This window comes from Aquibium carbonis (assembly GCF_003970795.1).
Taxonomy (GTDB): Bacteria; Pseudomonadota; Alphaproteobacteria; order Rhizobiales; family Rhizobiaceae; genus Aquibium; species Aquibium carbonis.
The window spans coordinates 1-55,768 of sequence record NZ_RWKW01000055.1 but is presented as its reverse complement, the minus strand read 5'-3'; the positions used below and the strand labels follow the sequence as shown (position 1 = coordinate 55,768).

53 protein-coding genes and 1 pseudogene (1 of these 54 cut by a window edge) are annotated in these 55,768 nt (G+C 65.6%); 26 read left to right on the top strand and 28 right to left on the bottom strand.

Annotated elements, in window-relative coordinates:
- Together EJC49_RS15450 and EJC49_RS15445 are read right to left on the bottom strand one after the other, a co-directional pair.
- On the bottom strand, positions 1 to 557 hold the 5' portion of the coding sequence (locus EJC49_RS15450; protein WP_210211805.1) for a MauE/DoxX family redox-associated membrane protein. The gene continues 205 nt to the left of window position 1, outside the view; 557 of the gene's 762 nt are visible here — the first part of the coding sequence; it begins with the start codon at positions 555 to 557; its stop codon lies beyond the left edge, outside the window.
- Between the two features lie 66 nt (positions 558 to 623).
- Entirely contained in the window at positions 624 to 818 is a 195-nt protein-coding gene (locus EJC49_RS15445) for a heavy-metal-associated domain-containing protein (protein ID WP_126700834.1), read from the bottom strand.
- Between the two features lie 158 nt (positions 819 to 976).
- Here EJC49_RS15445 and EJC49_RS15440 point away from each other — a divergent pair, with 158 nt between their 5' ends.
- Complete coding sequence (locus EJC49_RS15440; RefSeq protein WP_126700833.1) at positions 977 to 3,475, top strand: heavy metal translocating P-type ATPase; 2,499 nt, start codon at positions 977 to 979, stop codon at positions 3,473 to 3,475.
- Here the strand turns inward: EJC49_RS15440 and EJC49_RS15435 are convergent.
- The 9 genes from EJC49_RS15435 to EJC49_RS15395 all read right to left on the bottom strand — a co-directional run bounded on the left by EJC49_RS15435 (position 3,466) and on the right by EJC49_RS15395 (position 11,990).
- Complete coding sequence (locus EJC49_RS15435) at positions 3,466 to 3,921, bottom strand: DUF411 domain-containing protein (protein WP_126700832.1); 456 nt, start codon at positions 3,919 to 3,921, stop codon at positions 3,466 to 3,468. The genes EJC49_RS15440 and EJC49_RS15435 overlap by 10 nt on opposite strands.
- 181 nt (positions 3,922 to 4,102) lie before the next feature.
- On the bottom strand, positions 4,103 to 4,387 hold the full coding sequence (locus EJC49_RS25710) for a copper-binding protein (protein ID WP_170314731.1): 285 nt from the start codon (positions 4,385 to 4,387) through the stop codon (positions 4,103 to 4,105).
- A 26-nt stretch (positions 4,388 to 4,413) separates the two neighbouring features.
- A complete protein-coding gene (locus EJC49_RS25705) occupies positions 4,414 to 4,899 on the bottom strand; it encodes a cupredoxin domain-containing protein (protein WP_170314730.1) in 486 nt (161 codons plus the stop codon).
- A gap of 25 nt (positions 4,900 to 4,924) precedes the next feature.
- Positions 4,925 to 6,283 carry a multicopper oxidase family protein gene (locus EJC49_RS15425; RefSeq protein ID WP_126700831.1) on the bottom strand — a complete coding sequence of 453 codons (1,359 nt, stop codon included), beginning with the start codon at positions 6,281 to 6,283 and terminating at the stop codon, positions 4,925 to 4,927.
- Between the two features lie 16 nt (positions 6,284 to 6,299).
- Positions 6,300 to 7,751 (bottom strand): TolC family protein, encoded by a 1,452-nt coding sequence (locus tag EJC49_RS15420; RefSeq protein ID WP_126700830.1) that lies wholly within the window; start codon positions 7,749 to 7,751, stop codon positions 6,300 to 6,302.
- Between the two features lie 314 nt (positions 7,752 to 8,065).
- Positions 8,066 to 8,368, bottom strand: coding sequence for a hypothetical protein (locus tag EJC49_RS15410; RefSeq protein ID WP_148106302.1), 303 nt, complete (start codon positions 8,366 to 8,368; stop codon positions 8,066 to 8,068).
- Positions 8,369 to 8,562: 194 nt separating this feature from the next.
- On the bottom strand, positions 8,563 to 9,057 hold the full coding sequence (locus EJC49_RS15405) for a hypothetical protein (protein ID WP_245453416.1): 495 nt from the start codon (positions 9,055 to 9,057) through the stop codon (positions 8,563 to 8,565).
- A 26-nt stretch (positions 9,058 to 9,083) separates the two neighbouring features.
- The gene (gene cueR, locus EJC49_RS15400; RefSeq protein WP_126700827.1) at positions 9,084 to 9,482 is read right to left on the bottom strand and encodes a Cu(I)-responsive transcriptional regulator; all 399 of its coding nucleotides are present in this window, start codon (positions 9,480 to 9,482) and stop codon (positions 9,084 to 9,086) included.
- Positions 9,483 to 9,503: 21 nt separating this feature from the next.
- Positions 9,504 to 11,990: a heavy metal translocating P-type ATPase gene (locus tag EJC49_RS15395; protein ID WP_126700826.1), complete on the bottom strand. Its 2,487-nt coding sequence runs from the start codon at positions 11,988 to 11,990 to the stop codon at positions 9,504 to 9,506.
- Between the two features lie 187 nt (positions 11,991 to 12,177).
- On the opposite strand from EJC49_RS15395, the gene copM (EJC49_RS15390) reads away from it, so the two are divergent.
- Genes copM (EJC49_RS15390) through EJC49_RS15380 form a run of 3 tightly spaced genes read left to right on the top strand, consistent with a single transcriptional unit; the run spans position 12,178 to position 13,766 of the window.
- The gene (copM, locus tag EJC49_RS15390) at positions 12,178 to 12,591 is read left to right on the top strand and encodes a CopM family metallochaperone (protein ID WP_126700825.1); all 414 of its coding nucleotides are present in this window, start codon (positions 12,178 to 12,180) and stop codon (positions 12,589 to 12,591) included.
- Positions 12,592 to 12,601: 10 nt separating this feature from the next.
- Positions 12,602 to 13,228 (top strand): class I SAM-dependent methyltransferase, encoded by a 627-nt coding sequence (locus EJC49_RS15385; protein WP_126700824.1) that lies wholly within the window; start codon positions 12,602 to 12,604, stop codon positions 13,226 to 13,228.
- 58 nt (positions 13,229 to 13,286) lie between these two features.
- Entirely contained in the window at positions 13,287 to 13,766 is a 480-nt protein-coding gene (locus tag EJC49_RS15380) for a c-type cytochrome (RefSeq protein WP_170314729.1), read from the top strand.
- On the opposite strand, the gene EJC49_RS15375 is transcribed toward EJC49_RS15380, so the two are convergent.
- The 4 genes from EJC49_RS15375 to EJC49_RS15360 all read right to left on the bottom strand — a co-directional run bounded on the left by EJC49_RS15375 (position 13,735) and on the right by EJC49_RS15360 (position 17,271).
- Positions 13,735 to 14,244, bottom strand: a complete 510-nt coding sequence (locus tag EJC49_RS15375) for a cytochrome b (protein ID WP_126700822.1) — start codon at positions 14,242 to 14,244, stop codon at positions 13,735 to 13,737. The two genes, EJC49_RS15380 and EJC49_RS15375, sit on opposite strands and share 32 nt — an antisense overlap.
- 24 nt (positions 14,245 to 14,268) lie before the next feature.
- Positions 14,269 to 14,973: a YncE family protein gene (locus EJC49_RS15370; protein ID WP_126700821.1), complete on the bottom strand. Its 705-nt coding sequence runs from the start codon at positions 14,971 to 14,973 to the stop codon at positions 14,269 to 14,271.
- Positions 14,974 to 14,989: 16 nt separating this feature from the next.
- Positions 14,990 to 16,423 (bottom strand): multicopper oxidase family protein, encoded by a 1,434-nt coding sequence (locus tag EJC49_RS15365; protein ID WP_425358823.1) that lies wholly within the window; start codon positions 16,421 to 16,423, stop codon positions 14,990 to 14,992.
- 650 nt (positions 16,424 to 17,073) lie between these two features.
- A complete protein-coding gene (locus EJC49_RS15360) occupies positions 17,074 to 17,271 on the bottom strand; it encodes a heavy-metal-associated domain-containing protein (protein ID WP_126700819.1) in 198 nt (65 codons plus the stop codon).
- A gap of 245 nt (positions 17,272 to 17,516) precedes the next feature.
- Here EJC49_RS15360 and EJC49_RS15355 point away from each other — a divergent pair, with 245 nt between their 5' ends.
- Together EJC49_RS15355 and EJC49_RS15350 are read left to right on the top strand one after the other, a co-directional pair.
- Positions 17,517 to 18,155, top strand: coding sequence for an RNA polymerase sigma factor (locus EJC49_RS15355; protein WP_126700818.1), 639 nt, complete (start codon positions 17,517 to 17,519; stop codon positions 18,153 to 18,155).
- 26 nt (positions 18,156 to 18,181) lie between these two features.
- Positions 18,182 to 19,090 carry a DMT family transporter gene (locus tag EJC49_RS15350; RefSeq protein ID WP_126700817.1) on the top strand — a complete coding sequence of 303 codons (909 nt, stop codon included), beginning with the start codon at positions 18,182 to 18,184 and terminating at the stop codon, positions 19,088 to 19,090.
- Between the two features lie 43 nt (positions 19,091 to 19,133).
- On the opposite strand, the gene EJC49_RS15345 is transcribed toward EJC49_RS15350, so the two are convergent.
- Entirely contained in the window at positions 19,134 to 20,036 is a 903-nt protein-coding gene (locus EJC49_RS15345; protein WP_245453414.1) for a Crp/Fnr family transcriptional regulator, read from the bottom strand.
- Between the two features lie 646 nt (positions 20,037 to 20,682).
- Here EJC49_RS15345 and EJC49_RS15340 point away from each other — a divergent pair.
- Positions 20,683 to 21,165 carry a hypothetical protein gene (locus EJC49_RS15340; RefSeq protein ID WP_126700816.1) on the top strand — a complete coding sequence of 161 codons (483 nt, stop codon included), beginning with the start codon at positions 20,683 to 20,685 and terminating at the stop codon, positions 21,163 to 21,165.
- A gap of 59 nt (positions 21,166 to 21,224) precedes the next feature.
- Here EJC49_RS15340 and ftsH read toward each other — a convergent pair whose 3' ends face one another.
- Complete coding sequence (ftsH, locus tag EJC49_RS15335) at positions 21,225 to 23,111, bottom strand: ATP-dependent zinc metalloprotease FtsH (RefSeq protein ID WP_126700815.1); 1,887 nt, start codon at positions 23,109 to 23,111, stop codon at positions 21,225 to 21,227.
- Positions 23,108 to 25,870, bottom strand: coding sequence for a cation-transporting P-type ATPase (locus EJC49_RS15330; RefSeq protein ID WP_126700814.1), 2,763 nt, complete (start codon positions 25,868 to 25,870; stop codon positions 23,108 to 23,110). Before EJC49_RS15330 ends, ftsH begins: the two co-directional genes overlap by 4 nt.
- Before the next feature lie 329 nt (positions 25,871 to 26,199).
- Between EJC49_RS15330 and EJC49_RS15325 the strand changes: the two genes are divergently transcribed.
- The 3 genes from EJC49_RS15325 (at position 26,200) to EJC49_RS15315 (ending at position 28,535) form a co-directional block, all read left to right on the top strand.
- The gene (locus EJC49_RS15325) at positions 26,200 to 26,466 is read left to right on the top strand and encodes a DUF2933 domain-containing protein (protein ID WP_126700813.1); all 267 of its coding nucleotides are present in this window, start codon (positions 26,200 to 26,202) and stop codon (positions 26,464 to 26,466) included.
- A gap of 21 nt (positions 26,467 to 26,487) precedes the next feature.
- A complete protein-coding gene (locus EJC49_RS15320) occupies positions 26,488 to 27,147 on the top strand; it encodes a methyltransferase family protein (protein WP_126700812.1) in 660 nt (219 codons plus the stop codon).
- Between the two features lie 98 nt (positions 27,148 to 27,245).
- Positions 27,246 to 28,535 (top strand): cyclopropane fatty acid synthase, encoded by a 1,290-nt coding sequence (locus EJC49_RS15315; protein WP_126700811.1) that lies wholly within the window; start codon positions 27,246 to 27,248, stop codon positions 28,533 to 28,535.
- 96 nt (positions 28,536 to 28,631) lie between these two features.
- Here EJC49_RS15315 and EJC49_RS15310 read toward each other — a convergent pair whose 3' ends face one another.
- Entirely contained in the window at positions 28,632 to 29,123 is a 492-nt protein-coding gene (locus tag EJC49_RS15310) for a hypothetical protein (RefSeq protein WP_126700810.1), read from the bottom strand.
- 69 nt (positions 29,124 to 29,192) lie between these two features.
- Positions 29,193 to 29,654: a CopM family metallochaperone gene (gene copM / locus EJC49_RS15305; RefSeq protein WP_126700809.1), complete on the bottom strand. Its 462-nt coding sequence runs from the start codon at positions 29,652 to 29,654 to the stop codon at positions 29,193 to 29,195.
- Between the two features lie 333 nt (positions 29,655 to 29,987).
- On the opposite strand from copM (EJC49_RS15305), the gene EJC49_RS15300 reads away from it, so the two are divergent.
- The 10 genes from EJC49_RS15300 to EJC49_RS15255 all read left to right on the top strand — a co-directional run bounded on the left by EJC49_RS15300 (position 29,988) and on the right by EJC49_RS15255 (position 42,462).
- A complete protein-coding gene (locus tag EJC49_RS15300; RefSeq protein WP_126700808.1) occupies positions 29,988 to 31,421 on the top strand; it encodes a YfcC family protein in 1,434 nt (477 codons plus the stop codon).
- 11 nt (positions 31,422 to 31,432) lie between these two features.
- Positions 31,433 to 32,659, top strand: coding sequence for an arginine deiminase (gene arcA, locus EJC49_RS15295; RefSeq protein WP_126700807.1), 1,227 nt, complete (start codon positions 31,433 to 31,435; stop codon positions 32,657 to 32,659).
- 15 nt (positions 32,660 to 32,674) lie between these two features.
- Positions 32,675 to 33,676 carry an ornithine carbamoyltransferase gene (gene argF / locus EJC49_RS15290; RefSeq protein ID WP_126700806.1) on the top strand — a complete coding sequence of 334 codons (1,002 nt, stop codon included), beginning with the start codon at positions 32,675 to 32,677 and terminating at the stop codon, positions 33,674 to 33,676.
- 1 nt (position 33,677) lies between these two features.
- A complete protein-coding gene (arcC, locus tag EJC49_RS15285) occupies positions 33,678 to 34,589 on the top strand; it encodes a carbamate kinase (protein WP_126700805.1) in 912 nt (303 codons plus the stop codon).
- Between the two features lie 25 nt (positions 34,590 to 34,614).
- A complete protein-coding gene (locus EJC49_RS15280; RefSeq protein ID WP_126700804.1) occupies positions 34,615 to 35,055 on the top strand; it encodes a universal stress protein in 441 nt (146 codons plus the stop codon).
- A gap of 157 nt (positions 35,056 to 35,212) precedes the next feature.
- Complete coding sequence (locus EJC49_RS15275) at positions 35,213 to 37,321, top strand: heavy metal translocating P-type ATPase (RefSeq protein ID WP_126700803.1); 2,109 nt, start codon at positions 35,213 to 35,215, stop codon at positions 37,319 to 37,321.
- 32 nt (positions 37,322 to 37,353) lie between these two features.
- Positions 37,354 to 38,346: a ribose-phosphate pyrophosphokinase gene (locus tag EJC49_RS15270; protein WP_126700802.1), complete on the top strand. Its 993-nt coding sequence runs from the start codon at positions 37,354 to 37,356 to the stop codon at positions 38,344 to 38,346.
- Between the two features lie 24 nt (positions 38,347 to 38,370).
- A complete protein-coding gene (locus EJC49_RS15265) occupies positions 38,371 to 38,676 on the top strand; it encodes a hypothetical protein (RefSeq protein WP_126700801.1) in 306 nt (101 codons plus the stop codon).
- 159 nt (positions 38,677 to 38,835) lie between these two features.
- Positions 38,836 to 41,094, top strand: a complete 2,259-nt coding sequence (locus EJC49_RS15260) for a phosphoketolase family protein (RefSeq protein WP_245453413.1) — start codon at positions 38,836 to 38,838, stop codon at positions 41,092 to 41,094.
- A 9-nt stretch (positions 41,095 to 41,103) separates the two neighbouring features.
- Positions 41,104 to 42,462 (top strand): MBL fold metallo-hydrolase RNA specificity domain-containing protein, encoded by a 1,359-nt coding sequence (locus tag EJC49_RS15255; protein ID WP_126700799.1) that lies wholly within the window; start codon positions 41,104 to 41,106, stop codon positions 42,460 to 42,462.
- On the opposite strand, the gene EJC49_RS26210 is transcribed toward EJC49_RS15255, so the two are convergent.
- Positions 42,444 to 42,575 (bottom strand): hypothetical protein, encoded by a 132-nt coding sequence (locus EJC49_RS26210; RefSeq protein ID WP_280960046.1) that lies wholly within the window; start codon positions 42,573 to 42,575, stop codon positions 42,444 to 42,446. The genes EJC49_RS15255 and EJC49_RS26210 overlap by 19 nt on opposite strands.
- On the opposite strand from EJC49_RS26210, the gene EJC49_RS15250 reads away from it, so the two are divergent.
- Positions 42,558 to 43,994 carry a thymidine phosphorylase family protein gene (locus tag EJC49_RS15250; RefSeq protein WP_245453418.1) on the top strand — a complete coding sequence of 479 codons (1,437 nt, stop codon included), beginning with the start codon at positions 42,558 to 42,560 and terminating at the stop codon, positions 43,992 to 43,994. The genes EJC49_RS26210 and EJC49_RS15250 overlap by 18 nt on opposite strands.
- Before the next feature lie 43 nt (positions 43,995 to 44,037).
- Positions 44,038 to 45,321, top strand: coding sequence for an MgtC/SapB family protein (locus EJC49_RS15245; protein WP_126700797.1), 1,284 nt, complete (start codon positions 44,038 to 44,040; stop codon positions 45,319 to 45,321).
- 42 nt (positions 45,322 to 45,363) lie between these two features.
- Here the strand turns inward: EJC49_RS15245 and EJC49_RS15240 are convergent, their stop codons facing one another.
- Positions 45,364 to 46,644 carry a chromate transporter gene (locus EJC49_RS15240; RefSeq protein WP_148106301.1) on the bottom strand — a complete coding sequence of 427 codons (1,281 nt, stop codon included), beginning with the start codon at positions 46,642 to 46,644 and terminating at the stop codon, positions 45,364 to 45,366.
- On the bottom strand, positions 46,641 to 47,465 hold the full coding sequence (locus tag EJC49_RS15235) for a chromate resistance protein ChrB domain-containing protein (RefSeq protein ID WP_126700796.1): 825 nt from the start codon (positions 47,463 to 47,465) through the stop codon (positions 46,641 to 46,643). The genes EJC49_RS15240 and EJC49_RS15235 overlap by 4 nt, the downstream gene beginning before the upstream one ends.
- Before the next feature lie 208 nt (positions 47,466 to 47,673).
- Between EJC49_RS15235 and EJC49_RS15230 the strand changes: the two genes are divergently transcribed.
- Complete coding sequence (locus tag EJC49_RS15230; protein ID WP_126700795.1) at positions 47,674 to 48,039, top strand: hypothetical protein; 366 nt, start codon at positions 47,674 to 47,676, stop codon at positions 48,037 to 48,039.
- A 354-nt stretch (positions 48,040 to 48,393) separates the two neighbouring features.
- Here the strand turns inward: EJC49_RS15230 and EJC49_RS15225 are convergent.
- The 4 genes and pseudogenes from EJC49_RS15225 to EJC49_RS15210 all read right to left on the bottom strand — a co-directional run bounded on the left by EJC49_RS15225 (position 48,394) and on the right by EJC49_RS15210 (position 50,906).
- Positions 48,394 to 49,105: pseudogene (locus EJC49_RS15225) on the bottom strand (HoxN/HupN/NixA family nickel/cobalt transporter).
- 5 nt (positions 49,106 to 49,110) lie between these two features.
- Complete coding sequence (locus EJC49_RS15220; protein ID WP_245453417.1) at positions 49,111 to 49,539, bottom strand: YqaA family protein; 429 nt, start codon at positions 49,537 to 49,539, stop codon at positions 49,111 to 49,113.
- Between the two features lie 145 nt (positions 49,540 to 49,684).
- Positions 49,685 to 50,107, bottom strand: coding sequence for a hypothetical protein (locus EJC49_RS15215; protein WP_126700794.1), 423 nt, complete (start codon positions 50,105 to 50,107; stop codon positions 49,685 to 49,687).
- A gap of 130 nt (positions 50,108 to 50,237) precedes the next feature.
- Positions 50,238 to 50,906 (bottom strand): TetR/AcrR family transcriptional regulator, encoded by a 669-nt coding sequence (locus tag EJC49_RS15210; RefSeq protein WP_126700793.1) that lies wholly within the window; start codon positions 50,904 to 50,906, stop codon positions 50,238 to 50,240.
- Between the two features lie 261 nt (positions 50,907 to 51,167).
- On the opposite strand from EJC49_RS15210, the gene EJC49_RS15205 reads away from it, so the two are divergent.
- The 3 genes from EJC49_RS15205 (at position 51,168) to EJC49_RS26285 (ending at position 54,615) form a co-directional block, all read left to right on the top strand.
- Positions 51,168 to 51,683: a hypothetical protein gene (locus tag EJC49_RS15205; protein WP_126700792.1), complete on the top strand. Its 516-nt coding sequence runs from the start codon at positions 51,168 to 51,170 to the stop codon at positions 51,681 to 51,683.
- Between the two features lie 532 nt (positions 51,684 to 52,215).
- Complete coding sequence (locus tag EJC49_RS15200; RefSeq protein WP_126700791.1) at positions 52,216 to 54,090, top strand: heavy metal translocating P-type ATPase; 1,875 nt, start codon at positions 52,216 to 52,218, stop codon at positions 54,088 to 54,090.
- Between the two features lie 132 nt (positions 54,091 to 54,222).
- Positions 54,223 to 54,615: a helix-turn-helix domain-containing protein gene (locus EJC49_RS26285; protein WP_425358822.1), complete on the top strand. Its 393-nt coding sequence runs from the start codon at positions 54,223 to 54,225 to the stop codon at positions 54,613 to 54,615.
- Here the strand turns inward: EJC49_RS26285 and EJC49_RS15190 are convergent.
- On the bottom strand, positions 54,548 to 55,768 hold a 1,221-nt coding region (locus EJC49_RS15190), incomplete at its 5' end, for a DUF3320 domain-containing protein (RefSeq protein WP_126700789.1). The two genes, EJC49_RS26285 and EJC49_RS15190, sit on opposite strands and share 68 nt — an antisense overlap.

Sequence of the window (55,768 nt, the reverse complement as noted above, 5' to 3'; positions counted from 1 at the left end):
ACCCACATCATCGCGCCGGAGACCATGAGCACGCCTGCGAGCCCCTCTGCGAACGGGTAGACCCGTCCATAGGGAACCCAGCGCTGCGCAAGCAGGTCGTAGTTGAGGAACATTGTCGCGAAGCCGTCGACGTCCTTCAGCTTCTGGAGTGCGAGCAGACACATGGCGAAGGCCACGAACCACTCGGCGGCAGCAACGGTCACGAAGCTTCCGTATGCCGACCAACTGGCTGCCAGGGCCATGGCGAACGCCATGCCGAAGAGCGCGATGACGGGCGTGTAGGTGACGGCGTCCTTGTCCTTCACCTCCTTGCCGAGCCAGGCCCGCAGATCGTCGTAGCCGCCTATGCGGCGGCCACCGATGAAGGACTGGGGGGTGGTGTCCACCTTGTGCTCGGACTTGAAGGCATCGGTCTCGGCGCGGGACGTCAGGTGATGGTCCTCGACCTCGAATCCTTCCCGCTTCAGGAGGTCGAGCGCCTTGAGGCCCCAGGGGCAGGTGTGCTCTGGGGTGACCATCCGGTAGAGTTCGGCCTTGCGTGCGGCAGCGGACGACATTCAGGTATCCTTTCATGTTGAAACCGTCCCGCCCCGGATGTTGTTCCGGACGGGACGAGGCGGCGGTCACGCGGCTGAAGCTGGATAGCCGGCGTCGGCGAGCGCCCTGGAGATAGAGTCGGTCGATGCGGAGGATTCGACGGTCACCGTCTTCGTGACGGGATCGGCGTCGACCCTCGCCTTCGGGTCGACGCTTTCGACGGCCTTCGTGACGCTCCGGGCGCAGCCGCCACAGGTCATGTTCTCGATGTGGAATCGCATCCGGGTCTCCTTCGTGGCTTGAGCGGATGCGCCCTTCATCCGGCTTCCAGCATCTGGAAGGTCAAGCGGCTTTTTTCATCGCCTTTGACCTTGACCCTCCAGATGCTGGAAGGCCCATCTGTCGCGGCGACAACGGAATCCGACCTGAAGGAACATCGATGAACGCGCCGCTTCGCCTGACCGAGGGCGTCAGAACTCTTACCATCGCCATCGAGGGCATGACCTGCGCCTCTTGCGTCGGCCGCGTGGAGCGGGCGTTGAAAGCCGTCGATGGCGTCGTCCAAGCCCGGGTGAACCTCGCCACCGAAACGGCGGAGGTCGAGGCAGCGCCGTCGGTCAGCAGGGTGAAGCTGGCTCAGACCGTCGAAGAGGTCGGCTATGGCGTGCCCTCTGCGACCGTCGAGCTTGCCGTCGAAGGCATGACCTGCGCGTCCTGTGTGGGCAGGGTCGAACGGGCGCTTGCCGCCGTCCCGGGCGTGACCACCGCCAGCGTCAACCTGGCGACGGAACGGGCGACGGTCACGGGCATCGCGGACGCCGCGGCCCTGCGCAAGGCGGTCGAGGATGTCGGCTACGATGCCACGGTCATCGGGGCTGCCGGCAGTGGTACTAACGAGATGGAGGCGCGGCGCGATGTTGAGACCGCTGCACTTCGCCGGGATCTCCTCGTCGCAGGAGGCCTGACGGTTCCGCTTTTCGTCCTGGAAATGGGTTCGCACCTCTTCCAGTCCGTCCATGACCTCGTCCACGCGACGCTCGGGATGGAGCGAAGCTGGCAGGTCCAGTTCATCCTCGCGACGCTTGTGCTCGCATTTCCGGGACGGCGCTTCTACGAGAAGGGATTTCCGGCCCTCCTCAGGCTCGCGCCCGACATGAACTCGCTGGTCGCGGTCGGCACGTCGGCGGCCTACATATATTCGGTCGTCGCGACCTTTGCGCCCGGCCTGCTGCCAGCCGGAACCGTGAACGTCTACTTCGAGGCCGCGGCAGTGATCGTCACGCTGATCCTGCTCGGCCGCTACCTGGAGGCGCGCGCGAAGGGCCGCACGTCGCAGGCGATCCGGCGTCTGGCGGGGCTTCAGCCGAAGACGGCGCGGGTAAGGCGCGGACAGGGCAACGTCGAAATCGACATAGCGGAAGTCGTCCCCGGCGACGTGGTCGAGGTTCGCCCTGGCGAGCGCGTGCCCGTCGACGGCGAGGTCGTGTCCGGCGAGAGCTATGTCGACGAATCCATGGTGACGGGCGAGCCCGTGCCCGTGGCCAAGCGGGACGGGAGTCCGGTCACGGGAGGCACGGTGAACCAGACGGGTGCGTTCGAGTTTCGCGCCACTGCGGTAGGAGCCGACACGGTCCTGTCCCGTATCATGCGCATGGTCGAGCAGGCGCAGGGCTCCAAGCTGCCGATCCAGGCCATGGTCGACAAGGTGACCATGTGGTTCGTGCCCGCCGTCATGGGCCTCGCGGCGCTCACCTTTGTCGCCTGGCTCCTGTTGGGACCGGAACCAGCCCTGACCTTCGCTCTGGTCAACGCGGTCGCGGTCCTCATCATCGCCTGTCCCTGCGCCATGGGTCTCGCGACCCCGACCTCCATCATGGTGGGGACCGGCCGCGCCGCCGAGTTGGGCGTGCTGTTCCGGAAGGGCGAAGCGCTGCAGTCGCTGCGGGACGCCCGGGTGATCGCGCTTGACAAGACCGGGACCCTGACCGAGGGGCGGCCGGTCCTGACCGATCTGCGGGCTACGCAAGGATTTCTGGACGATGACGTGCTAGCTCTGGCCGCCGCCGTCGAGGCGAAGTCCGAGCATCCTGTCGCACGCGCCATCGTCGGCGCGGCAGCAGGGCGGGGTCTTGCGGTCCGGGAGGCCGACGGCTTCGACTCCATCACCGGACTGGGGGTCACGGCCACAGTCGCGGGCGAACGCGTCGAAGTGGGCTCCTCACGCTTCATGGATTGGCTCGGACTCGACCCTTCCGCGCTGGACTCAGATGCCAAGCGGCTCGCCGACGAAGGGAAGTCGCCGCTCTACGTCGCCGTGGGCGGCAGGATCGCCGCAGTGATGGCAGTTTCTGACCCTGTGAAGGAATCCACGCCGCAGGCCGTGGCGGCGCTGCATGCGCTTGGCCTGAAGGTCGCGATGGTGACTGGCGACAGCAGGCGCACGGCCGACGCCATCGCCCGAAAGCTCGGCATAGACCACGTTGTCGCCGAGGTCATGCCTGACGGCAAGGTGGCGGCCGTCAGGCAGCTGAAGGTCGAACACGGGGCCGTCGCCTTCGTGGGCGATGGCATCAACGACGCACCCGCGCTCGCCGAAGCCGACGTGGGGATCGCCATCGGCACGGGCACCGACATCGCCATCGAGGCGGCGGATATCGTGCTGATGTCGGGAAGCCTGGAAGGCGTGCCCGCCGCGCTCGCTCTCTCGCGGGCCACGATCCGCAACATCCGCCAGAACCTGTTCTGGGCCTTCGCCTACAACGCGGCGCTCATCCCCGTTGCGGCGGGGGCGCTTTACCCGGCCTACGGGGTCCTGCTTTCACCCGCGCTGGCCGCGGGTGCCATGGCGCTTTCCAGCGTGTTCGTGCTCGGGAACGCGCTGAGGCTCAGGGCGCATGGCCGCAGGGCGGGGGTGGCGTCGACTCCGCCTCAGCGATAGCTGGCGTAGATTTCCGTCGAGCCGTCCCGCTTGAGAAGGAGCACGTCGTACGGATCGGCGTCGGCCATGTCGCCCATGCCCGGCGAACCGTAGGGCATGTCGGGAACCGTCAGCCCGATCGCATCCGGCCGCTCTTCGAGCAGGCGCTTGACCTCGCGCGCGGGCACATGGCCCTCAATGACGTAGCCGTTGATATGTCCCGTGTGGCAGGATGTCTGGCCGGGCTTCAGTCCGGCTTCCACCTTGGCGGCGTTGAGGTCCGCCAGCGGCAGGTCACGCTCGGCGACCGTGAAGCCCGCTTCTCGCATGTGATTGCCCCACGCCACGCAGCATCCGCAAGAGGCGGATTTCAGGACCTTGATCGATCCCGCGGCCCAGGCCGCCTGGCTGATCAGCGCCAGGGCCGTGAAGGCCGCGGCGCGGGCAAGCCTGTTGAATGTCTTCATCGTCCGTCTCCTATCTGAAGAACACGTATTTCACGAGAGCGGCGATCACGAGGGCGGCTACCACGAGGCCGACGAGGCCCCACAGTCCCATGCCCCACATCATGCCGCCGTCCATGCCGTTTTCCATCATTATCTCGATCTCCGGTCAGGGCGCGGGCATGTCTGCCCGCGCCCTGACATCCTACTTGATGTCGGTGACCGTGATGCGGCCGTTGACCCGGTCGGCGGTGAATTCGATCTTCTGACCCACCTCGACCTCCTCGATCATCGAATCCTCGGCCACCACGAAGACCATCGTCATCGCGGGCATGTCGAGGTTCGTGAGTTCGCCGTGCTTGATGGTGAGCTTCTTCTGCCCGGCGTCGATCTTGGTCACCTCGCCGGACGTATATTCTTGCGCGGCTGCCGCCGCGGTTCCGAGAGCGAGTGCCGCGGCCGCAGTGATCAGGATGCTTGTCTTCGTCATGTCGTCTTCCTTTCCGTGTTGCTGGTTCAGTGGCGGACGCTGATGTCGCCCTTCATGCCGGAGTCGTAGTGGCCGGGTATCAGGCAGGCGAACCCGAAGTCGCCCGCCGACGCGAAAGTCCAGACGATCTCGCCTGTCGCGCCCGGCGCGAGCCGGATCGAGTTCGGGTCGTCGTGCTCCATCTCGGGGAAGCGCTCCATGAGTTCCTTGTGCTCCATGATGCCGTCGTGAACGTCCATCACGAACTCGTGGTCGAGTTCGCCCTTGTTCACGAACTTCAGCCTAAGGGTCTCGCCTTCGGAGACGGCGAGCGAGGCGGGTTCGAACACCATGCCGCCGTCGTCCCGTTCCATCATCGTGATCGTGACGGTTCTCGAAGCGTCGGCGGCGATGCCCGGCTTGCCGATCGCCATCATGCCCGCCTCGCCATGCCCTCCGGCGTGGCTTCCGGCCGCGAGCGCGCCGCCCGTGAGGGCAAGGAGGGCTGCGAGTGCTGCAGTGGTCGTCTTCATGTCTTGGTCCTTGTTGCTGGTTGATTCAGTGGTCTGAGTGGTCGCCGGGCTTGGCCGCCGGAGCGACGGTTTCGCCCCCTGCCGCCTTCGCCGGAGCCGGGACGTCGCCCGTCCATTCGTAGGAGACGGTGCCTTCCGGGTGCTCGTACCAACCCGGATCGGCGTAATCGTTGGCCGAAATGCCTTCGCGGACTTTCACGACGGAGAACATGCCGCCCATCTCGATCGCGCCGAACTGCCCCCAGCCCGTCATCATGGGGATGGTGTTGTCGGGGAGCGGCATCTCCATCTCGCCCATGTCCGCCATGCCGCGGTTGCCCATGGCCATGTATTCAGGCTGGACGGTGCGGATCTTCCGGGAGACCTCGGTCTTGTCCGCGCCGATGAAGGTCGGGACGTCATGACCCATGGCGTTCATCGTGTGGTGCGACTTGTGGCAGTGGATCGCCCAGTCGCCGAGATACTTTGCGTCGAACTCGTAGGCGCGCATCGCGCCGACCGGGATGTCGATCGAGACTTCGGGCCAGCGGGCTTCCGGCCTCACCCAGCCTCCGTCCGTGCACGTCACCTCGAAGTCGTAGCCGTGCATGTGGATCGGGTGGTTGGTCATGGTGAGGTTGCCGACCCGCACCCGTACCCGGTCGTCCTTGTTGACCACCAGATGGCTGATGCCGGGGAACACCCGGCTGTTCCAGGTCCACAGATTGAAGTCGGTCATCTCCATGACCCGGGGCACGTAGGAGCCCGGCTCTATGTCGAAGGCGTTGAGCAGGAAGACGAAGTCCCGGTCGACGCGGTGCAGCGCAGGGTCCTTCGGATGGATGACGAAGAAGCCCATCATGCCCATGGCCATCTGGACCATCTCGTCGGCGTGCGGGTGGTACATGAAGGTCCCGCTCTTCACGAGATCGAACTCGTAGACGAAGGTCTTGCCGGGCGGGATGCCGGGCTGGGTCAAGCCTGTGACTCCGTCCATGCCGCAGGGCAGGATCATGCCATGCCAGTGGATCGTCGTGTGTTCCGGAAGCCTGTTGGTCACGAAGATGCGGACCCGGTCGCCTTCCACGGCCTCGATTGTCGGGCCGGGGGACTGGCCGTTGTAGCCCCACAGATAGGCCGTCATGCCGGGTCCGAGTTCCCGCTCGACGGGCTCGGCGACGAGGTGGAATTCCTTCACTCCACCGGTCATTCGGTGCGGCAGCGTCCAGCCGTTCAGGGTGACGACGGGCTGGTAGTCAGGACCGCTCGACGGAAAGATCGGCGGCTGCATGTCCGGCGATTCCATGACGGGCGCGTCGGGCAGTCCCATGGCCGACGTCTTCGACCATGCCGCGGCGCTCGCCAGGAACGCGCCACCTCCGAGGATCTGTCTTCTGGTGATCATTGTCTCGTTCTCCTGGTCAGTGTCCGCCGCCGCCGTCTTCGGCAGCCGCCGTCTCGGCACCGCCGCCCGCGGGAGCGCTGCCGCCTCCGCCATGGACGGCGGTGCCGAGATTGACGTCAGCCAGCCAGAACTGGCGCTTGGCGTTGAGGGAAAGCATGATCGAATTCACCTTCGCCCTGGTGTCTGCCAGAAGCTCGAAGGTGTTCGTGATCATGCCGTTGTAGGTGAGGAGCGACTCCTCCTCGATCGTCGTGCGAAGAGGCACCACGTTGGCACGGTAGTGCCGCGCGATGTCGTGGGTGGAGCGGTATCCATCGTATGCGCTGCGGGCCTCGGAGCGGACGTTGACCGCGCGCTCGGCCAGCAGGTTGGCGGCCTGCATGTAGGCCAGTTCCGCCTTGCGCATGCGGGCCTGCCCGCTGTCGAAGATCGGAATGACGAACTCGAGTTCGGCGTTCAGCGAGACCTTCGTCTCGGTGCTGCCGTCCTCGGTTTCCTCACGCTCGATCTCGGCTCCGGTCACGAGTTCGAGGTCCGACACGTAGCGGGTCGCCTCGGTGAGCCCGTAGGACAGCGCGAGCGCCTCGAGTTCGAGCTTCGCGATCTCCAGGTCGACACGGTTCCTGAGCGCTTGCGCCTCGATATCCTTGCGGGCCAGCGGGTTGGCAGGAAGCGAGGGGAGCGCGTTTGGCACCTTGTAGTCGACGTCGAAGCCCCAGAGGCCCATCAGCCGCGTCAACGCCTCCTTCGCCATGCGTGCCTGCAGCCTGGCTTCTGCCGTCTGTCCTGCGAGTTCGGCGTAGAAGACGTGCTCGCGGGCCTGCCCGGTCTTTGTGAACGCTCCCGTCTGTCCGAGTTTCTCTGCCAGCGCCGACGCGGCGTCTGCGGCCGCCTGAGCCCGGTTGAGGTAGGCTACCCGCTCCCAGGCAGCGACGGCATCTATCCAGGCCCGGCGTGTGTCCGCGGCGAGCCTTAGCGTCGCCTCGGCGGCCCTCAACTGCGCTTGCCTGAAGCGAGCGTCCGCGACAGCCATGCGGCGGGGCCGTGTCGCCAGAGCCAGGATGTTCGAGACGACAGCGGTCTCGACGGTGCGTCCGGCGTTGATCCCCATGATGCCGACCGAAACGCGCGGGTTGACCAGCAGAGACTCCTGCCACAGCTCGGCCGATGACATGCCGACGTCGGCATAGGCGGCCTGCAGTCCCTTGTTGTTGAGGAGCGCGACCTGCACGGCGAGGTCCGGTCCGAGCGTCTTTCCCCTGACCAGCGCGGTGACCCGCTCCGCGAGGGCGCGGGCCTCGCCGCTGGACTGGACCCAGACGGTTTGCTTGCCCGTCACCGAAGCGGTCTTGGCCGAAACGGTCTGGAAGCCGGCGAGCGGATCGTCCAAGCCGTCCGCGGTAGTGACGCAGGCCGAGACGACGAGAGGCGCCACGAGCGCGGCGATGCTGCGTACTGCGCGCCTCATGAGCCTGCTCCCCGGCTCGCGGGCGACAGGTTGTCGTTCAGCCGCCGCCAGTTCTCAGGCCCCGTCGGCCGCCGGGGATGGAAATCGCCGAGGACGGGAGTGTACCGGGCATCCCGCAGTCCCATGACAGGATCGGATGGGTTGAAGACAGGCAGCACGTTGGGCGGCGGAGATGCCACGCAGCCTGCTGCTGAGAGCGACGCCAAGAGCGCCGCGATCGCTGGAATTCGCATGTGAAACCTTGAACCTGACGGGATGGATGACCGCGCGCGGACGCACGGGTGCCTCAGCGCCACACGGCGCTCCGGGTCAGGTCAGGTTCGGGGAGGCCGGATCAGACCGTGCGTCTCGCCCGGTGTCAAAGCACCGGATGCGACACGACCGAATGCTCCTGAGGGCGGATGCGCGAGATCGGACCAGCAGGGCGGCACTCCGGTTGCGGGCATGCAGTGCATGTCGCAGCAGAGGTCCGCGGTCGTCGTGCCGCCGTGATGGCTCGCGTCATTTGCAGACGATGGCTGTTCGACGGCATGATCGCCGTGAGCGGCATCGTGGTCGTGGTCTTCGATCTGCTGCAGCGTTTCGGTCTGCGCGGGATGCATCGCCGACTTGGCCATTGCGACCATGCCGGGCTGAAGCGAGGAAACGACGAGCATGGCGACGGCGAAAAGCGCGCGAACGACCGCCCCCCTCACTCCGCTATGCCTGATCGAATCCTTCATACCTTCACTTCCGCCATATGTTGCATCCGTAAGTCAAGCATCAACGGCCGGATGAGGGCGAAGATGAGGGAACGTGATCACTCGCAGTTCTACCGGGCAGCACTGCTGGCCCGGTATCGTCGACTGAGCCACAGAACTAGCGGCGGGATCACAATCCACTGGAGGAGCGGGCTCAACCCCGTCCCGAATGGGGGAACGAGCGGCATCAGGTCCGAATAGGTCCAGCGCTGGGTGACCTGGGTGTAGTAGAACTCAAAGCCGACGGTCAGCGCGATCCCCGTCCCGAGGAAGACGAGAACCGGAAGCGCGACCTGGTCGCCGATCCAGTGACGTGTCCTCGCGACGAGGCTGGCAGTCCAGAATGCTGTCAGGGCGAACCCCACGTCACCGATGGTCGCGGACGTGCAGAGCTTGATGCCCTGCCAGTGCGCCATCTCTGCCATGCCCGCATAGGTCGGCACCTGCAGAAACTCCCAGACGAAGTGCAACAGGAAGGAGAACATCGTCACCGGGAGCTCCGGGGCGTTTATGAGCGAACGTGGATCGCTCACCGCAGCGCCATGTCCTTTCTTTGGGTTCGTCATGGCGCAGAATCCTCGGCCTTGCCGCGTTAGTGAACGGGAGCCTTGCCCGACAGCCCGTCGATGATCGGGCACTCCGGCCTGTTGTCTCCATGGCAATTGGCGACGAGGTGCCTGAGCATGTCGCGCAGGCCCTGGAGCTCCACGATCTTGCGCTCGATCTCGCTGAGTTTCGTCGATGCGAGCGCTTTCACCTCGGCGCTCTCACGGTCACGGTCGCTGTAGAGCGACAGAAGCTGTCGGCATTCCTCAACGGAGAAGCCCAAGCTGCGCGAGCGCTGGAGGAAGCGCAGCCGATGCACGTCCTCCATCGAATAATCGCGATAGCCGTTGTCGCGACGATCCGGCCTGATCAGGCCGATGTCCTCGTAGTAGCGGATTGTCTTGGCCGGGAGGCCGGACTTTACCGAGACGGTGCCGATGTTCATGGCGAGTTCTCCCTGATGGGTTCAGCCGAGCCGCACGGTGCGCAGCCTGAGCGCGTTGGCGATGACGGATACGGACGAAAGGCTCATCGCGGCCGCCGCGATCATGGGTGAGAGCAGCGTGCCGAAGACGGGATAGAGGACGCCTGCTGCGACGGGCACGCCGAGCGCGTTGTAGACGAAGGCGAAGAAGAGGTTCTGCTTGATGTTGCGGATCGTCGCCTGGGCCAGCGTGCGCGCCCGCACGATACCGTTGAGATCGCCCTTCACGAGAGTAATGCCCGCGCTCTCGACCGCGACGTCCGCGCCGGTCCCCATGGCGATGCCGACATCGGCTGCCGCGAGCGCTGGCGCGTCGTTGACGCCGTCTCCCGCCATCGCGACCTTCGCCCCCTTGGCCTGGAGCTCTTCCATGAGCTGCTGCTTGCCGTCCGGCAGCATGTCGGCGCGCACCTCGTCGATGCCGAGCTTCGATGCGACGGCCCTTGCGGTTCGCTCATTGTCGCCGGTGGCCATGATGATGCGGAGGCCCGTGTCGTGCAGGGCACGGATCGCCTCCACGGTCGTTGCCTTGACCGGATCGGCGACCGCGACGAAGCCGGCGACTGCTCCATCGACGGCAACGAACATTGCGGTCTTTCCCTCGGCGCGCAAGGCGTCGGCCTGTCCGACGATGCCGTCGATGGCGACGCCAAGGTCCGCCATCATGGCGGCATTCCCGAGCGCCACCTTCCGGCCCTCCACGGTGCCGCTGACGCCCTTGCCCGTGACCGCCTCGAACTCGGAGGCCGAATGCACCGTCGCGCCGCGCTCAGATGCGCCTTCGACGATCGCCTCGGCCAGCGGATGCTCCGAGCCGCGCTCGAGCGAGGCGGCAAGCGAGAGAAGCTGGCCTGCATGGAATCCTTCGGCCGGAATTACGTCCGTCAGTCTCGGACGACCTTCGGTCAGTGTGCCCGTCTTGTCGACGATGAGCGTGTCGACGCTGGCGAAGCGCTCCAGTGCCTCCGCGTCCTTGATCAGCACGCCTGCCTGGGCGCCGCGCCCGGTCGCCGTCATGATCGACATCGGCGTGGCGAGGCCGAGCGCGCAGGGACAGGCGATGATGAGGACCGACACGGCCGACACGATGGCGAACACCATGCTGGGTTCGGGACCGAACAGGGCCCAGACGACGAAGGCAAGGATGGCAACCAGCACCACAGTCGGCACGAAATAGTACGAGACGCGATCGGCGAGCCCCTGGATCGGCGCACGCGAGCGCTGGGCCTTGGCGACCATCTCGACGATCCGCGACAGCATCGTCTCGGACCCGACGCGCTCGGCGGTGATCACGAGCGTGCCGTTGCGATTGAGAGTTCCTCCGGTAACCGCGTCGCCCAGCGTCTTCTCCACTGGCACGGGTTCACCCGTGATCATGGATTCGTCGATCGACGTGCGGCCTTCGACGACCTTGCCGTCGACGGGAACGCTGTCCCCAGGGCGAACGCGCAGGCGGTCGCCCTGCTTGACCTCGTCCAGGGGCACATCGGCCTCGGAACCGTCGGCGGCGATGCGGCGCGCGGTCTTCGGCGCGAGATCGAGCAGCGCGCGAATCGCCGACCCGGTTCGCTCGCGTGCCCTCAGTTCAAGCACCTGGCCTAGGAAGACGAGCGCGACGATGACGGCGGCCGCCTCGAAGTAGACTGGCACCGACCCGCCATGTCCCCGGAACTGGTGCGGGAAGAGGCCAGGAAAGAAGGTGGCCACGACACTGTAGAGATAGGCCGTGCCGACGCCGATCGAGATCAGCGTCCACATGTTCGGGCTTCGGTTGATGAAGGACTCGTAGCCACGGTGGAAGAACGGGATCGCGGCCCACAGCACGACGGGCGTCGCGAGCAGCAACTCCAGCCATGCCGCAAGCGGCTCGCCGATCCACTCGCGAACCGGAACGCCCAGCATTGGGCCCATCGCGACGACGAGCAGCGGCAGCGACAGGACAGCGGAGACCCAGAACCTGCGTGTGAAGTCGACGAGCTCCGGGTTAGGACCCTCGTCGCCTGTCGGCACGCCCATCGGCTCGAGCGCCATGCCGCAGATCGGGCAGGAGCCGGGCTTGTCGCGCACGATCTCCGGGTGCATCGGGCAGGTGTACTGCGTGCCCTTGGGCATCGGCGCCGGGGCGCGCCGATCGCCGAGATAGCGCGCCGGCTCGGCCTCGAACTTGCCCTTGCAGCCCGCCGAGCAGAAATAGAACTTGTCGCCGTCGTGGCGATGGAAGTGTCTGGCGGACGCGCGATCCACGTCCATGCCGCAGACCGGATCGGTAGCAGTCAGGTAGGACTCCGGTTCAGCCATGAACTTGGTGCGGCAGCCAGCGCTGCAGAAGTGAAACACGCGTCCCTCGTGCTCGGCACTCGGCTTGCCTGCCCCCGGGTCGACCGTCATCCCGCAGACCGGATCGCGCACGATCTCTCCTTCGGCGTTCGGCGCAGCTGCGTGATGGGCATGGTGGTCGTGAGAGGGCATGGTCGTCGCCTCCTGTTCAGATGGCGTACGTTCGCGCCTCCAGTTACTGGAAGGTCAAGCACTATCTTGGGCTTGACCTTCCACCTGCTGGAAGGCGGACATTCGTCACATGCCGTCCCCCGGACGGAGTCCAGGACCGCCCGCGCGTATTGCCGACGGTCCCGACAGGATGCCAAAGGAGACTATCATGAAGACATTGAAGACGATCGCGGCGGCAGCCGCGCTGACCGCGGTGACTGCTGTCGCCTGGGCGCAGATGAACCACGGCGGTCACGGTGGCGGCATGATGATGAACATGGACCAGATGCAGTCCATGATGGAATCGATGATGCCCGCCGACGGCGACTCCGAATCCACCAAAGCCTTCAAGCAGGCCGACATGGACATGATGCAGGGCATGGCCGTCGAATATACGGGCAACGCGGACGTCGACTTCCGTCTCAAGATGATCCCGCATCACCAGGGTGCGATCGACATGGCGAAGGTCGCGCTTGAACACGGCACCGATCCCGATACAAAACTCTTGGCCGAGGCGATCATCGCCGCTCAGGAACGTGAGATCGCGGAAATGCAGGCTTGGCTGGAGAAGAACCGCAAGTAGAGAACTGGCTGTGTATCCCAGCGACCCCGTCGACCGCCGACAGTGGGGCGAGGCCTATGTCCACAAGGGCGAGACTGGCGTCAGCTGGTTCGAGGAGACGCCAACGGTCTCGCTGGATTTGATCAAGGCCTTGCCGGGACCGAAGGGTTCATTGATCGACGTGGGTGGCGGGGCGTCACGCCTCGCCACCCATGCTCTTCGGCTGGGGTTCGGACACGTCGCGGTGCTCGACCTGTCGGGGGAGGCGATTACCCGGTCCCAGGCTGCTACGGGGAGCGAGGCCGATCGCGTCGAGTGGATCGTTGCCAACGTGACGTCCTGGAAACCCGGACGGCGATACGACGTCTGGCATGATCGCGCAGCGTTCCACTTCCTCACCGACGAGGCGGACCGGGCCGCCTATGTCGAGACGCTCAACGCTGCGCTTTCAGTTACCGGACACGCCATCATCGCGACCTTCGCCCTTGACGGTCCGGAACGCTGCAGCGGGCTGCCAGTGCAGCGCTACAGCCCTGAAACCCTCGCCGCGACGCTCGGTCCGCGGTTTATGCTCGTGAACAGTGTGCGGCATGAGCATCAGACCCCTTGGGGATCGACGCAGGCGTTCCAGTTCAGCGTGCTGGCGAGGGTGAGTTGATCTGCTTGGGCCAGAAAAGCGCTGCAACCTTGAGCACTAGCGATCCTGGATGCGTCGCATGACGCTCCGTGCCATCGGATTGATTGCGACGGGTTTGGCGATTGCTGTCGCTCTCGGCGTATGGGGGATGGCCCGATCATCGCCCCCCGGGATCCTGAAGCCGGACGAGGCCTCGGTCGTTGCCACAGGCTCGAAGCTGTACGCCATCCATTGCGCATCATGTCATGGCGCGTCGCTAGAGGGGCAGGCAGAGGACTGGCAGCGCCGCGACGCCGAAGGCTTTGCCCTCGCACCACCACACGACGCCACCGGGCACACCTGGCATCATCCCGATCGCCTTCTCTTTGACATCACAAAGGTTGGCGTGGGGGTCGCGGCGAACCTGCCGGATTACAAGACGCGGATGCCTGCGTTCGAAGGCGTTCTTGACGACGACGAGATCATTGCCGTGCTTTCCTTCATCAAGGCGCAATGGCCGGATGACATCCGTCGACGCCACGACCTCCTCAACGAACGGGACGCTGACGCTCGTCGCTGATCGTTCTCGTCCATAGGGGCAGCATCCGGCCGACCACGCCGTCGCGCCGAAAGCCATGCCAGGCGGCAGCCGTCACATGCAAAGCGATCAGAACGAGGGTGACGTTCCAGATCGCTTTGTGGACACCCGCCGCCGGTCCCCAAAGATACGAGGCGATGAACCCCGTCGCGGCCTGTCCGACCAGGGAGGCGTAGATGCCCCAGTGAACCGCGAGCGCCGCCAGTTCCATCGGAATGCGGCGAGGCTGTGGTCCGTCGGTGCCCCGCGACAACCGCAGTGCAATCCGGACGAGGACGAGGCAGCCGATCGCAATTCCATTGTAGTTGTGGACCGCATGCAGAAACAGGTCCACGGGCGCGGCCGGAAGGAGCGGATTGTGCGTGCGCGGAATAGCACCCGCCGTGAGCCACTGCACGAGGATCATGGAGACGACTGCCCAATGGATGGCGATCTGAAGGTTCGAATACGGCGCCCGCATGCAACGGCTCCTCCTGGACGCACGCTACCCTGAAAGGGTTGCGGAATTGCTTCCCGGATCCGAACTGGCTTTGCTCACCGCAACCGGATTTCCTGTTCGCGGAACCCTCTTTATCCTTCGCGTGATCCCTCCCCTCAACGCCAGGGCCTCGACCTCCGCGCGAAGGAACCATTTCAGGGCGCTCTTCCTGTGGAGGTACGCCTCCAAGCGCTCGGGAGGCAACGGCAGCGAAGCCCGGATTCCTTCCCATCGGAGCTCATGATGCACGATGCGCGCATGGGTGCGAAGGATCGTGGCAGCCTCCGTCGACGACACGTATCCGCGGCGGAATGCCTCCACGGCATCCTTGCGATATAGCCTCGCCTTTCTCAGAGGCCTGTCCTCGGCCTCGCCGTGTCCGTGGCCATTGTCGTCCTGCACAGGCGTGCCCACCGCGAGAACCTTGTTCGCCTTCGGCACGAACTCGACGTTGTGCGGCGTGACGGCGACCGGAACGATGTCGACCTTGCCTGACGCGAGGTCTATCCGGCTGACGGAGTTCCCGTGCTCGTCTGCAGTGTAGACAAAGCCCGCGTGCGCGGTCTCCGCCCTTGCCTGTTCTGCGAACGGCATGAGGAGCGCCAGCACGGACGCGGTCGCCATCGCAGCGGCAAGGATTCGCCACCGGTGCGTATCCAGGGCGGCGGCCATCGCCGCCGATCCGGGCTGTGCCTTGATGTTCTTGTTCATCGTCTTCTCCTGAATTTCAGCCGACGTAGCGGACGGTCGTCATCATGCCCGTCGCCATGTGGTAGAGGTGGTGGCAATGGAATGCCCACTCGCCGGGATTGTCCGCTTCGAAAGCGACGGTCACCGCCCCTTGCGGAGGCAGCCAGACGGTATCGCGTACCGCGCCTGCTATCCTCGTCCCGTCGATCTCGACCACCTGGAAGTGATGGCCGTGCAGGTGCATCGGGTGCCCCATCATGCTGTCGTTTCGCATGACGATCTCGACACGTTCGCCCTTGGTTACCTCGATCGGCTCGTGAGACCCCCAGACCTTCCCATTAAGCGTCCAGGTGTATTTCGCCATGTCACCACCAAGGACGACCTGCTTGCGTCGGCTGGGGCCAGTGACCTTGGCAGGGAGGACGGATCGAAGGCCGGTCTCGAACGTCAGGTCGATCGCTGCGGAAGGGCGTTCCGCTGCAGACGCGAACCGCTTCACGGCGCCTCCCGCAGTGGCGAGCACGAAGCCGGTCCGCTGGACGGCCCCTTCGCGGTCGGCGAATATCGGCCAGGCGCCCTCCTCCGCCGGCATCCGGAGCCGGAGATCGATCCGCTGGCCCATCCCCAACGGAAAGCGGCGCCCCTCCACCGGGACCACGGGATTTCCGTCGACCGCGATCGCCTCGCCTTGCAATTCGCCGGTGTCGATCCAGAAGGCCGTCGCCGTCGCTCCGTTGATCAGCCGCAAGCGGACCGTGCCGTTCCGATCAATCCGGAAGACTTCGGGGTCTTCCAGCGTGCGGTCGTTGGCGAGGTAGGCGTCGTACTCGATATCGTTGATATCCATCGAGACGGCCTCCGCGGACGCCATTTCCGCTCCATGTCCGGCACCGTGCCCGGACGCGGAGCCATGGCCCACCATGCCGGTCCCGCCTGTCAGGCCGGCTAGCAGCTCTTCCGGGCTCCTGAAGCTGAAGTCGTGCAGAAGAACCACCACCTCCTGCTCATCGAGCGAGGACTCGGCGGGATCTCTCACGATCAGGGGCGCCGCCAGCAGCTGCTGTTCCTGCAGCGTGTGGGCGTGCATCCAGTGGGTGCCAGGCGTGTCGAGCGGGAATAGATAGTCGTAGACCTCGCCAGGGCCAAGCAAAGGCTGCGGCAGGTCCGGCACGCCATCCTGGCCGAAGGGAGGCGTCAGGCCATGCCAGTGGATGAGGGTCGGCGCGTCGAGGGCGTTTTCCAGTCGGACCGCGAAATCGGACCCGGCATCGAGCACAAGCCCGTGGGTTCCGTCGGGCCGGAGCAGCCCAAGCACGGTGGCCGCGCGTCCGTGCACTTCGATTGTCCGGCGCTGTGCCCGTATGGTGGCAACGGGCGCTCCAAAGGCATCGCGTTGGCCTGGCCCGAAGGAGGCGGCCATGCCCGCGACGCCGAAAGCGGTCGCGGACGCCAGGAATTGGCGGCGTGAGATTCTGTTCATTTCAGGACTCCAAGATTCGCTGCGGCCGGTCGGCCGCCGGTTGCATTGCTGCGCACGAACCCCTTAGGCGGCGCGCGCGCTCTGGTGTGCCAGGAGTCTCGGAGGGCGAAGCTGCAGTTCGGATATGCCGGAAGCCAGCCTTTCGGTCTCGAGACCGAAGCTGACCTTCAAAGGAGTCGGCACGGCTATTGAAGGGTCGGCCAAGGGCGCGCAGAAGGCGCACGGAGCGGACAACAGGCAACAGCCGTCGCCCGTATTCGCATCGGCTTCATGATCGTCACAGGGTACTCCCTGCACATGTTGATCAGCTTTGACGGACACCGCATGGGAACTCTGCCAACCGGCAGCGTTGGCGTGCGTCCCGGCGAAAGCATGCGCCGTTCCGATGGAAAACGTGAAGGCCAGCAGCATCGCAATCGCCAAAGCACCCCACGAGGGCGCGCTGCGGCGCCTTCCTCTGGTGGCTTTTGGTCCGGTCTGCGAGCTCAAGAGTGCCTATCCTTCCATCTGAGGTCAGCTTAGGCCATTTCCTGACGCAGCCGCTTGTGCTGGATCAAACGGCGACGATGCTCTACACGCCGCGGCGGAGGAACCGAACAGCACACGCAGGCAGCTGCGCCCAATGGATTGGCGCTGCTGATCTAGGCGGCTTCCGTGACATAGCCTTCTGCGGCAATGGCGGCGCGCAGGTCGTCTGGACCAGCCTCGCCTCGCACTTCTACGGTTCGTGCCGGGAGGTCGACCCTCACGTCTGCCGAAGGGTCGACCGACTTTACAGCCTTGCGGATGGCTGCCTCGCAGTGGCCACAGGTCATGTCCGGAACGTTGAGCTTGATCATCTCACGGCCTCGTTTGCTTGAACAAGCCTGCAGCTTCCAGCAGGGGGAAGGTCAAGCGACTCCCTCGCATTTCGGCGAGCATCCGGGATCGACGTCAGATGTCGAAGTCGTCGCTGCCGTATCCGTCAGGGAAACTGCGGCAGACAGCAGCCCGAAACCTTGATCTGGATTAAGGATCGAGAGCGACCCATGCCCTTTTATGATCGAGTGAGGCCGATGGGTACATCCTGGTCAAACGAGGAAAGATGGCGAAGGGCCGAGATCAGCGTCAGGACTCTGACGAAGGCGATGCAGTCAAGCCCCACGACGCAGCCGTCCAAAGGGCGCTCGTCGAGGCCCGCGAGGAACTGCTCCAGTTCCTCAGCATGCGTCTCCGTGATCGCGACGAGGCCGAGGAGGTCCTGCAGGCTTTCTCGGTGCGCGCGCTGGAGCGCGCGGCGCAGCTCCGGGACGTACGGACTGTGCGCGGATGGCTGGGAAGGGTTCTCGCCACGACGATCGTCGATCACCAGAGGCGCGCGACGCGCAGGCGCCGTCGGGAGGTCGACGTCGACCAGGAGAGCCTCGACAACCACCCCGTCGATCCGGATCCCGAACTCGATGCAGCGGTCTGCAACTGCCTCTATAGGCTGTTGCCGACGCTGAAGCCCGAGTACTCCGACATCGTTTGGCGCGCCGACATTCTCGGCGAACCACGCGACCGGCTGGCGACGAGCCTGGGCACGTCGCTCAACAACGTCACGGTCCGGCTCCACCGCGGACGGCAGGCATTGCGGAAACGCCTGGAAGAGATGTGCCGGACCTGCCCCGTCCACGGATTTCTCGACTGCCATTGCGAAAAGGGCGAACAAATCCGCGCTGCGCATGCGGCCGCGTCGGGCTGACCTCTGACGCGGTTGACAGGCAGATCATGCGCTTCACTCCCCTGCTCGTGCTGGTCGCCGTCCTCAACGCACTCTGCTACCCCTTGATCACCATGGGACTGGCTCATGTCCCGCACCTTACGTTCGCCGCCCTCCGCGCGATCGTTGCGGGAATCTCCCTGGCGTTGATCGCGGCTGTGTTGCGCCGGCCATGGCCTCCGGACTTCCGCGCATGGGTCGCGCTTGGCGGCATTGGCTTCGGATCGACCACGGTGGCGTATTTCGGGATGTTCCATGCGGCCGAGTTCGTCTCGCCCGGTCTGGCAACCGTAGTCACCAACAGCCAGCCCCTGATCGCTGCCATTCTCGCGCTCGTATTGCTGCACGAGGGACTTGGCCGCCTGCAGTATCTCGGACTCGGTCTCGGCTTCCTTGGCATCGTCGTCGTCAGCCTTCCGCAACTGGGCCTTGCGGGTGCTCCGGGGTTCCCTGCCGGACTTGCCTACGTCATCATCGCCGCTGTCGGCATCGCGTTCGGCAACGTCTTGATGAAAGCCGTCAGCAACCGTCTCGACCCGCTCGTGGCGATGGCCGCTCAGCTGCTCCTGGGAGCGGTTCCGCTTGCCGTCATGGCGCTCTTGTTCGAGCGCCCCTCCGAGACTGTGTTGTCTCCCATGTTCCTGCTAGCCCTGCTCGGGCTCGCGCTTCCGGGGACGGCGATGGCGTATTGGCTTTGGTTCTGGCTCCTTGGTCGCGTGCCGCTCGGCCGAGCGAACGCGTTCACCTTTCTTACGCCATTCATCGCCCTCGCCATCGGGATCGCGTACTTCGGCGAGCACGCCAGCGCGCCAATGATCGCAGGCCTGGCGCTTTCGCTCGCGGGCATCGTGCTTGTCGAGCGTGGAGCTATCGTCGTGGCGCCGCCCGATACCGAGGGACAGGCGCCTGGGCCTTAAGGCGCCCGTGGTTGAGTCCAATGGGTTGCCGCCCGCTGAGCCTCTACCCGGGCGACCGCCCCTCAAGCCAGGAGAGTGCCATCTGCGGATCGACTCCGGCCACCTCGATCAGACGATCGGGGTCGAGTATCCGAAGGCGACGGTAATGGAACTCGACAACTCCCTGCTTGCGCATGGCGCTGAGCACCCGGTTGACGTGGACGAAAGTGAGACCCGTCGCGTCACCGATCTGCTCCTGCGTGAGAGGGAGGGCCATCTCCTCGATTCGCGTGCCCGGCCATTGCGCCCGGTATCTGGTGAACAGCTCCAGAAGGAGATGCGCCACACGTTCCCGCGCCGAGCGCCGACCGATGCTCGTCATGCGGTCGTAGGCCATGCTGCAGTCGCGCGCCAAGGAACGTGCCAGCCGCATGGTGATCTCCGGCTCGTCGCGCGAGAAGGAAGCCAGCACGGCGGCCGGGATCACGGAAACCACGACGTCGGTCAACGCCTGGGCTCCGAATGTCGCCTGCGCGCGTTTCGACGGAAGGATGCCTAGCACCGCGCCGGGCAAGGCAAACTGCACGATCTGTCGCCGCCCGTCTTCGAGCAGGGTGTAGAGCGCCACCCATCCGTCGAGGAGGTTGAAGATCGCCCCGCCGCTGGAACCAATGCTGAACAGGTCCCGCCCAGCCTCGATCTTCCGGTCCCCGGCACGATACCGGGACACCAGCCGATGTTGATCCGCCGACGACGGCGCGATCCAAGACCCGCCGTCATCTCCTCTGCTGCCGCGCCGCGCGCGCCCGTTCAAATCCGAAGCCGGCACGCCCGATGCGCGTGGCGCCTCCAGCGGCGGCAATTCACTAAGACGTGGTCCATTCCATCCGCGTTCGATGATTTCCCAATCGTCGCGGCGGATCGACCGGGCAGTCTCTTTGGGTAAAGACGCTCGATGCCAGTTCACATTACACCTCCGGGTGCCATGCCCGTTCAGGGCCGCATTCGGCCTGTCAATTTTGATGTTGGATGAAGGTCCCTGACTCGCGGTCCGGCCGGCGGCGCCGCACTCGGGCGAATCCCGCGCGAACAGAAGCGCTCCGCATTGGCCGCCCTGCCGAGGCAAGGCTGGCGCAAGGCTCGAGCCAGGCGACTGGACGACGCTATGCCTTGGGAACGGGCGGATCCCGATCAGGAAGGTTCGATTGCGGGAATTCTTCCGGAGAGATCGGAACCGACGAAACGTCGACCGGCGGCGTTACGGGTTCGGTCCGATCGCCGAACAGCGGCGCCTGGCAGGGCGTGCAGGCGGCCACGCAGCAGGCTTGGCCGGACGGACAGTCACCTGTCTCGTTCGGCGACACGCTGACGGCAGCGTTTCCCATCGGGGCCGACACGACAGCTTGAAGCAGCGATGACCGCTTTTCGTGGGCGGCCGCAGGCTCCCCCTGCATCAGGAAGGAGGCCACACAGACGATCAGCAATGCCAGAAACCTGAGCATATGACTGCACCTTCGCCCTCAGACGCGCGCTGACGGGCGGGCGTCTGGACGCGTAGTAGTGCATAACACATCCTGGGCCACCTTGATGCAGGTCAAGCACGGGCCTGCTGCATGCGCTACGCCTTCAATCCGGATCATCAGGGCGGGCGTGCCGCAGGATCGAGCGAATGCTTGATCGAGGTTAAGGTGCGGGCGACCGACGTTCCATACCTTACCGCCAGAGATTACCGCTCCCGCAGGTCAACGATGGCATCGGCAGCCTCTCTTTTGCCTGACCGGCCTCACCGGGTCGGCATCCTTGTCGCCCGTAGCCAGCGGAGGATGATGCTCAGTCCTTTCTTCTCCAAGTGCGATGGCTTGCTGGTCGTCGACCCCGGCGCGAGGACACGGGTTTTTCGAGCAAACGCGAAACGCACCGGCCTGTCGACATGCGATCTGGTCTTGTCGAGCGGCATCGCCAAGCTGGTATGCGGTTTCATTGCCAGACCCGATCTCGACAGGTTGTCCACGGCGGGGATCGATGTGCGGATCGGCTCCTGCGCGCGCACCGTGGATGCTCTCGTGCGCGGGTTCGACGCCTTGCCAGCAGCGTGACAGCGCCCGGGGTGTGCAGGTCGGTAGCGGCGCGCGTCCTATGTAGAGGAAACGACCTGCTATCTGCCGCCGGGACCTGTCCTTCGCTTCGGCGAGCGGACGACGGATGACGAATCCTGGGCACCGCTGCTGCCGGAGGTCGGGACCAAGACCAGGACGCTCAGTTCCGCCTCGTCGAGCGTCTCCTTCTCAAGCAACCGCCGTGCGGTCCTCTCCAGAAGGTCGCGCCGCTCGGTGAGCAGTTTGACGGCGCGGTTGAAGGACTGCTCGACGATGGCGCGAAGCTCAGCGTCGATGGCGTCGGCCGTAGCCTCGCCGTAGTCGCGCTCCTGCGGGTAGCCAGCGTAGGGATTCGGACTCAGGAAGGGGTTCTGGCTCTTTTCCAGCGCCACATGGCCGAGCCCTTCCGACATCCCGTAGCGCGTCACCATTGCGCGGGCGATGTCGGTCACCTTGGCGAGATCGTCGGCCGCGCCGGTCGACAGGTGCCCGAACACGATCTTCTCCGCCGCCCTTCCTCCGAGCAGCACGGCCATCTTGTTCTCGAGTTCCTCGCGGGTCATCAGGAAGCGGTCTTCGGTCGGGCGCTGGATCGTGTAGCCAAGCGCGCCCACCCCGCGAGGGATGATGGAAACCTTGTGCACGGCATCCACGCCCGGCAGCGCCAGCGCCACCAGCGCGTGGCCCATCTCGTGATAGGCGACCACCTCGCGCTCCTTCGGGTTAAGCAGGCGATTGCGCTTCTCCAGCCCGGCCACGATTCGCTCGACCGCGTTGTTGAAGTCGTCCATGGTGACGGCGGCGGCCTTGCGGCGGGTGGCGAGCAGCGTAGCCTCGTTGACGAGATTGGCGAGATCAGCGCCGGTGAAGCCCGGCGTGATGCCGGCCACCTTCTCCGCGTCCACGTCCGGCGCAAGCTTCGCCTTTTTCATGTGCACGTGCAGGATGGCGATGCGACCCTGCTTGTCCGGACGGTCGACCAGCACCTGGCGGTCGAAGCGGCCGGCGCGCAGCAGCGCCGGATCGAGTATCTCGGGCCGGTTGGTCGCGGCCAGCAGCACCACGCCGATGGTGGGGTCGAACCCGTCCAGCTCGGACAGAAGCTGGTTCAGCGTCTGCTCCTTCTCGTCATGGCCGCCCATGACCGGGCCGAGGCCGCGGGCGCGGCCGAGCGCGTCGAGCTCGTCGATGAAGATGATGGCGGGCGCCCGGGCGCGCGCCTGCTCGAACAGGTCGCGCACGCGGGCTGCGCCCACGCCGACGAACATCTCAACGAACTCCGAACCGGAAATGGAGAAGAACGGCACGCCGGCCTCCCCGGCGACAGCCCTGGCGATCAACGTCTTGCCAGTGCCGGGAGGGCCGACCAGCAGCACGCCCTTGGGCATGCGCCCGCCCAGCCTGCCGTATTCATCCGGGTTCTTCAGGAAATCGACGATCTCCTGCAGTTCCGCCTTGGCCTCATCCACTCCAGCCACGTCTTCGAAGGTGACCTTGATGTCGGTCTCGACATAAACCTTCGCCTTGCTCTTGCCGATCTGGAGCATGCCGCCCGCTCCGCCGCCCATGCGGCGGATGAGGAACATCCATACGCCGATGAACAGCGCCATCGGTACGATCCACGAGAGCAGGTCGCGCAGGAAGTTGCTCTCGACCTGCCCCGTCACGACGACGTCGTACTGGCGCAGCTGTTCTGCCAGGTCCGGCTCGACGCGGGTGGTTATGAAGCGGGTCTGCCCGCCGTCCAGCGGCTGCCGGAACGTACCCTGCATGTAGTTGTCCGACACCTGCAATTCCGCGATACGGCCCGCCTGAAGGTGGCCCTCGAACTCGCTGTAGGGAATCTGGGCCACCTGCGTGGCGGTAGTGAAGATCATCTGGAAGACCATCAGTCCTACGAAGGCCGCCACCCAGTACCAGATGTTGAACTGCGTCTTTCCGTTCATCTTTTCCTGTCTCCTCGGACAGCGATCGGCTTCGGCGCAGCCTGCGTGTCCAGCCTTTCGAGCAAGCCGTAGCGGCGCATGAGGGTCTTTTCCGCCTCCAGCACCAGCATCAGGGCCACGCCGACGACGACGATCAGCAGCCCGTCCAGCAGCGGTATCGGCCGCGACGTGAACAACGCGTGCATGAAAGGCGCATAGGTGAAGGCGAACTGCGCGCCGACCACGGCGCCGATCGCCGCGAGCACGATCGGCGTGCCCAGCAAGCCATGCCAGCTTATCGAGCGCATATGCATGTAGCGGACGTTGAAGAGATAGAAGATCTCCATCACCACCATCGTGTTGACGACCATGGTGCGGCCCGTATCGATGTCGAAGCCGCGCCAGAACGCCCAGGCGAAAATGCCGAACGAGCCCGCGACGAACAGCAGCGACACGAAGGCGATACGCCAGACGAGGAAGCGCGACAGCAGCGCCGTCCCGGCCGGGCGCGGCGGCCTGCGCATCACGTCGGGCTCGGCCGGCTCGAAGGCGAGGACCAGCCCGAGGGAGACGGTAAGCACCATGTTGATCCAGAGGATCTGAGCGGGCGTCATCGGGATGGTGAGGCCAGCCAGAAGTGCCACGATGATGGTGACGGCCTCGCCGCCGTTCGTAGGCACCGTCCAGGCGATCACCTTGCGGATGTTGTCGAAGACCGTGCGGCCCTCGTGGACCGCCGCGACGATCGTTGCGAAATTGTCGTCCACAAGCACCATCTCGGCGGCCTGCTTGGCGGCCTCGGTGCCCTTGCGACCCATCGAGATGCCCACATCCGCCTGCTTGAGCGCCGGCGCATCGTTGACGCCGTCTCCCGTCATGGCGACGACCGCGCCGTCCGACTGCAGCGCCCGAACGATCCTGAGCTTGTGCTCGGGGCTGGTGCGGGCAAAGACAGTGGTGCGGCGGGCGAGTTCCGGCAGGTCCGCGTCGGACACCGCATCCAGATCCGGACCGGTGACGACTTGAGGCTCGTCGGCGAGGCCCAGTTGCCGCGCGATGGCGGCCGCCGTGATAGCGTGGTCGCCGGTGATCATCTTGACGCTGATACCCGCCGACCGGCACTCGGCGACGGCTTTGACCGCCTCGTCTCGCGGCGGGTCGATGAAGCCGGCGATGCCGAGGAAGAGCATGCCCTGCTCGACCTCGGCGAAGGTGAGTGAAGCCCCGTTGGCCACCTCCTTGCAGGCGAAGCCCAACACGCGCTCGCCTTGCGAGGCAATCTCGGCGATCCGGTTTGCCCAGTAGGTCGCGTCGACAGGCCCGTCTCCGTCCTGTCCGGCCTGACGGTCGGACATTTCGAGGATTCGCTCCGGAGCACCCTTCACGAAGATGAAGCGGCTTTCCTTGCCCGGCGCGATATGCAGCGAGGCCATGAAGCGGTGCTGCGCGTCGAAGGGAATCTCGTCGATGCGCTCCCAGCCGGTCCTGTAGCGGTCAGGATCGACGCTGGCCTTGATCGCGAGCGACACCAGTGCGCCCTCCATCGGATCGCCCTCGGCGCGCCAGTTGCCGTCCCTCTCGACGAGAACCGCGTCGTTGCAGAGCAGCGCGCCGCGGACGAGCTGTCTCGCCACGGGAGAAAGCGCATCCTGCCTGGCGTCCGCCAGGACGAGTGCGCCGACGGGCTCGTAGCCGACCCCTTCGACTGCCAGTTCGTGGTCCGCGGTGACGATGCGGCGCACCGTCATCTCGTTGCGCGTGAGCGTGCCGGTCTTGTCGGAGCAGATGACCGAGGTGGAGCCCAGCGTCTCGACCGCCGGTAGCCGCCGGATGATGGCGTGGCGCGCCGCCATGCGCTGCACGCCTATGGCGAGCGTGATTGTGATGACGGCGGGCAGCCCCTCCGGCACCACTCCAACGGCAAGCGCCACCACGACCAGCAGAGCCTCGTCCCAGGCATAGGCGCGCACCAGCGTCGCGAAGGCGAAGAGGGCGACAGCGGTCGCGATCGCGACGAAAGTGAAGCGGCTGCCGAACTGGTTGATCTGCCGCAGCAGCGGGGTGGTCAGCGTGCCGACTCCTCCGACGAGGCGGCTGATGCGGCCGATCTGCGTGGAGCCGCCGGTGGCCACCACCACGCCCGCCCCCTGCCCGGCCGCGACCAGCGTCCCGGAAAAGGCCATCGAGGAGCGGTCCCCCAACGGCGCATCCGTATCGACGGGCCGGTCCTGCTTCACCGCCGCAACCGACTCGCCCGTCAGGATTGCCTCGTCGATCAACAGCGCGCGCGTGCGGAACAGGCGCAGGTCCGCTGGCACCTGGTCGCCTGCCTCCAGGAGCACCACATCGCCCGGCACCAGCGTCGCCGCCGCCAATGAAACGCGTCGGCCGTCCCGCAGCACTGACGCCTTGGGTGCGATCATGCCGCGGATCGCTTCCAGCGCCTGCTCGGCCTTGCCCTCCTGGATGAAGCCGACGACGGCGTTCACCACGACCACCGCCACGATCACGCTGGCGTCGATGATGTGGTCGAGCGCCCAGGCCGCAACGGAGGCGGCAAACAGGAAGTAAATGAGCGTGTTGTGGAATTGCGCCAGGAACCGCAGGACAGGATGGCGGCGTGGCGGCGGCGGAAGCTCGTTGCGTCCATGGCGTGCAAGCCTCTCCGTCCCTTCGACCGAGGTGAGGCCGTGCCGGCCGCTGTTCAGCGTGGCATAGGTCGCCTCGATGTCGAGAGCGTGCCATGCGGCGGCGCTGTCCGGCATACTTGCTTGAACCATCGCAGCCCGGTCATCCATTTTCTTCGACCAGATTCTCCCGCACCAGTCCTTCTGCCCTCAAAGAAGCATTGCGATACCTTGGAAGGGAAGAAACCTCGTTTCCTACCAACGGCCCCCCTTCGAGTGTTTGATCTGGATTAAAGAGCAAGCGGGCAGATCAACCGTTGGCCACAACATCGAAACGGCCATAGTCGTCGTATTGGGTTCCGATGCTGCCCAGCACCGACGGGTGCATCAAGGCAGCTTAACCTGGATCAAGGTTTCCAGTGCTCCCTCGCCTGATCGTGTCCCGATCACCCAGGTCAGCCATCCTCCAAGACGGAGAGCTCATGGAACGCGACACGAACCGTTCAAACGAGGACGAGGGGCGCAAAGGTCGATCAACGGCCTCCAACGTCGCCCTTTTCGGCTTCCTCGCCCTCGCTGCCTTCTACTTGATCGCGGAACATCGGGCACACCTTCTTGGCTGGCTGCCGTGGCTGCTGATCCTCGCCTGCCCGCTGCTTCACGTCTTCATGCATGGCAGGCACGGCGGGCACGATGAGCATTCGGACAGGTCCTTCCCCCGCTCGCGGCAGCCGCCGCACCGACATTGATCAGGCGGTCCGGAGCGCCCCATGCAAGAAAATATTCCAGCCTACGGCCTATGGTCCCTGGTGGTCCTGAACTCCGCCGTATTCATCTTCTTCGCCTTCACGTTCTTCAAGCCCACGACCACACGCGACTGGCGCTCGTTTGGGGCGTTCAGCGCGTTCATCGTGGCGCTCTTCACGGAGATGTACGGCTTTCCGCTCACGATCTACCTCCTGTCCGGATGGCTGCAGACACGCTATCCCGAGATCGACTGGTTCTCGCACGATGCAGGCCATCTGCTGGAAGAACTTCTCGGCTGGCGAGCCAATCCTCATTTCGGCCCGTTCCATGTCCTCAGCTTCATCTTCATCGGCGGTGGCTTCGTCCTGATCTCAGCGGGATGGAAAGTGCTCTACGAGGCCCAGCGCCGGGGCGCACTTGCGACAACGGGCGTCTACGCGCGGATGCGGCACCCCCAATATGTGGGATTCGTGCTCGTCATGTTCGGTTTCCTTCTCCAGTGGCCGACATTGCTGACCCTCGCGATGTTTCCCGTTCTGGTCTTCATGTACTGGCGGTTGGCGCTCCGCGAAGAGCGGGAGGTACTTGCCGAACACGGTGAGGCGTACGCCCGGTACATGAAAGAAGTGCCAGGCTACTTTCCGCGGCTAGGCGCGCGACCGGCCCGGAGGGTCGACACATAACTACCGGAGCCGTGCTCATCAGCGAGCGGCCTGGATAAGCTCTTCGAGATCCGTTCATCTCCACCATCCCGTCAAGTCCGAACCCCTCCCTGGAAAACATGGACGCGTTCATTCTGAAAACCATCGACCGCCTCGTCAAAAGAGGAACCCTCAAGGTAACAACCGCCAAAGGCACCACCCGAACGTTCGGCGACGGCAGCGGAACACCGGTGGCAGTGCGCTTCACTTCCTCCTCCGCGCAACGCCGCGTCCTGTCCGATCCGGAGCTCCGGCTGGGCGAAGCCTACGTGGACGGAGGGATGGCGCTAGACGAGGGAACAATAACCGACCTGCTAGAGCTTCTCCTCTCGCAGGACCAGATGGACCAACGTTCGGCTTTCTCGCGAATGTTGGCCGGACTGCGCTTCATGCTTCGCGGTCTCAGCCAGCGTAACTTGCGCGGGCGATCCAGACGCAACGTCGCGCATCACTACGATCTCGACGGGCGTCTGTACGACCTCTTCCTCGACGCCGACCGGCAGTACAGCTGCGCCTATTTCGAATCAGCCGACGCAACGCTCGACGAAGACCAAGAGGCAAAGAAACGCCACATCGCCGCCAAGCTGCTCATCCACAGGAACGCCCGCGTCCTGGACATCGGGTGTGGCTGGGGAGGCCTTGCCCTGAGCCTGGCGGAAACGTACGGGGCGCACGTTACCGGGATCACGCTCTCCGAAGAACAGCGCCAGTACGCCAACACCCGGGCGGCGGCGGCGCAGCATCCCGAACGCGTCGATTTCCGGCTTCTCGACTACCGGGACGTGACGGGACGTTTCGAACGGATCGTCTCGGTCGGCATGTTCGAACACGTCGGCGTCCGTCACTACGACGAGTTCTTCCGCAAATGCCGCGATGTCCTCACCGACGATGGGGTCCTTCTGCTCCACTCCATCGGCCGAGTCGACCCACCGGGATTCACCAATCCCTGGATCGCGAAGTACATATTCCCCGGGGGATACATTCCCGCGCTCTCCGAGGTGCTTTCCTCGGTAGAACGCTCCGGCCTCGTCGTCACGGACATCGAGATCCTGCGGCTCCACTACGCAGAGACGCTCAGGCACTGGAGAGAGCGATTCCTGGCGGAGCGGGCGGCCGCGGCGCAACTTTACGACGAGCGCTTCGTGCGCCTGTGGGAATTCTATCTCGGCGTTTCCGAAATGGCGTTCCGGCACCAGGGATTGATGGTGTTCCAGATGCAGATCGCCAGGCGACAGGATTCGGTGCCGCTCGCGCGCGACTACATCGGCGACGAAGAAGGCCGTCTCCGCATGATGGAGACCCGACATGCCGAGACGGCGTCGATGCTTCGTGGAAGCACATCCGGCGATCTCGCAGCTGCAGGCCGCTAGCAGCAAGCCGCTCGAGCATGTCCGCCATGGCCTGCAGACGTCGCAGGATCGGGGCACCAGCCGCGGGAGGACACCCGCCGCGGACGGCTGTCGCCGCTACTTGATGTGCTCGTTCGGAAAGACGACCCGCACGGTATCGGCCCGCCCCGGCACGTCGATATCAACCTCAAGCTGGAAGCGGTCGCGGCCCGGCAGATCGACGAATGCGCCGTACGTAACCGTTCCCGCTACGGCCATCGGCTCGAGGGCAATGCGCCTGTGGCCCACATGACCCAGGCCGGAAACCGTCACGACGACCCTTGCGTCCTCGACGCGCTCTCCGCTTGCCGCGTTGAAGATGGCCACGACGACGTGCTGCTCATGCTCCCCGCCCCGCGTGCCGCCGTGCATCGCCCCCTGGCCGCCGCTCCCGGGATGCCCTTTGACGAGAGCGGCAGGCATGACGCCGAGGTACACCGCGAAGCCGCCCGCAGTTTCATATCCTTCGGCGGATCGCGCAGGGACTGTCATCAGGAACAGGGCCAAAGCCAGGGCCGTGATCGCAAGAGGCAGCGGACTTGCGCGGGAGAGCGTCCGGGCTTTCCTCACTGACTTGCCTCCTTCCGTGACCGCCAGGCACGCGCGGGCGGTCACAAGCTTCTGTCTCGAACGTTCCGCCTACTGGCCTCTCGCCTGAAGCCAGGCGTTCATGGCGTCGATCTCCGCCTGCTGCGCGTCGATTATCTCCTGGGCCCACTTCCGCACCTGCTCGTCCGACCCGAACTGCAAGGCGGCCTTTGCCATGTCGATGGCGGCCTGATGGTGCGGGATCATTCCCTTCACGAACGCGACATCGGGCTGGTCGATCTGCATGGCTTCCATCATGGGTCCATGCATTCCCATCATCGCCCCCATGTAGGCCCGGGACGACTCCGGCAGCGCGTTCATGCAGCTGTCCATGTGCTGGCCCATCATGCCTTCCATCATCTGCATCATCGGTGCGCATTGCTCGGGCACGGCAGGAGCGGCGGGCGCTGCGTGGTCGCTCCCGCTTCCGGGGTGATGCGCATCTTGCGACATGGCGACGCCCGGAGACGCGGCAAGCGCGAGCAACAGCACGATTCTCGACCAGGACTTCATACGGGCATCCTCTCTGTTTCTCTCTGGGCCGCCGCGGTCGCAGCGGCCTCATGTGAAATCGGCGACCCCGACCGATCCTGTGTCCCGATCCCAGTCTTGACCCGAACATAGGGGATGCGCCGTCAGTCGAATTTAACCTCGATCAAAGACGGAACCTCGCTCCGCGCCTTAGATGCGCCCATCGGCGGAACCGGCGAGTTACGGGTAATCTCGTCTTTTCCGCCTCTCGCGCTCGATCGCGTGCCGGAGTCCCGGCCGGTGTCGAGCTGGAAACCTTGGGGTTCGCCGTCCGCTCGTTCGTCGCGGCTCCCCTCCAGGAGACGGGGGAACATCATGACGAGCACATCCGCCACCGCCGCACCGCGCAGGCTGCGCTTCCCGACGGCATTCACCATCCTGTTCGGGCTGATCGTCCTCGTGGCGGCGCTGACCTGGATCATTCCGGCCGGACAGTACGAGCGCGTCCTCAATCCCGCGCTCGACCGCGAGGTACCGGTCGCCGGCACCTATGCGCCCGCGGAAGCCAATCCGCAGGACGTGTTCGACGTCATCATGGCCCCCATCGGAGGCCTCTACAACCCAGCCACAAACGAGGCCAACGCCATCGACGTGGCCTTGTTCGTGCTCGTCATCGGCGGCTTCATCGGCGTGGTGGCCTCCACTGGAGCGATCAACGCTGGCATCGGCAGCGCGATGACGGCGCTCAAGGGCCGCGAGAAGTGGATGATCCCGGTTCTGATGGCGCTGTTCGCCTTTGGCGGCACCACCTACGGCATGGCGGAGGAGACGCTCGCCTTCTACGTGCTCCTGATCCCTGTCATGATCGCGGCGCGCTACGACGCTGTCACGGCCGTCGCCATCATCCTGCTTGGCGCGGGCGTAGGCGTGCTGGGCTCGACCGTGAACGCGTTCGCGACCGTGATCGCATCGGATGCGGCCGGCGTTCCCTTCACGCAGGGCATCGTGCTTCGCTTCGTCATCCTCGGCCTCTGCTGGCTCGCCTGCGTGATCTACGTGATGCGTTATGCGGAGCGCGTGCGGCTCGATCCGAGCCAGTCCCTAGTCTACGACCGCAAGGCGGAGAACGAGGCGCACTTCCTCGCCGGACAGCAGGACGGAACGCCCGAGTTCACCGGCCTGCACAAGATCGTGCTCGGCGTGTTCGCGCTCACCTTCGTCGTCATGGTGTGGGGCGTGCTGCGCGGCGGCTGGTGGATGGGCGAGATGAGCGGTCTCTTCCTCGCTTCCGCCATCCTCGTCGGCCTGATCGCGCGGCCAGGCGAGGAGAAGTTCGTCGACGCCTTCCTCAACGGCGCGCGTGACCTGCTCGGCGTCGCCCTCATCATCGGACTGGCACGCGGCATCGTCGTCATCATGGACGCGGGAAGGATCAGCGACACGATCCTGCATTGGGCCGAGCTTTCGGTTGCAGGACTGGGCGAAGTCGCCTTCGTCAACGTCATCTACTGGATCGAGGTGCTCCTGTCCTTCTTCGTGCCGTCCTCGTCCGGCCTCGCCGTGCTGTCGATGCCGATCCTGGCGCCGGTGGCCGACTTCGCTGGAGTGGGCCGCGAACTCGTGGTGACCGCCTACCAGTCGGCAAACGGCATCGTGAACCTCATCAACCCGACCTTCGCGGTGGTGATGGGCGCGCTCGCCATCGGCCGGGTGCCCTACGAGCGCTGGCTGCGCTTCATGTGGCCGCTGCTCGTCATCTTGACCGTCATCATCATGGCGAGCCTCAGCGTCGCAGTCGTGGTCGGCTGAAGGAGAAGTCGATGACCATCACCTACGGCGTCCACTCAGAGGTGGGCAAGCTGAGACGCGTCCTCGTCGACCGCCCGGGTGCCGCCCTTGCCCGCCTGACGCCCTCGAACTGCCACGAGCTGCTGTTTGACGACGTCATCTGGGTCAAGCAGGCGCGCGTGGAGCACATGACCTTCGTCGACGCGATCCGCTACCGCGGCGCCGAGGTCGTCTTCCTGCGCGAGGCGCTGGCCGAGACGATGCAGGACGCGGAAGCCCGGCGCTGGCTGCTCGACCGGCGCGTCAACGAGAACACTGTCGGCGTCGGGCTCGCCGACGACCTCAAGGCGATGCTGATGGAGGCCGACGCCGACGCGCTGTCGCTCGTCCTGATGGGCGGCATGAGCAGGGCCGAGCTGCCGATCGAGCCGAAGGGCGTACTGACGCAAGTCCTCCGGCCGGAGGACTTCATCCTGCCGCCGCTGCCCAACCATCTCTTCACCCGCGACACGACCTGCTGGATCTACGGCGGCGTGACGCTCAACCCGATGCGCTGGAACGCGCGCAAGCTGGAGACGGTCAACATCGCCGCCGTCTACCGCTTCCATCCGGATTTCCGCGACGCGGGTTTCCCGGTCTGGTGGGGCGATCCCGACAACGACTACGGGCTGGCAACGCTGGAGGGCGGCGACGTGATGCCGCTTGGCAACGGCCTCGTGCTGGTCGGCATGGGCGAGCGCACCACGCCGCATGCCGTCGGCCAGCTCGCCCGGGCGCTGTTCGCGCAGGGCGGAGCCGAGCGGGTCATCGCCTGCAAGCTGCCGGTCGAACGCGCCTCCATGCATCTCGACACGGTCTTCACCTTCTGCGACCGAGATCTGGTGACGCTGTTCGCCGGTGTCGTCGACGGCATCACGGCCTATTCGCTGCGGCCGGGCGAGAAGGACTGGCAAATCGACGTGCACCAGGAAAAGGGGCATCTCACCGAAGTCGTCGCCGACGCGCTCGGCCTCAAGAAGCTGCGCACCGTGCAGACCGGCGGCGACGCCTACGTCGCCGAGCGCGAGCAGTGGGACGACGGCAACAACGTCGTCGCGCTCGAGCCCGGCGTGGTCGTCGGTTACGACCGCAACACCTACACCAACACCCAGCTCCGCAAGGCCGGAGTCGAGGTCATCACCGTGCCCGGCGCGGAGCTGGGGCGCGGGCGGGGCGGCGGACACTGCATGACCTGCCCGCTGGTCCGCGATCCGGTCTGAGGCGGAGGAAGACCCATGCCAGTCAACCTGAAGGGCCGCAGCTTCCTCAAGCTGCTCGACTTCGCTCCCGACGACATCCGTTTCCTGCTGCGCCTCTCTGCGTCGCTCAAGCAGGCCAAGTACGGCGGCTACGAAGAGCAGCGGCTGAAGGGCAAGAACATCGCGCTGATCTTCGAGAAGGATTCGACGCGCACCCGGACCGGATTCGAGGTCGCTGCCTACGACCAGGGCGCTCACGTCACCTATCTCGGGCCGACGGGCACGCAGATCGGCAGGAAGGAATCGATGAAGGACACAGCCCGCGTGCTCGGCCGGCTCTATGACGGCATCGAGTATCGCGGCTTCGGGCAGGAACAGGCCGAGACGCTGGCCGCCTTTTCGGGCGTGCCCGTCTACAACGGGCTCACCGACGAGTTCCATCCGACCCAGATCCTCGCCGACTTCCTGACCATGCGCGAATACACCCGCAAGCACCTGTCGCAGGTCGCCTTTGCCTTCCTTGGCGATGCGGGCAACAACATGGGCAATTCGCTGCTTGAGGGCGCCGCCCTGATCGGCATGGACGTCCGCCTCGGCGCGCCGAAGGCATATTGGCCGGAGGAGACGCTGGTGGCGCGCTGCCGCGAGATCGCGCAACGGACGGGCGCGACGATCACGCTCACCGAGGATGCGGCCGAGTCCGTGAAGGGCTGCGACTTCGTCTATACGGATGTCTGGGTCTCGATGGGCGAGCCAGATTCGGTCTGGGAGGAGCGCATTAGGCTGCTCACGCCCTACCGCGTGACCTCCGACATCATGGCGGCGACGGGCAACCCCCACGCCAAGTTCATGCACTGCCTGCCCGCCTTTCATAATCGCGAGACGGAGATCGGCGAGAAGATTTTTCAACGGTATGGCATCGACAGCATGGAGGTGACGGAGGAAGTGTTCGAGTCCGATGCCTCGATCGTCTTCGACCAGGCGGAGAACCGCATGCACACGATCAAGGCGGTGCTAGTCGCCACCTTGGGGTCCTGACATGCGCGTCGTAGTCGCCCTCGGCGGGAACGCGCTCCTGAAGCGAGGCGAACCCATGACAGCCGAGGTGCAGCGCGCGAACGTGCGCAGGGCTGCCCTCGCGCTCGCCGACCTCGCACTTGACCACGACATAGTGGTCGCCCACGGAAGCGGGCCGCAGGTTGGCCTGCTCGCCCTGCAGGCCGCCGCCTACAAGGAGGTGCCGCCCTACCCGCTCGACATCATCAGCGCCGAGAGCGTCGGCATGATCGGCTATCTGGTCGAACAGGAACTGGCCAACGCCCTGCCGGAGAACGCGAAGCTCGCCACGCTGCTCACCCAGATAGAGGTCGACCGCGGCGATCCGGCCTTTGCGAACCCGGTGAAGCCGATCGGTCCTGTCTACGACGACCGGGAAGCCCGGAAGGCGGGAGACGAGCACGGCTGGCCCCTGGTCGAGGAAACGAAGGGCAAGTGGCGGCGCGTGGTCCCCTCTCCTCTTCCCAAGCGCATCACCCAGATCGAGGTGATCCGGCTTCTGGTCAAGTTCGGCGTGGTCGTCATCTGCGCCGGCGGCGGCGGGATTCCCGTCATCCGCAAGGAGGACGGCGATCTCGAGGGCGTCGAGGCGGTCATCGACAAGGATCGCGCCGCCGGATTGCTGGCCGAGCAGCTCGACGCCGATGCCTTCCTGATGCTCACGGACGTCGATGCCGTCTACGAAGACTGGGGAACGCCTCGGCAAAGGCCGATCCGGCGGGTCAGTCCGGACAAGTTGAATCCGGCTGCCTACCCCCCGGGTTCGATGGGTCCTAAGGTCGAGGCGGCGATCGCCTTCGCCGCCGTCGAGGGTCGGCTTTCCGGCATCGGCCGCCTGGAAGACGCGCGCGCGATCCTCGAAGGCCGCGCCGGGACGACGATCTCGATCCGATGACACGTAAGAGACGGGAACCACGCCAATGTACAAGCATATCCTGATCGCGACGGACGGCTCCGATCTCGCCCAAAAGGGTGTCGACCACGGGCTTTCGCTGGCCAAGAACCTGGCCGCCAAGGTCACCGTAGTCACCGTAACGGAGCCGTTTCCAGTATATGTCGGCGATGGCTGGGCGCTCGGTCCCGACGAACTGGATCGTTATGAAGCCGATCAGCGGAAGTCCGCACTCGATATCTTCGAGTCGATAAAGGCCAGCGCCGATAGGCTCGGCGTCCCCTGCGAGACGCTTCACGTTCCCGGCCGTCGCCCGGCGGAAGCGATCCTCGAGGTCTCGGCCACGAAGGGCTGCTCGCTGATCGTCATGGCCTCGCATGGCCGTCGCGGACTTGGCCGCCTGCTGCTGGGGAGCCAGACGCAGGAAGTGCTGGCGGGTTCCTCGATCCCTGTCTTGGTGGTGCGCTAGCGGCAGCCGCCGCCTGCCCGGAACTTAACTTGGATCAAGGAATCCCGCTCGCGAAACGGGGAGGTTCGGCTTGAAAGATCTGTCCTCCCCGACATCTTCTGGCTGACCGGGGACGGCGGTCGCCGCCGTCCCCGGCCGTCACGCTAGGAAGAGAAACATGACCTCTCCGCATTCCCATCACGAGCACCACGCCCATCAGGGTCACGCCGCTGGCCGCCGTCAGGATGAAGACTACTACGGGAACCCGAACGTCGTATCCGCCGCCGGCTCCAGCCATTCCGAACATGCCCACGGCGGCCATGACCATGCAGCGATGGTCGCGGACTTCCGCCGCCGCTTCTGGGTGACGCTGGTCCTGACCCCTCCGGTCCTGCTCCTCTCTCCCATGATCCAGCACTGGCTGGGTCTGGCCGAGACGCTGGCGTTCCCGGGTGACGGCCTGGTTCTCTTCGCGCTGTCGACGGTGGCCTACCTGTACGGAGGGTGGCCCTTCCTTACGGGCTTCTTCTCCGAACTGCGCAAGGGGCAGCCCGGGATGATGACGCTGATCGCGCTGGCGATCTCGGCAGCGTACTTCTTTTCCTCGGCCACGACGTTCGGCTTCCCCGGCGAGGCCTTCTACTGGGAGCTGGTGACTCTGGTCGCCATCATGCTGCTCGGGCACTGGGTGGAGATGCGCTCGGTCATGGGCGCTTCGCGTGCGCTCGAGGAACTGGTACGGCTGCTGCCAGACAGCGCAACGAGGCTGGACGCGGACGGCTCCACGCATGAGGTTCCGATCTCGGCGCTGAAGCCGGGCGACCGTGTTCTGGTGCGCCCAGGCGCCAAGGTGCCCGTAGACGGGGAGATCATCGAGGGTTCGTCCGGCTTCAACGAAGCGATGCTGACTGGCGAATCCCGCCCCGTCTCCAAAGGCGTTGGCGCCACCGCCATCGGCGGTGCGATCAACGGCGCCAACGCAGTGACGATCAGGGTGACCGCGACGGGCGATTCGACCTATCTCGCCCAGGTCATCGATCTCGTGAAGAAGGCGCAGGCGACCCGCTCGCGCACTCAGGACATCGCGAACCGCGCCGCCGCGTGGCTGACTTACATCGCGCTCGTCGTCGGCTTCGGCACCCTCTTCGTCTGGTGGCTCCTCCTTGACGCCCCTCTCGAGTTCGCGCTCGAGCGCATGGTGACGGTGATGGTTGTCGCCTGCCCGCATGCGCTCGGCCTCGCAGTCCCCCTAGTGGTGGCGGTCAGCACCTCGCTCAGCGCAAGCAACGGCCTGCTGATCCGGGACCGTGCCGCATTCGAGCGGGCGCGAAACCTCGATGCCGCCGTGTTCGACAAGACGGGCACCCTCACGGAAGGCCGCTTCGGGGTCAGCGACGTCGTGCTGCTCGGCGCGGGCGACGAGAACGAGGAACTGGCGTTCGCCGCCGCCGCAGAGAGCCAGTCCGAGCATCCGATCGCCCACGGCATCGTCGCGGAAGCGAAGGACCGAGGACTTGCCGTTCCGAAGGCCAGCGACGTGAGCAACATCACGGGCGAAGGCATCGTGGCCAAGGTCGGCGGCCAGGATATCCGGATCGTCAGTCCGGGCCACCTCGCCCGGCAGGGCAAGGCAGTCGGTAACGCGAGGCTTGCGGAGCTGGAGGGACAGGGAAAGACCGTGGTCGTGCTGGTCCGCGGCGGCGAGCCGCGCGCCCTTTTCGCGCTGGCCGACATCGTGCGGCCCGAGTCGAAGGAAGCGATCGCCGAACTGAGCAGGCTCGGCATCAAGTCCGTGATGCTCACCGGCGACGCGCGGGGCGTCGCGGAAACCGTGTCCAACGAACTGGGCATCGCGGAGTTCTTCGCGGAAGTGCTGCCCGACCAGAAGTCTGACAAGATCAAGGAGCTGCAGGCCCGGGGCCTGTCCGTCGCCATGGTCGGCGACGGAGTCAACGACGCGCCCGCGCTCGTGCAGGCTGACCTCGGCGTCGCCATCGGTGCCGGAACGGACGTGGCGGTGGAATCGGCCGACGTCGTGCTCGTAAGGAGTGATCCGCGGGACGTGGGCGCGATCCTGGGCCTCTCACGCGCCACCTACCGCAAGATGGTGCAGAACCTTATCTGGGCCACCGGCTACAATGCGATCGCGATCCCGATGGCGGCCGGGATCACCTTCGGCACGGGGTTCCTCATGACTCCTGCCGTCGCCGCCGTCTTCATGTCGGCGAGCACGATCATCGTGGCGATCAACGCGCAGTTCCTCCGCTTCTACAGGCGGCACGCGTGACCGCGCGCCAACCTGCTCCAGAGCGCCCCGCCATGCGCATCATCCTCCCGCTCCCCGGCAACGAAGGCTTCGCCGCACGTCTCGCCCAGGAAGGCGGCTGGGAACTCGGGAAGCTGGAGACACGGCGGTTTCCGGACGGGGAAAGCTACGTCCGCATCCTGGCGGACGTGACCGACAGGCCCGTCGACTTGGTGTGCACCCTTGCGAGGCCTGACGAAGGCTTTCTCCGCATGGTGTTCGCTGCGGACGCCGCGCGGTCGCTGAGCGCGCGCGAGGTCAATCTGGTTGCCCCCTATCTCGCCTACATGCGCCAGGACCGCCGTTTTCAGGCGGGCGAGGCGCTGACCTCCATGACATTCGCGCGCATCGTGTCTGCAGCGTTCGACCGCCTCGTCACGGTCGACCCGCACCTTCACCGCTATCCCGCGCTGTCAGCGCTTTATGGTGTCCCTGACACGACCCTCCACGCCTCGCAGCTTCTGGCCGACTGGATCGCGTCCGAGGTTGAAGGCCCGCTTCTCGTCGGTCCGGACGAGGAAAGCGAACAATGGGTGGCGGCCATAGCGGAACGGATCGACGCGCCGCATGCGGTGCTCCGCAAGATCAGGCATGGCGACCGAAGGGTCGAGGTCGAGGTGCCGGACCTTGCCCGCTGGCACGGCCGCCAGCCGGTGCTGGTCGACGACATAGCGTCCTCGGGACGCACCTTGATCGAGGCCGCCGGAAAGCTGCCGCAGCAGGGCTTCCCCAAGCCGGTCGTCACGGTCGTCCACGGCATATTCGCCGAGGATTCGTACGAGCGTCTCCTGCCGCTTTGCGCCCGCGTCGTGTCGACGGATTCGGTGAGTCACGACAGCAACGCGATAGGGCTGGCCGCGCTCGTTGCAAGGGCGCTGCCCGCGCAGGTGCAAGGCGGCGGTAATGTCCGGCAGCGCCGTCCCCCGGAACCCTTGGACGAGGTGGAACGCGCGGGCCTGGATTCCTTTCCCGCAAGCGATCCGCCGTCCTGGACGGCCGGAAGATGAGGTGGTCCTCCAAGGAGCAAGGCGATGGAGCAACATGAAGACGCCGTCAGGACTTCTTCGCGCCTGAAACGAGCCGAGGTGGCGGCGTCGTTCGGCGCCGGGCTGATCGGCGGAGGCATCGGCGTGTTCGCCGCGCCGTATGCGGCCGACCTCGCGCTCTACGTGCTCGTGGCCGGCGTGCTGATGCACGGCTGGGGCATGTACGACAAGCACGCCATCGAGCGGAATGCGGGCCGCCCCGAGGCGGGCTGGATGAAGGTTCTCTACTGGTTGTGCTGGGCCGTCCTCGCGGGGTTGGGAATCCTGCTGCTCGTCCGCGTGCTCCTCTAGGGCGCCGGGCTTCGAACTCGGGAAAGGCAAGACGCCGTGAACCAAAAAGCATCACCGGACTACCTCGCTTGGGCTAGCGGTTACGGCGTGATCGCTCACGCGCCGGAGACGCTCGATCGCGTCCGAGAGCTGGCAATGCGGCTGGCGGAGGACAGGCGCATGCCTGAAGCGGCGTTCTACCGCCTCCTCTCGGCGGCCGACCGCCTCGCGTCCGCCGCCATGTGGACGGTCGTCCATATGACCTACGCGAGGCGCGTGGACCTCAGCGGCGCGCCGCTTCCGGCCGATGCCTTCAAGCCCGTCCCGGAGGGCCATACGGGAGGTTCGCTCAACATGGTCCCCGCCATTGTGGGCTACCTGGCAGCCAATGCCATGACCGGAACGACCCGCTCATGGATGATGGGCCAGGGTCACTGCGTCGCCGCTGTCGAAGCCGTGAACGCTCTTACAGGAGACGTGTCCCCGGCGCAGAGGGGGCGCTACGACCGCAGCGAAGCAGGCCTCTCCCGGCTGGTCTCAGACTTCTATTCCTACGCGATCGACGCCGACGGGAGAGCTGCCGTCCCGCTCGGAAGCCATGCTGGGCCGAACACGGCAGGAGCAATTTCCGAAGGAGGATATCTCGGCTTCGCGGAGGTCCAGTACGTCCATGCCCCGCTTCCGGGAGAAAGCCTCGTAGCCTTCCTGAGCGACGGCGCGTTCGAGGAGCAGCGCGGTTCGGACTGGACCCCGCGCTGGTGGAGGGCCGAGGATTCCGGTCTGGCGGTGCCGGTCATGATCCTGAACGGGCGAAGGATCGAAGAACGGGTGCAGATCGCGCAGCAGGGCGGCGCCGAGTGGCTGGCGGCCCATCTCCGTCTCAACGGCTTCGATCCTTTCGAGATCGACGGCCGCGATCCCGCCGCCTTCGCCTGGGCCATCATCGAGGCCGAGGACAGGCTCCGGCGGTTCGCCGAAGGCGAGCGGCCGAAGTATCCGGCCCCGATCCCCTACGTGATCGCCGAAACGGTGAAGGGATACGGCTTCCCAGGCGCGGGCACCAACGCCGCCCACAACCTGCCTCTTTCCGGGAATCCCTCGCAGGACGCGAAGGCCCGCGAAGCCTTCAACGAAGCCGTCCGGGCGCTGTTCGTGCCGCCTGAAGGAATCGAAGGCGCGGTTGCCGAGATAGCTGTCCACGAACGGCAGTCCCGCCCTCCGGAAAGCCACCATGCCCTCTCGCAGAGAAACCCCGACGCCCCCCGGTTTCCGAACCCGGAATGGTCCAGCGCCGGAGATTCTCCCGACTGCGCCATGCACGCGCTCGATCGCTGGTTCGTCCGCTTCGTTGAAGCGAATCCGAACCTGCGGCCGCGCGTCGGCAATCCCGACGAACTTCGCTCCAACCACATGGGCTTCACCCTCGACAGGCTGCGCCATCGCGTGAACGCTACCGAGAACGGCGTCGCCGATGCCGTGGACGGAGCGGTCATCACGGCCCTCAACGAGGAGGCGGTCGCGGCATCGGCGCTGGCGAACAAGGGGGGCATCAACCTGATCGTGAGCTACGAGGCCTTCGCCATGAAGATGCTCGGCGGATTGCGCCAGGAGATCGTCTTCGCGCGCAGGCAGCGCGAAGCCGGCCAGCGGCCGGGCTGGATATCGGTCCCCCTGGTCGTAACCTCGCATACCTGGGAGAATTCGAAGAACGAACAGTCCCATCAGGATCCGACCGTCGGCGAGGCGCTTCTCGGCGAGATGTCCGACACGGCGCGTGTCCTGTTTCCCGTCGACTCGAACACCGCGGTGGCTGCGCTTCGTTCCGTCTATGAGGGGAGAGGCCAGGTCGCATGCCTTATCGTGTCCAAGCGCGACATGCCCCACAGGCTCGATGGCGACGCTGCGGTCCGGTTCGTGGCCGAGGGGGCAGCTCACATCGAAGGGGACCCCGCCAAGGCAGAGGTCCAGTTCATCGCCGTCGGAGCCTACCAACTCGAGGAGGCACTGAAGGCATCCCGCAGGCTCGGCATGCATGGCAGGCACGCCCTCGTGACGGCCGTGTCCGAACCCGGCCGTTTCCGTATCCCCCGCGATCCGCTGGAAGCCGCGTTCACCGCGAACGACGAGGAACTCGCCAGCCTGTTCCCGCCCGGCATGCGCCGGGTGATCGTATCTCATACGAGGCCCGAGCCCATGATCGGCCTGCTGCGGCGGCTTGACGAAGGCCCGACGCGCACGGCCGCGCGAGGCTACATAAGCCGTGGAGGGACGCTCGACGTGCCCGGCATGCTGTTCGCCAACAGATGTTCGTGGGCGCATCTGATCGAAGCGGCCTCCCGGATTTCCGGGTGGGACCGCGACGGCCTGCTTGCTTCGGCCGAGCAGGCTGCCGTGGACGGGCGCGGCGATCCGCGCGCGTTGCGTGCGCCGGACAACTGAAAGAAGACCATGCTGACACTCACCTGCCTCGGCGCAGCCGGAACCGTCACCGGCTCGAAACACCTCCTCGACAACGACGGAAGGCGCATTCTGATCGACTGCGGGCTGTTCCAAGGACTCAAGAACCTTCGCGAACTGAACTGGGAGCCCCTTCAGGCTGCCCCGTCTAGCATCGACGCCGTCGTGCTGACCCACGCCCATCTGGACCACTCAGGCTACCTCCCCAAGCTCGTGCGTGACGGCTTCAAGGGTCGCATCTACTGCACCCTCGCAACGCGGGACGTTGCCGAACTCATCCTCATGGACAGCGCCCACCTCAACGAGAAGGACGCGGATTATGCGAACCGCAAAGGGTTCTCGAAGCACCGCCCAGCGGTTCCCTTGTATGGGGTGCACGACGCCGAACGCGCGATTTCCCAGTTGACGCCGGTCGCCTTCGGCGAGCGGATCGCCCTGCCGGGCGGAGCCGCCCTCACTTTTCGCCATGCGGGCCACATACTGGGCGCCGCCAGCGCGGAGATCCTGTGGAACGGGCGCCGGATGGCGTTCTCCGGCGATCTGGGACGGTATTCGGACCCGGTGTTGCCTGATCCGGAGGCGATCCCCGAGGCCGACTACGTCGTGGTCGAGTCCACCTACGGAAACCGACGGCATGAACCGACGGATACCACCGACGCGCTCGGAAGCGTGATCGAAAGGACCGTCCAGCGCGGCGGCACGGTGGTGATCCCCGCATTCGCCGTCGGCCGCGCCCAGTCCCTGCTCTACCATCTCTGGAAGCTGAGGACTTCGGGACGGATCGCTGGCGTTCCCATCTATCTTGACAGCCCCATGGCGATCAACGCGACGGACCTCCTCCACGCGCACCGGGCAGATCACCGCCTTTCGCCGGAAGATTGCGCCAGCATCTGTTCGATCGCGACCTATACCCGCGACGTCGAGGGCTCCAAGGCAATCACCGCGAGTCCCTACCCCAAGGTCGTCATATCGGCGAGCGGCATGGCGACCGGCGGGCGGGTCCTGCACCACCTGAAGGCGTTCGCTCCCGACTCCAGAAACACCGTTCTGTTCTCAGGCTTCCAGGCGGCCGGGACACGTGGTCGCGCCATGGTCCAGGGAGGCAACGAGATCAGGATACACGGACAATGGATTCCTGTCCGTGCCGAGGTCCGGGACCTTTCGATGCTTTCCGCGCATGCGGACGCCGACGAGCTTATGCGCTGGCTCTCTCGCTTCAGGCGAAAGCCTTCGCGCGTGTTTATCGTCCATGGCGAGGACGAAGCGTCCGAGAGCCTGCGCGTGCGGATCGATCGCGAGCTCGGATGGGAAGCGACCGTGCCGCGTCAAGGTCAGGTCTTCCAGCTATGACCAAAACGCCTCCCGCCACTGCCGCCGTCCCGGAGCAGCCTGCCCTCCGTGTCAAACGGCTTGGTCTGCACACCCAGCACCAGCCGGTGATCGTCATGCACGTCGATTGCCATGTCTGCCGTTCCGAAGGACTTTCGGCCCGTTCGCAGGTGTTGGTGTCTAGCGGAAACCGCAGCGTCCAGGGCACTCTTTACCAGGTCGAGGGGGATGGCTTCTTGTCTCTCGACGAGGTCGGGCTGTCGGAAACCGCATGGGCCTTACTGCAAGTGTCTGAAGGAGACGACGTGCGGGTCACCCATCCGCCGGCGATCCAGTCTCTCGCCAATGTACGGCGCCGCATCTACGGCAGCCGCCTCGATGCCGGAGCTTTCTCGGACATCGTCCATGACGTGGTCGCCGGGCGCTATACGGAAGTGCAGCTCGCCGCGTTCCTGACGGCAAGCGCGGCCTTGCCGATGGACGAGGCTGAGACCGCGCATCTGACGGGCGCGATGATCGAAGTCGGAGACCGGCTTCAGTGGGACACGCCTGTCGTCGTAGACAAGCACTGCGTCGGCGGGCTTCCCGGCAACCGCACGACGCCCATCGTGGTCGCCATCGTCGCCGCGAATGGTCTGGTGATGCCCAAGACCTCGTCCCGCGCCATCACCTCTCCGGCGGGCACTGCGGACGCTATGGAAACCCTGGCCCCGGTTGACCTCGACATCGCAGCCCTGAGGCGGGTTGTCCAAGCGGAGGGAGGCTGTGTCGCATGGGGCGGAGCGGTTCACCTCAGCCCCGCTGACGACATCTTCGTACGGGTGGAGCGCGAACTCGACGTCGACACGGAAGGACAGCTGATCGCGTCCGTGCTGTCCAAGAAGATCGCCGCCGGTTCGACGCATGTTGTCATCGACATCCCGGTCGGTCCGACAGCGAAGGTCCGGAGCGAAGAGGCGGCAGCCCGGCTTGCGGGACGCATGACGGCGGTCGCTTCCCGGTTCGGACTCTCGGCGACCTGCATTCAGACGGACGGCTCGCAGCCCGTCGGCAAGGGGATCGGGCCAGCTCTCGAGGCGCTTGACGTGCTGGCTGTGCTCCAAGGCGTGCCAGATGCCCCCGAGGACCTCCACCACCGTGCAGCCGCGCTGGCCGGGGCAGCGCTGGAGATCGGCGGCAAGGCGGAAAGAGGGAGAGGCACGGCGCTGGCGATGGAGACGCTGGCGAGCGGCCGGGCATGGAAGAAGTTCGAGGCGATCTGCGAGGCGCAGGGCGGCCTGCGGGTCCCGCCGAAGGCCCCTCGTACCCATCCCGTGACGGCGCCGCGTGCGGGACGCGTCGTCCATATCAACAACCGGAAGCTGGCCCGGCTTGCGAAGCTCGCAGGCGCGCCGGACGCAAAGGCCGCGGGCGTGTACATGGACGTGCGGCTTGGCCACGAAATTGACAGAGGACAGCCGCTCCTTCACATCCACGCGGAGACCCCGGGCGAACTCGCCTACGCGCTCGACTACGCTGCCCATGCGGGGGACATCGTCGAGATCGAGCCGTAAGCTCCGGGATCGGGAGACCCGCGACCTGCATCGGACGTGATCCATGGATAGCCTGATACTGAGGCTCGGGCTGGCGCTCGCCATCGGCCTACTTGTCGGCCTCGAACGAGGCTGGCGGGAACGCGACCAGCCCGACGGAGGCAGGACGGCCGGCATCCGGACCTACGGAATCACCGGACTGCTCGGCGGCATCGTCGCCGCCCTTTCCCTCAGTCTCGATTCGCCTGCCGTGCTCGCCGCGGGCCTGCTCGCATTCGCTGCTGTCTTCGCCTGGTTCAAGATGCGTGAATCGATGGGCGACGGCAGCTTCAGCGTGACCGCCGTCGTTGCAGGACTCAGCGTGTTCTGCCTGGGGGCGCTGTCCGTCGCGGGCGATCCGCGCGTCGCGGCGGCAGGCGGCGCCGGTCTCGCTGCCGTCCTGGCCAGCCGGGAAGTTCTGCACGGCCTCCTGCGGCGGATATCCTGGATCGAGCTCCGGTCTGCGCTCGTGCTCGCGGTAATGACCGCGATCGTCCTCCCGCTCCTGCCAGCGCAGGCAATAGATCCCTGGGGAGGATTCAATCCCCGGCAGGTGTGGCTCTTCACGGTCCTGACCGCCGCGATCTCCTACCTTGGCTATATCGCCGTGCGGGCCTTGGGGACCACGCGAGGCGTACTCGTGGGAGGCTTGGCCGGGGCTGTCGTTTCCTCTACCGCTGTAACGGTCGCGCTGGGGCGGACTGCTGCCGGAGGAGCAAGCGCGCTGCCTCTCGCGGGGGCGGCGACGCTGGCTGCAGGCGTGTCGGTGCTGCGGGTGACCGGCATCGTCCTGGTGGTGGCCCCTTCGGTGCTCGGCGTGGCAGGCTTGTCGATCCTTGCCGCGGTCAGCGGCTTCGCCGCATGCGGCGCCTTGTTCATGATACGCGGCAGGCTGGAAGGCGACGCCGACCACCTGCCACGCAATCCATTCGATCTGCGCGCTCTGCTCGTCTTTGCCGTCTTCTTCGCGGTCGTCTCCACTATAAGCGCCGCGGTCGCGACGGAGAACGCGAGAGGAATGGTCGCGACTTCCGCGATATCCGGCATCTTCGACGTCGATGTCGCCGTCCTCAGCGCGATGCGGCTCCTTGGACAGCCTGCCGATCTCGAGACGGTCGGGCACGCGGTCCTGCTGGCGCTCGCCACCAACGCGACCGGGAGACTGGCGGTCGCCGCTGCGACCGGACCGATCCGCTTCTGGCTGCCGATCGCCGGGGCCACCGTCGTCGCCGGACTGCTAGGCTTCGCCGCCTTCACGGCCCTGCCGCATTTCGACCTGCAGCCGGGATTGCTCCCGCCCGGTTCCTGACGACGAGCAGGAAGCTTTCCAGAGCGTTCGGGCGGCGCCCGGTCATCCGCCGATCGCCAGGACCCACCCCAAGAAGCCAGAGATGAGTACCGCGAAGACGACGTTCAGCTTCGACTTCCAGAGATAGAGGACGGCAAGCGTCAACACGAATACAAGCATCCCGGACGGCAGCGATGGGAGGCGCTGGACGACGGCAACGGCCAGTTCCACCGTCGTGGCGGCGATCAGCCCGACGACCCCCGCCGCGACGCCTTCCAGGAAGCCATGCAGCGTCCTGTTCTCGACCACCCGTTCCAGCCGGTCGTATAGGATCAGCGAGAAGCCGAAGGCGGGCAGGAATATCCCGGCGGTCATGGCGACCGCGCCGAGCGGCCCTCCGGCGACATAGCCGACGAAGGTGGAGAAGATGATCAGCGGAGCAGGAAGGATTCCCGAGAGCGCGAGGCCGTCCAGGAACTGAGCATCGGTCATCCAGCCCCGGCCGACTGCGTCGTCGCGCAGGAATGGTATGGCGGTGTAGGCTCCCCCGAAGGTCAGGAGGCCCGCCTTCAGTCCGGCCAGGAAAAGGGCCCGCCAAGTGGCGGACTGGGTGGCCGCCTGCGCTGCCTGACTGGCCGCCGGGACCAATGGCTGAAGCAGTCCGTTTCCCGGGCCGACGAGGTACGCCACGGTCCCCGCGGCGGCCAGGACCGCAACCGCCAGCGCGACCTGCCGCTGCCGGGCCAGTACGTAAACGATGCCCGCAGCCGGAAGCGTGATCCAGAAGCTCGTGCCGAGGAGCGCCGCCAAGGCGCTCGCGACGCCGATTCCCCAAAGCCAACCGTCGAGCAAGATGTGTTCCCCGATCCTGTGGACCGCTCGCACGATCAAGGCGATGACCGCCACCTGGACGCCAAGGAAGATCGGTCCAAGCGTCGACTGGGTTATGTCAATCGTGAAGTAGAGCCACGACAAGGCGAACATCAGCACGAAGCCCGGCAACATGAATCCGAGACCAGCCATGAGGCCCCCGAGGCGCTTCCCTGCCAGCATGCCGATATGCACGCAGAGCTCGTGCGCTTCCGGTCCCGGCAGCACCTGGTAGACGGCAAGGAGGCGGTTGAAGCGGCCGCTGGACAGCCACCGCTCCTCGTCGACCAACTCGCGCCGGATCATTGCGATCTGGGCGACAGGCCCGCCCCAGGCGAGCAGCCCGAAACGGAGGAAGCGCACGAAGATCTGCCAAGGCGACAGCGCGGGTGGCGAAAGATCGGAGGTCTCGGCCGCGCCGACCTTTCCGGCGGCTTCGGTCTGAACCTGAGCGGAGGTCGGAGAGACGTTCATTTCGCGCCTCCCGACTTCGCGGAGGGCCAGTTGTGCGTCTCGCCCGTCGCGTCCCGCGCCCAGCGATAGAAGGCATCGTAGAGGGTCATCCCCGCATCGAGCTGCGCGAGATCGTCCGAGAACGTCCGAGAGAGGCCCAGCGAGGCGGCGAGCAATCCCGCCGCTTCCGGCTCAAGATCGAGGCGGCCCGTGTCGGCTCCCCTGACGACCCTCGCCAGCCGTAGAAGCGGCTCGGTGCCGAGTCCGAATTCCTCGACCATCACGTCGAACGTGCACAACTCGCCGCGGTGGCTCCAGAACACGTTCTCCACGTCGAAGGGAGCGGCACCGAACCTTTCGGCCACGGCCTCCACTTCCTGCGGGGCGACGAACAGGAAGACCGCCTTCGGATCGACGAAGCGGCGGATCAGCCAAGGGCAGGCGATGCGGTCGATCTTCGGGCGCGCCCGTGTCACCCAGACCGAGCGCCCTTTTCCGTCGCGGGACGGGATGCGCTCCTCGGGCACTGTGGGGAGACCCGCCGCGGTCCATGCCTCGAAGCCGCCTTCCAGCGCCTCCGCAGGAATGCCCTGGTGACGCAGCCATGCGGCCACGCCCTCGCTGAGTTTCCTGCCTTGCTGGCAGATGACGACCGCCTGCCGGGCGGCAAGGGTCCCGGCCCAGTCAGAAGCCGATCCGTGGGGCCTTCGAACCGCTCCGGGAACAAACCGCGGAGTGGCAGCGAAGTCCTCGTCCGTCCGCACGTCGATGAGCGTCGGGCAGCCGGGAGTTCCATAGAGACGTGATAGCTTGTCGACCGAAATGGTCGTGGGAGATGGCATGGCGCGTCCTCCGTTGCCGGATTAATCAGGACGCGATGCTTGGGCCGTAGCCTCGTGGGGAGACCGCGATCCCCATGCGCAATACATCGCGCCCGACGGGGCCGCGTGTCAAGCGCTGCCGCTCATGCTCCCCCAGAACAGCCTTGTGCCGGTCACCGCTGCCGATCAGGCTTGGTTTCAAGAGAGGTAGAAGCGGTTCGAGGTTCACATGTTGCTTGAATTGACCGACCACGACGCCGCGTCGATGGCGAGAGGTGGCCTCACGGATGTCTCGTTGGAAGTGATGCGTGCTTTCAGCGAAATGAGAAACATCGACGGACTCAAAAAGGCACTGCACACGCATCGCGACCAGATCGGCAGCGAGAGCCGCCCGGAAATCATCGCCGAAATCCGTGTTTTCCGTCAGTTCGTGATGGAAGGCGAAGCCATCGAGGCAGACGCAGGAACGGGCTACCTGCTTGATCTCGAACATCCCTTGATTGCGCAATGGACAAAGGGGGGCTACTTCATGTCGGAGAAGCGTGTAGCTGCCGCGAGACGCAGGATTGCTGAGACGAATGTCACGGGTAGCTAAGGCCAGGGCTGCAGTCATCGATAGCCGCCGCTACTGCCCCCGCCTGGCTGTCAAAGCTGCCTAGTGGACCATCCGGCCCAACCACGCTGAACGGTCCAACAAGTTTCCCGCCCTTGGCACGCGCGAAGACCCTATAGCCCTCCGGGATTCCCGCGAGGTGCATCTCTACCTCCTCCTGGTCGTCATCCGCAGGTTGTCGGGCATCATCATCGCCGAATCCTGGCATCGAGTCCTCTGCGCGCTTCGACAGCTTTTTCCTCCTACCGTTCCGGGAAGAGCTCACAACTTCCGATTTCGATGGCATTCAATGCAAACAGTCGCCGACTGCCCGAGCGGCTACGTTCGAAGAGGGGCTTATTCGAGCAATGCATTCGCGGCGACGGCGACAAGGACCATGCCCGCCGCCACCTGCACCATCCGCGTTACTACCTCGACCGCCCCGGGGACGTGTCGACAGGAGCCTCAGCAGCTGCTGCCTGAACAGAACCGCGGCCAGGGCGACCGCCGCAAGAACCAGCGCTACCCCGGCCATCATGACGGCGGCGAAGGCCACGCCCGCCTCCGGCACGCCCCGCGAGATCGCAAAGGTCATGACGAAGAGGGTCAGCGGGCACGGTATCAGCCCCGCTGCGAATCCTGCGGCCATTCCCTGACCGCGGGCATGTCCGGTCCCGCGGATACCCTGCCAGAGCATCCACAGCCCGATCACGCCGAGCAGCCCCCGGCTGACGTCCTCCAATAGCGGGGCTCGGCCGACGCTTCCCAGCGCCACGGAGACAAGCGGCAGCGACAGGAGCGCGATCAGAACGGACATGCCAACATGGACGAAGGAGAGCACCAGGGAGACGGTCAGCCCGCGCGGAACGCTCGCGGCCGACCCGGTCAGGTAGGTCGCCAGCACCGCCTTGCTGTGGTCTGGCGTGAGCGCATGGACGGCCCCGAACACGATGCCCATCGGGAGATAGGCCGCGAGCAGCGACCAGTCTCCCGTCTCCGCGAGCTCCCTGATACGGTCGGCGAAGGCCGGGTAGATTTCGCGCTGGATCGCAACGAGGTCCCGGAACAGCCACATCATGCCGCCAGCCCTGCCGTCGCCGCGGCGAGCACGACGTACCGTCCGGTCTTCGCGATCGCCACGAGCAGGAGGAAGCTCCAGAACGGCTCCCGGAGGACTCCTGCCGCGACTGTCAGCGCATCGCCGCCGAGCGGCGCCCACGACAGCAACAGGCTCCAGCGGCCCCACTTCCCGTACCACGCGGAAGCCCGGTCCAGCGAAGCGGCGGAAACGGGGAACCAGCGGCGGTTCCGGAAGCGCTCGGCCTCCCGGCCCAGCGCCCAGTTCAGGCAAGCCCCGAGCGTGTTGCCGACGCTAGCCACCGCCACCAGCAGAACAACAGGATATCCGGCTAGCTGCAGGCCGACCAGCACCGCCTCAGACTGTGCGGGCAGGACCGTCGCCGCCACGAAGGCGATTGCGAACAGCCCGCTGAGCGCGAGGATTCCTTCCACGCGGCGGTCAGCCTCTCGTCGGCCAGCTGGCGTGCAGGCCGTCAATGACGAAGGCATGCGCATGAGGGCGCCGTCCGCCCCCCTCCGAGAGGGATATCGTCAACGGTGGTGGCCACGTTCTCCCAAACATCTGCGTTCAATCTCGTCCGCGTTTCAGCGCCAACAGGGCAGCCGTGCCGAACGCCAGCAGGGACAGAAGCGAGATGAACCACAGGAAGTCGGACGCAAGGACGATGTTGCTGAACAGGAAACGCCCGAACGCCACGAGAACAGCGGCGGCTGTCGACCAATGAAGCCATCGCGCTCGCCCCGTCAGCGTGAAGGTCCCGATCCCCAGAAGGACGATCCCGAAACCGGCGATGAATCCGCCCCATGTCCGGAAGACGATGCGGAGCCAATCCAGGAACGCCGGAGGCAATGAACTGACGTCAATTCCGGTGTGACGGATGTCTTCCGGCAGGAGAGGCGGTCGGAGGAGCAGGAAAAATATCGCTGTTCCGAGGGTGAGGACGCCGAGGGCGACAAGCAGGGCGCCGCTCAGCCGATCCCCACGATTCATGACCCGGTCTCCTCGATCAACGCATGCCTAGGGCATTCGCACTTTGTCGCCGAAAGCAGGCATCTGCCGCACAGGTCGGTTGATGGAATGGCAAGCTGCCATGTCACGGCCTGTACATTCTTAACCCGGATCAAAGATTGCACTCTGGATCGCGTGAATCCTGCGCCAGCGGCCAGCGTTCGGAATCATTGTCTCGTTGGAGCGCCGTCATCCCCTCGGCAGCAAGCCTTCGGAATGCCGCATCCAAGGTCTCCGGTGGCAGCCTGGCGCCGCCATCAAGCCACCACGCCAGCATTCCCATGAACGCACCTGTGAGGAACTGAGCAGCGATCTCGGGCGGTATCCTGCCGACGTCCTCCGCGTCGCCGCCCTCCCCGCTTATGTCGGCGTCCACCACCGCATGGACGATGTCCCGGAGGGCGTTCAGGGAGACACCCCGTCCCCTGGTGCCAGCCAGGGCGCGATAGTGCAGCAGATGCTCCGAGGCATGCTCAAGCAGGGGCAAGACGAAAGAGAACCGATCGGCCGATAGATTTGCTCCTTCGACCAGACGCGCTTTCAGGTCTGCCAGCCCGCTTCGCTTCAGGTCGTCCTTGTTCGCGAAATGCAGGTAGAATGTCGACCGCCCCACGTCGGCCTTCCGGCAGACGTCATCGACGGTGATCGCATCGTAGTCCTGCTCCCTGACCAGTGACACCAGGGCGCGTTGAAGCGCCGCTCTGGTCCGCATGACCCGCCGGTCGCGGCGCTCCTTGGATCCGGTCGGCCTGACAGACAAATCGCCTCCATCGTCCAGCATCGGACATCAATCCCGGTCTGTTCGTTGATCTTATCGCGCAAAGCGTCCTCTGTCGCGCAGGTCCTTGGAACATGGAGCTTCTGAAATGAAAGACCGGCACGGCTATCCGGCAACTCCTCGATGGGTGATCCTAGGCGGGCTTGCGCTGGCACTGCTTGTCGGTGCGGCGGCCCTGATGACGTCTGGCGGCGGGCACGGTCCGGGACGTCATTTCCAGTCCGGCAGCAGCGAGGCGTCGTTCAAGGATGGAGATTCGTAGCGATGGGTCCCCGCCTCCGCCGATTGTTGCTGACGCTTCACGTCGGACTGTCCGTCGCATCGATCGGCGCCGTCGCCGCCTTCCTTGCGCTGGCGTCGGCAGCTCTGTTCGGTGCCGAAGGATTCGCGGTGCACGGCGCCTATGCGGGCGCTGGGATCGTTACCTGGTGGGTCATCCTTCCTCTGGTCGTTGCAGCACTTGTGACTGGCACGATACAGGCGCTCGCCACTCAATGGGGGTTGTTCAGGCACTATTGGGTGCTGGCGAAGCTGGTGCTCACCGCGGTGACCCTTGCCGTTCTGATCCTCCAACTGGGCGGTATCGAAACCGCCGCAAGCAACGCATCGGCCCGTGGACTGGCATCGCTTGGCAGCCTTCCGATGTCGCTGGCCCTGCACGCGACGGGCGGGTTGGCGGTACTGTCGATCGTAACCGCCCTGTCCATCTTCAAGCCCCAAGGGCTGACCCGGTACGGATGGCGGAAACAGAAGGAACGGTCTGGACAGCGTCGTCGGTGACGGCACCTCGCCGCTCCGGAGAAGGAACCAGGGCCACCCTTGCGGTTTGTGTAGCTAAACAGCGGCAACGCTGCCTGATGGCAGCGCGGCGGTATAGGCCTCGGCATTGCGAGCCCGGCGCAGTTTGATCAGTCCTGCCGAACGCCGTCCTGCAGGACCGGATCATTAATCCGCAATATCGCGCCTTCGCCCCCTTTAGCCTTGATCGCCAACCCAGTGTCGGCCACCTGTCGCAGACGGTCGTGGAGCGCGCGGCTAGTTTAGAGGGACGAGTTCAGCGATATCTGCGGAATTCGGTAGCAACCGCTGGCGGTTGCTACCGAATAGTGGGTTTTTCCATAGCGTCCCGAACTCCCCTTGAACAGGTAAGAGAGGCAGGCGTCGCCATGACGGCGTCCAACGAGGGCGACAGCGCGCCACAGGTCGATGCGTTGTTCCTACTTCGGGATGAAGGCGATAGCATCCGCTTCTGTCTCGTGGGACGAGTATTCGGGGATGCCGAACTGGCAGCAGTAGCAGGGGGCTGAGGGGCATGGAGCATTCGAGCGGGGACCGCCTGAAGACCGCGCTTCTGGTCATTGCACTTGTCGGGCTCGCCGGCGGGCTTACCCTGTATTTTGGCGGACGACCTGATGTTGCCTCGACGGTCTGGCTCCTTGGCGTCGTCCCGGTGCTCGCCGCGCTGCTCCTTGAAATCCTGCGCAGCCTGCTGCGCGGCGAGGTCGGGCTGGACATCGTCGCCGCGCTGTCGATGTCGGCCGCCCTGCTCTTCGGCGAGACGCTCGCCGCGGCCGTCGTGGCCGTCATGTACTCGGGCGGCACCTTCCTCGAAAGCTTCGCCGAGGGTCGGGCGCGGCGCGAGATGCGCGACCTGCTTTCGCGTGTGCCGCGCACGGCGACCCGTCTTCGCGACAGCGGCCTGGAGGAGGTTCCGCTCGAGGACATCGTTCCCGGCGACCGCCTTCTCATCCGTCAGGGCGACGTCGTTCCGGTCGACGGCACGGTGGCGTCTGCCTCCGCTTTCCTCGATACGTCCGCCCTGACGGGAGAATCCCTCCCGGCCCGCGCCGAGATGGGCGGCGACGCGATGAGCGGGTCGACCAATGCGGGCGAGGCATTCGACCTGATCGCAACGCGTCCGGCCAAGGACAGCACGTACGCGGGCATCGTCCGGCTCGTGGAGGAAGCCCAACGGTCGAAGGCCCCCATGTCGCGGCTGGCCGACCGCTGGTCGCTGGGTTTCCTTGCGGTCACCGTTGGCCTTGCCTTCGCAGCCTGGTGGTTCACGGGGGATCCGATCCGGGCCGTGGCGGTGCTCGTTGTCGCCACGCCATGCCCGCTGATCCTCGCTGTCCCGGTGGCGCTGGTAGCCGGGCTTTCGCGGGCAGCGCATTTTGGTGTGCTGATCAAGGGTGCCGGTCCGCTGGAGGCGATGGCGCGCACGCAGACGCTGATCCTGGACAAGACCGGGACGCTGACGGACGGGCGGCCGCAGATCGTCTCCGTCGACAGCCATATCGGGATGGAACCCGACGAGCTCCTCCGGCTCGCCGCCGCGCTCGACCAGGCCACGAAACATCCCGTCGCGCAGGCCATCGTCGCCGCGGCAAGGGCGCGCGGGCTATCGCTCCCCGTTCCGACGCAAGTGGCGGAAACTCCCGGTGAAGGGCTGGCCGGACAGGTGGAGGGCCGCCCGGTCGTCGTGGGCGGGCATGGCTTCGTCACCAGGCATGTCGGTGCGACGGCTGCGGAGCATCCGGCACTCGCCGCCGGATCAGTCCTCGTGGCCGTCGGTGTGGATGGAAGACTGGCGGGCCATCTGGTCATGGCCGACCCGCTTCGCGAAGGTACGCGAGGCATGCTCTCCGGCCTCCGCCGCCAGGGGATCGGGCGTATCCTTCTTGCGACCGGGGACCGCCAGGAGGTAGCCGAGCGCGTGACCGAGGGCCTCGGGCTCGACGGTATCCGCGCAGGTCTGACCCCGGACCAGAAGGTCCTGCTGGTGCTCACCGAGGGCAAGCGTGGCCCGGTGATGATGGTAGGAGACGGCGTGAACGACGCGCCTGCGCTGGCGGCAGCCGACGTGGGCGTCGCCATGGGCGCGCGCGGCGCGGCGGCATCTGCCGAGGCCGCCGATGTGGTGCTGCTGGTGGATCGCATCGACAGGCTGGGGCCTGGCATCGAGATCGCGTACGGCGCGCGCCGTATTGCGCTCGAAAGCGTCGTGGCAGGCATCGGCCTCTCCGTGCTCGGCATGGTGGCGGCTGCGCTCGGCTATCTCACGCCCGTGCAGGGAGCTTTGATCCAGGAGGCGATCGACGTCGCCGTGATCCTCAACGCGCTTCGCGCGCTCAGCATCTCCCCGGCCGACACATGGTCAGGTGAAACTGGGTCCGCGCCGACCTAGACGCGGCCTAAGAGGAGTCCCTCCTCCGCTCGGCGCGGACGAGGCGGAGCTGGAGACGGGTCGGGTTCCCGAGGCTTCCAGCCGGACTGCTGCTATTTCACTGGAGCCAGCGTGCTGTTTCCACGGTTCTTGATGGCTTCAAAGCGCGGCTATCGGATGCTCCGGATCAGACGTTGCTTCATCGCGGGAGCAGCCGGGCATCGCGGCTCCTTCTGGCTTCCTTCCCTTCGCCGACGTCCGCATCGCAGCCGAGCGCCGTCAGATCGAACGCGCTGGATCAGACCGGTCATCAAGGCTGCCGAACTCCTCGGCGTTGCCCGTACGACGCTGTGGGAGAAGATGACCGAGCTGGGATCGCGCATAGACTCGGTTTTTACCCGTGCGCTTGAGGTCGCGCCCTTCTGTATGACGGCGCGATCTCTCCAACTCAGAGCACACCCCATCTTGCCCAGGTCGACTATTGCAACGCTAGTGGCAACGAATGTGTCGTCGAGCTACCTTCTGACGGCTGCCTGTCCTCGATGATGATCAGCAATCCGTCGGCCGAACTGAACACGCCTGTGGTAGTCAGGTGAACGATGGCTGCGGTGACGGCATTTCTCAGCTGCGAACTTGTAGCCCTGAAGCCGAGCATTCGCGAAACTCGGGTTACGATCTCGTCTTCAGTTGCTCCCAGGTTCGACGCCACAACTTCGATCGCACCTTCCGCGATCTCCTCCATCGCGATCATTTCTGGCTTGCGCAGCCCGAGCGATGCCACTTGGCTTCGGTCCCTGAGTGTCACCGTCGCTCCGGGTTTGAACAGGAAGTCTCCCTTCCGTGAAACGGAACCGCGGCTCTCGGCGATGGTCAGCCCACGCTCGACAGCATCCTGGATACGTCCGCCGGCGCGCTGCAGGCCCCAAGCTTCTCTGATTCGGCACACTACCTCGTCGAGATGGACTGGCGCTTCCACCGCGACGACCTGCTCGACAAGTCCGGCCATCACCCCGGTCGGCGTCTCGTGCAACTCATACGATCCGGTGCGCTTCAACTCGGCTTCCGCATAGGCCCGCTGCGTCGTGTCGTCTTCCGGCACATCGGCCAAGCCGATCTCCGTCACCTCGCCGCGATCAACCGTGACGACCTCCACATTCACGGCCCGGTTCCTTTGGAATCCAAGTTCCATCCTGGCATCCAGTTCCTTCCTGGCGGCCTCGATCGCCGCGATTGTCCGCTCGAGCTGCTCGCGAGGGCGCTGGAACCAGTCAGGACTCCAGATGCGGTGGATGATCCATCCGTGGTCCTCGAGAACGGCCTGCCGAAGGCGGTCGCGGTCCCGAGCGGAGCGGGAGGAGTGGTAGGCAATACCGTCGCATTCGATGCCGAGGATGTACCTTCCGGGTCGTTCAGGATCGGCGATGGCGAGGTCGATGAAGAACCCAGCGATGCCGACCTGCGCGTGAACCTGATAGCCCTTCTCTATCAGCGCGTTGGCAACCTGTTCCTCGAACACGGAATCCATCTCGCGGGTGGTCGCCTGTGCCAAGGACAGCCTTCCCGTTCGAGCGTAATGCAGGAACAGCTTGAACGCGAAGACGCCCTTCCCCTTGCCGCGTTCCAGGTCGATGTCTTCATCGGTGATCGACGCATAGACCTCGCATCTGCGTTTTGCCCGGCTGATGAGGACGTTCAGCCG

What these genes read in the sequence shown, in the direction of transcription:
- EJC49_RS15445 (WP_126700834.1), bottom strand. Translation starts at nt 818, where the DNA reads ATGCGATTCCACATCGAGAACATGACCTGTGGCGGCTGCGCCCGGAGC.
- EJC49_RS15440 (WP_126700833.1), top strand. Translation starts at nt 977, where the DNA reads ATGAACGCGCCGCTTCGCCTGACCGAGGGCGTCAGAACTCTTACCATC.
- EJC49_RS15435 (WP_126700832.1), bottom strand. Translation starts at nt 3,921, where the DNA reads ATGAAGACATTCAACAGGCTTGCCCGCGCCGCGGCCTTCACGGCCCTG.
- EJC49_RS25710 (WP_170314731.1), bottom strand. Translation starts at nt 4,387, where the DNA reads ATGACGAAGACAAGCATCCTGATCACTGCGGCCGCGGCACTCGCTCTC.
- EJC49_RS25705 (WP_170314730.1), bottom strand. Translation starts at nt 4,899, where the DNA reads ATGAAGACGACCACTGCAGCACTCGCAGCCCTCCTTGCCCTCACGGGC.
- EJC49_RS15425 (WP_126700831.1), bottom strand. Translation starts at nt 6,283, where the DNA reads ATGATCACCAGAAGACAGATCCTCGGAGGTGGCGCGTTCCTGGCGAGC.
- EJC49_RS15420 (WP_126700830.1), bottom strand. Translation starts at nt 7,751, where the DNA reads ATGAGGCGCGCAGTACGCAGCATCGCCGCGCTCGTGGCGCCTCTCGTC.
- EJC49_RS15410 (WP_148106302.1), bottom strand. Translation starts at nt 8,368, where the DNA reads ATGGCCAAGTCGGCGATGCATCCCGCGCAGACCGAAACGCTGCAGCAG.
- EJC49_RS15405 (WP_245453416.1), bottom strand. Translation starts at nt 9,057, where the DNA reads ATGACGAACCCAAAGAAAGGACATGGCGCTGCGGTGAGCGATCCACGT.
- cueR (WP_126700827.1), bottom strand. Translation starts at nt 9,482, where the DNA reads ATGAACATCGGCACCGTCTCGGTAAAGTCCGGCCTCCCGGCCAAGACA.
- EJC49_RS15395 (WP_126700826.1), bottom strand. Translation starts at nt 11,990, where the DNA reads ATGCCCTCTCACGACCACCATGCCCATCACGCAGCTGCGCCGAACGCC.
- copM (WP_126700825.1), top strand. Translation starts at nt 12,178, where the DNA reads ATGAAGACATTGAAGACGATCGCGGCGGCAGCCGCGCTGACCGCGGTG.
- EJC49_RS15380 (WP_170314729.1), top strand. Translation starts at nt 13,287, where the DNA reads ATGACGCTCCGTGCCATCGGATTGATTGCGACGGGTTTGGCGATTGCT.
- EJC49_RS15375 (WP_126700822.1), bottom strand. Translation starts at nt 14,244, where the DNA reads ATGCGGGCGCCGTATTCGAACCTTCAGATCGCCATCCATTGGGCAGTC.
- EJC49_RS15370 (WP_126700821.1), bottom strand. Translation starts at nt 14,973, where the DNA reads ATGAACAAGAACATCAAGGCACAGCCCGGATCGGCGGCGATGGCCGCC.
- EJC49_RS15360 (WP_126700819.1), bottom strand. Translation starts at nt 17,271, where the DNA reads ATGATCAAGCTCAACGTTCCGGACATGACCTGTGGCCACTGCGAGGCA.
- EJC49_RS15355 (WP_126700818.1), top strand. Translation starts at nt 17,517, where the DNA reads ATGGCGAAGGGCCGAGATCAGCGTCAGGACTCTGACGAAGGCGATGCA.
- EJC49_RS15350 (WP_126700817.1), top strand. Translation starts at nt 18,182, where the DNA reads ATGCGCTTCACTCCCCTGCTCGTGCTGGTCGCCGTCCTCAACGCACTC.
- EJC49_RS15340 (WP_126700816.1), top strand. Translation starts at nt 20,683, where the DNA reads ATGCGCTACGCCTTCAATCCGGATCATCAGGGCGGGCGTGCCGCAGGA.
- ftsH (WP_126700815.1), bottom strand. Translation starts at nt 23,111, where the DNA reads ATGAACGGAAAGACGCAGTTCAACATCTGGTACTGGGTGGCGGCCTTC.
- EJC49_RS15330 (WP_126700814.1), bottom strand. Translation starts at nt 25,870, where the DNA reads ATGGTTCAAGCAAGTATGCCGGACAGCGCCGCCGCATGGCACGCTCTC.
- EJC49_RS15325 (WP_126700813.1), top strand. Translation starts at nt 26,200, where the DNA reads ATGGAACGCGACACGAACCGTTCAAACGAGGACGAGGGGCGCAAAGGT.
- EJC49_RS15320 (WP_126700812.1), top strand. Translation starts at nt 26,488, where the DNA reads ATGCAAGAAAATATTCCAGCCTACGGCCTATGGTCCCTGGTGGTCCTG.
- EJC49_RS15315 (WP_126700811.1), top strand. Translation starts at nt 27,246, where the DNA reads ATGGACGCGTTCATTCTGAAAACCATCGACCGCCTCGTCAAAAGAGGA.
- copM (WP_126700809.1), bottom strand. Translation starts at nt 29,654, where the DNA reads ATGAAGTCCTGGTCGAGAATCGTGCTGTTGCTCGCGCTTGCCGCGTCT.
- EJC49_RS15300 (WP_126700808.1), top strand. Translation starts at nt 29,988, where the DNA reads ATGACGAGCACATCCGCCACCGCCGCACCGCGCAGGCTGCGCTTCCCG.
- arcA (WP_126700807.1), top strand. Translation starts at nt 31,433, where the DNA reads ATGACCATCACCTACGGCGTCCACTCAGAGGTGGGCAAGCTGAGACGC.
- argF (WP_126700806.1), top strand. Translation starts at nt 32,675, where the DNA reads ATGCCAGTCAACCTGAAGGGCCGCAGCTTCCTCAAGCTGCTCGACTTC.
- arcC (WP_126700805.1), top strand. Translation starts at nt 33,678, where the DNA reads ATGCGCGTCGTAGTCGCCCTCGGCGGGAACGCGCTCCTGAAGCGAGGC.
- EJC49_RS15280 (WP_126700804.1), top strand. Translation starts at nt 34,615, where the DNA reads ATGTACAAGCATATCCTGATCGCGACGGACGGCTCCGATCTCGCCCAA.
- EJC49_RS15275 (WP_126700803.1), top strand. Translation starts at nt 35,213, where the DNA reads ATGACCTCTCCGCATTCCCATCACGAGCACCACGCCCATCAGGGTCAC.
- EJC49_RS15270 (WP_126700802.1), top strand. Translation starts at nt 37,354, where the DNA reads ATGCGCATCATCCTCCCGCTCCCCGGCAACGAAGGCTTCGCCGCACGT.
- EJC49_RS15265 (WP_126700801.1), top strand. Translation starts at nt 38,371, where the DNA reads ATGGAGCAACATGAAGACGCCGTCAGGACTTCTTCGCGCCTGAAACGA.
- EJC49_RS15260 (WP_245453413.1), top strand. Translation starts at nt 38,836, where the DNA reads ATGCCTGAAGCGGCGTTCTACCGCCTCCTCTCGGCGGCCGACCGCCTC.
- EJC49_RS15255 (WP_126700799.1), top strand. Translation starts at nt 41,104, where the DNA reads ATGCTGACACTCACCTGCCTCGGCGCAGCCGGAACCGTCACCGGCTCG.
- EJC49_RS15250 (WP_245453418.1), top strand. Translation starts at nt 42,558, where the DNA reads ATGCACGTCGATTGCCATGTCTGCCGTTCCGAAGGACTTTCGGCCCGT.
- EJC49_RS26210 (WP_280960046.1), bottom strand. Translation starts at nt 42,575, where the DNA reads ATGGCAATCGACGTGCATGACGATCACCGGCTGGTGCTGGGTGTGCAG.
- EJC49_RS15245 (WP_126700797.1), top strand. Translation starts at nt 44,038, where the DNA reads ATGGATAGCCTGATACTGAGGCTCGGGCTGGCGCTCGCCATCGGCCTA.
- EJC49_RS15240 (WP_148106301.1), bottom strand. Translation starts at nt 46,644, where the DNA reads ATGAACGTCTCTCCGACCTCCGCTCAGGTTCAGACCGAAGCCGCCGGA.
- EJC49_RS15235 (WP_126700796.1), bottom strand. Translation starts at nt 47,465, where the DNA reads ATGCCATCTCCCACGACCATTTCGGTCGACAAGCTATCACGTCTCTAT.
- EJC49_RS15230 (WP_126700795.1), top strand. Translation starts at nt 47,674, where the DNA reads ATGTTGCTTGAATTGACCGACCACGACGCCGCGTCGATGGCGAGAGGT.
- EJC49_RS15215 (WP_126700794.1), bottom strand. Translation starts at nt 50,107, where the DNA reads ATGAATCGTGGGGATCGGCTGAGCGGCGCCCTGCTTGTCGCCCTCGGC.
- EJC49_RS15210 (WP_126700793.1), bottom strand. Translation starts at nt 50,906, where the DNA reads ATGCTGGACGATGGAGGCGATTTGTCTGTCAGGCCGACCGGATCCAAG.
- EJC49_RS15205 (WP_126700792.1), top strand. Translation starts at nt 51,168, where the DNA reads ATGGGTCCCCGCCTCCGCCGATTGTTGCTGACGCTTCACGTCGGACTG.
- EJC49_RS15200 (WP_126700791.1), top strand. Translation starts at nt 52,216, where the DNA reads ATGGAGCATTCGAGCGGGGACCGCCTGAAGACCGCGCTTCTGGTCATT.
- EJC49_RS26285 (WP_425358822.1), top strand. Translation starts at nt 54,223, where the DNA reads ATGGCTTCAAAGCGCGGCTATCGGATGCTCCGGATCAGACGTTGCTTC.